The following is a 53,402-nucleotide window of genomic DNA, read 5'->3' as shown; positions in this document are numbered from 1 at the left end:
ATGCCCGCCAGCCGTTCGCGCATTGGTGACGCTGGCCCCGCCGACGATGACGACGATAACCCATTGGCGGTGGTGTAAATGGCAGGCACCTACCCGGATTGGGTTTTCGATAACAGTCCTATTGAAGACCCGTTCGGTTATGGGGAGCGTGCCGTGCGCTTCCTTCGTATGCTTCGCCATCCATCCAGCAGCGCACCCAAACGCGCCTTCACGCTGACCCGCTGGCAAGAGCGCATCGTGCGACGCATCTATGGTCCACGCACGCCAGACGGCCACATGATCGTGAAATCGGTTTTGCTTTTGATGCCGAGAGGCCAACGCAAAACCACACTGGCCGCAGCACTGGCGTTGCTCCACACCATCGGCCCGGAAGCCGTTCCCGGTGGACAGGCGATCTTCGCGGCCAAAGACAGCGATCAAGCCAAGATCGCCTTCAATGAAGCCGCTGGCATCATCCGGGAGGATAAGCGGCTCGTCGTCGCGACGAAGATTTATGGCAGCAAAACCGGCAAGCGTCTGATCAATTGCGACGTGAAGAAGTCGAGCCTTGAGGTTCTGTCATCGGATGGCGGCAAGGCGCACGGCCTTTCCCCGACCTTTATTCTTGCCGACGAATTGCACGTTTGGAAGAACCGGGAACTTTGGGAAGCGCTCAAGAGCAGCCGCGTGAAAAAGCGGCCCCTCACCATCATCGCCAGCACGGCAGGCGCGGGCAACGAGAACCTGCTTTATGATGAGTATGTCAACGCCTGTAAGATTGCGACAGGTGAGAAATTCAATCCGTCATATCTGCCCATCTTGTTCATGGCCGACCCGGACGATGCATGGGACGACCCGGCGACATGGCATAAGGCAAACCCCGGCCTTGCTGACGGCTTCGTGTCGATTGAAGAATTTGAGAACCTTGTCACCGATGCCAGAGACAGGCCGCAGGAGCGGTTCGCGTTCCTGCAATACAACCTGAATATCTGGCAGGGCGCATCCCGCGAACCGTTGTTCGATATGGACATCTATGACGAAGGCCACGACCCTAATTTCGATCTGGCCGAACTCGAAAGCCTGCCTTGTTACATCGGCGTGGACATGTCGGTTAATGGCGACCTGACGGCCATCGTTGCCGCTTGGAAGCACGGCGATGGCCGTATTTTCACTCACCCGTGGTTCTTCGTTCCCGGTGACGACCTCAAGGCCAGAGCCGTGAAGGACGCCGTGCCGTATGAGCAATGGAAGGCAGACGGCCATGTGATTGCCGTTGATGGCCCCATCATCGAACCGGAAGCGGTTGAGCAACATATCCGCGACCTTTGCGCCACGTTTGACGTGCGCGAGATCGCCTTCGACCCGTATCTTGCCCGCAAGACCATGCAGCGTCTTCACGATGACGGCTTGCCAGCTATCGAAATGCGACAGGCGCCGCTCACCATGGGACCGGCGATTGGCGACCTTGAGCGCACCGTTAACGGGCGCATGATCCGCCACAACGCCCATCCGGTGCTTCGCCATCATTTTGATTCCGTTGTCGCCAGCCGTGGGGATACCGGCCTTGTTCGCATGCACAAGGACAAACGCGCAGATCGCATTGACGGCGCTGTTGCTGCTGCCATGGCCGTGTCCCGCGCCGTCCAGAGCAATAACACCCGGTCAATCTATGACCTTCCCGAAGATGATTTTGATCGGCTCATGCAGGCCGCAGCATAGGAGTTTGAAAATGGCAGATGAAGGCCAGCAGCTTTTGATCACTTTGGCGGCTCGTTTCGATAAATACGAACGCGACCTGACACGACAGCAACAGCGTTCCCGAACCGGCTTTAAACAGATGCAGACCGACGCCGAAAAGGCTGGTTCCGGTATTGAACGCGCAATGGGTAACGCCATGAAGACGGTTGGTGCTTTCGGCAAGGGCTTGGCCGGTGGCCTCATCGGCGGGCTTGCCATCGGTGGGCTTGATACGATGATCGGGCGCGTTGCTGATATCACGAAAGGCATTGCGAGCATCGGCAGTGAGGCGAAGCGTGCCGGTTTGTCCAATCGCGCTTTCCAAGAACTTTCCTATGTCGCGGAACAGGCGCGCATTCCCGTTGACGCACTGACGGACGGCATGAAGGAGCTTTCGCTCCGGGCAGATGAATTTATCTATACCGGCAAGGGGTCTGCTGCCGAAGCGTTCCAGCGGCTGGGCTTCAGCGCCAGCGACCTCAAGGAAAAACTCAAAGACCCTTCCGCCCTGCTTGTCGAAATCATCGGGCGATTGCAGCAACTCGACAGGGCGGCGCAAATCCGCATCGCTGACGAACTGTTCGGCGGAACCGGGGGTGAGCGCTTCGTTGAACTTCTGTCCCGTGGCGCTGACGGCATCCGGGAAACCATTGCGGAAGCACACAAGCTGGGCGCGGTGATGAGCGACGAAATGATCGCCCGTGCCGATGAACTGGACCGGAAGTTTAACAAGATCGGCACCACCGTCAGCACCTTCACCAAACAGGCCGTTGTCGGCCTTGTCGGTGCGATGGACGATTTTCTCGACAGATGGAACAGGATCGAAGAACAGGAGAACCGCAACGTGCAGCGTGGCCTGACGGCGGTTTACGAAGACCTTCAGGAAGCTAAAGCTGTTCTGGCCGATCTTCAGTCACAGGCATTGCTTGATCCCGATGACCCGATCACTGGCCAGAATATTGACAGGCAGAAACAGAAGATCGAAGAACTCACCACGGAAGCCATGCGCTTGCGTGACGTTCTCGACCGCCGGAACGGTTACGCTGAAGGCTTCATTTTCAAAACCGGCGAGGAAGCGGCGGGTGCAAAGCCGCCGATCACTGATCTTAACGCTGCCATGTCCGGCACCGACAGCGCCGCCGCGAAGGCGACCGCCAATATCAAGAGCTTTGCCGATGCGATCCGCTCTCTCAAGGGTGAAGTGCCGGAACTGGCGAAAGAACTCCAGAACCTCGACAAGAAAGCCCAGATCGAAGCCGTTTATCAGGCGGCGCTTTCCAAGGCGCAAGGTGGCCGCGAAGTGGCCTTGGCTAACGAAATGCGCGGCAAGGCGCTTTCGTCGCTCAATATCAAATCCGCGACCGACGATCCGGCTAGCTATCTTTCTTCCGTTCTGGCATCTGGTAAGAACGCTTCGCATGTCAGCGGCATGCAGGCGAATTTTCAAAAAAACCTTGCCGCCATGATCGCCAGCATGCCGAAGGAATTGCAGGGCAGCGTCACGGTCAATTCCGGTTTCCGTTCGGTGGAGCGCCAGCAGCAGCTTTGGCTTGAAGCCCTGAAAAAATATGGCTCCCCTGAAGCCGCCCGGAAGTGGGTTGCACCGCCCGGTAACAGCCAGCACAACAAGGGCAACGCCGCCGACCTCGGTTATGGTTCCGACGCTGCCCGCAAATGGGTGCATGCGAACGCCAGTAACTTCGGCCTGTCTTTCCCTATGAGCCATGAGCCTTGGCATGTGGAGGATAGTTCCGCCCGTTCCAAGGATACCGCCGCCGAAATCGAGCGATTGACGCAGGCCGCAACCCGGCAGGCAGATGCTTATTCCCAGATCACGGCGGGCGCACGGGAATACACCAACGCACAGCGCACCGAACAGCAAGCGCTTGGTATGACCGAGCAGGCGGCGGCGGCGCTCCGGTATGAGCAGCAGATGCTTGCTGAAGCGCAGCGTGCAGGCATTGCCCTGTCACCACAGCAATGCAGCGAGATTGCCCAACTTGCGCAGGGAATGGCCGCAGCCGAAACCAGCACCGAAGCCTTGCGACTGAAGCAGGAACAGCTTTCCGAAGCCGGGAATTTCTTTGGCGGACAAATGGTGGACGCGCTCTCCGGCATCATCACCGGCACCACGACATGGCAGCAGGCACTTCAAGGCATCTTGCAGTCGCTCGTTAAAGTCGGCCTGCAAGCCGCGCTTCTCGGAACCGGCCCTCTTGCCGGTCTGTTCGGCGGCTCCGGTGGTAGTTCGTCCGGTGGCATGGGTGGCATTCTTGGCGGTCTTCTCGGTGGCCTGTTTGGCTTTGAGAGCGGCGGCTATACCGGCGACGGCGGCAAGAGTGAACCGGCTGGCGTGGTTCACAAGGGCGAGTATGTCTTGAGTAAACGCGCCGTTGAACGTCTCGGCGTCCAGAACCTCGACAGGATGCACCGTGGAGCGCTCAAGGGCTTTGAGAGTGGCGGATACGTTGCAGATACACCAACGCTTTCAGCTGGCTTCTCGGGTGGTGGGAACGCAGCCCCGGTTCAAGCGATCTCGATTTCCGCACCTGTGACGGTTAACGGTAGCTCTGGTTCACCCGAGCAGAACCAAGACCTTGCAAAGCGCATGGCTCGCGAAATGGAGTCAACGATGCGTGGCGTGGTTGCTGACGAAATGATGAAGCAAACGAGACCCGGCAATTTCGCTAACAGCCGGAGCCGCTGACAACGCGGCCAAAATAAAAGGGGAAGCGGCTCGTCGGCGGCTTCCCCTGTAGCGTTTAGCTGCCGTCGCTTGCAGCAGGAGAAATATACGCATTCCATGTATTTAAATCAACAATTTCATTGATTTATTTGATTTTCACCACGCGATTCCTTGAATGATTCTTTGGTCAGTGTTATATTAGTGCATCTAACGCATTCAATGCACTGAAACAGGAGTTATCGCATTGGCTACAGCAGCAATCCGCCTTCCCGAAGAACGTGCCGAACAGGCGCGACAACTCGCAGCCCATAAGGGTGTTAACCTTGCCGATCTCGTCGGCGGCCTCATCGTTGATGAGATCAAGCGCCTTGGACTCGGCCAGCAAATCGGCCTTGGGAATATCGACATCGCCAATCTTGAAGATGGCACTATCCACCTTGATTACGGCGCTGGTGTTCATATCTGGACCCCGGAGCAGACGCTCGACATCGCGCAGGCCATCGAAAACGCGCTTGCTCGGAAGGGTAGCACGCTGGATGTAGACGCCGAAATCGAGGTGGCGCGTGTCGGTGTCTCGGTCCGGCTGAAGAATCTCAGCACCGGGCATGAGCGCACGTTCGCGTCGTCTGTTGCCCGTGAATTGGTGGCGCTCTTGCGCCATCACGCCCAAAACTAAAACCCTCTGCCGTCGCTCGTTTTCACCATTTAAGGCTCGTCGCCCTTGTCCAACGCTCCCCGATATTCCGGCCAGTCGCCGCTGCTTCGTCGCCTCGTCAATGACGTTCCGGCTGACGGGCAGGCGTGCAAAATTGGTTCAAACCGGCCTGACGAAAATCGGTCTAAAGGCGTTGTAAAACATGATGTTAATGGGGGTGTCCCGGATACTTGTGCAGTAGGGCAACAACACACCCCTACCACTCCCCTTAAAAGCACCTCTACCAACACGCCCGTTACCTTTAAAACCACTCCTAAGGAGACATCCAAACCCCATCGCTCGAAAGCCCTGCAAGCCTCAGTCGCTCGTATGGGTGATATCGGAAGCAAGCCGTGGCGCACTCTTTGGCAGCACGAAAAGCTTGCCCGGTCCTTTGAAGCCGCTGGTCGCCAAAACGGCCAGACCTTTACGCTTAACCTCGATCCGGCCCGCGAAAAGCTTTTGCTTAGCCGTCGCGATCCGGCAGATGATCTTCGCCGCCGTATTTCCAGAGAATTGAAATCTGCCCTTGGCTATCTTCCGGCTTACGGCTTTACCTTTGAAATCTCACCGACCGGAAGACTCCACGTCCACGGCGTTCTTGTTCTTCGCTCCACCTCCGACGCCGCCATGAAACTTGTCCGGGAGGCACTGGCTAGGGCAGGTGGTAGGATGACGGGTAAAGCCGCGCCAAGGCAGGTTGCATTCGCCAAGATCGAAGACGGCTTTGGATGGGCAGCGTATTGCCAGAAGGCGTTTGATACCGCCTGCAATTGGCTTGGCACCAATAAGGTGTCTTACGTTTCGACCGATCTTCTCCGGTTTGCAAAGGCGGGACCCGGCTTCCCAGATCTCTAATCATAAATCGCGAGCCGCTGTTCAATAGTTTGAGAGACACGTCAAACGTGGGGCGAATAAGACTCAAGATTAGTTGAAAGTAGAATTAGAGCATGCTAATCGCCTTTTGATTGTATGATTCATTTGGCAATTTGCTGATGTAAGGTTGCTGCGAGCTAAGGCCTACCAACTCATTCAGCATCAATAGCGGTGTAAAAGTGACTGTATCTGATATTGAATGGCGTGAGAGCCTGCCAGACCGCTGCCCCCCTGATGACGCTTCAGAGCCAGCAGGTCAAACCTTAATCAGACTGGTTGTCGGAGAGACGCCCGGACAGTGTGAGTTTGCTTCTCACACGGCTCTTGGAATCCCTTGCCATGATGATAGCCTGCTTTGCGAATGGGCTTCTTGCTCGATGTTCTTACCAAGCTATGAGAAGCATAGGATTAAAGGTCTCCTGAAATACCGGCGACTTAAGAAAAAGACACATGTAGCATTTGTTCAGATCGATAAAGACAGCGGAAAAGTCCAGATTAAAGATTCAAAACATGTTGATTTATGGATGTTCAAGTCATTTAATCCGGTCGACAATATTGTGAAGGTTATAGGGGTCGACCAGTATGAGCCTTCATAAATCTGAAAAAGGTGAAATTGAAAAAGTCCTTGTTTTCTACGATGGACCTCAACTCCTTTTAATGAAAAATCAACACGGCGAGCATTTGTTGGGATATGCAGTCGAGAAAGACGGCTATGACTACCCGATTTTTGTAGTTCAGATGCTTGAGCGAAATTTGTCTCTTTATTTGTCTGGCAAAGTTGATCTTCGATACGTTTTCAAAAAGACTCCACCGACGAGATTATATTTTGCTGATCTTGCTCGAGGAACTAAGGACATTAAGCTAAGAAGAGCCCGTTCATCAGAACTCACTGATGATGTTTTTCCAGAGGCTGGTATCTTTTCCTCCACTCATACCCATCCAATCTCCAATTATTATTCGGAAAACAATGAGAAGCAGCGCTTCGCTATAGATGGAGTCTGGGAAGCGCGAGATTTTTCTCAGTTTCACGGTAAAATGGCGGATACCTACTCGCTTTTGTATATTGCGCAGAAGCTGAGCAAGGAAGAGGCGTCTTCCTCAGAATCCGAGTTCCTCAGAGAGTCTATCGCCGATCGGCCTTGGCGTGGAGGGGGGAGCTATCTTTCGTTCTATGGTGGGATCAAGGACGAAGCTCGGTCAATCCATCCGTTAAGGGTGGCAGGAATCGAATACCACTCTCCGGGCTATATGGACGTAGCAGGAAAAAGGGAAGTCTTAGACGAGATCGTTGAAGCTATTGAAATTGCATCTCATGACCAGCAGAAGATAAGGACGCTCTATAGTGCGATTCGTAAAGCCCTCAGTCATGAAGGTCTTCTACGAGTCGGAAGCGAGCACGGATTCTCAAATGCTGCAATTGAAGACTATGTTAAACGCCAATCGCTGGACTTAGCTGAAGCCGTTGCACTTCCTAATGGAAATGAAATATTGAAGCTATGTAGTGGAAACGTGGCTGTCTTTGCGAAGCTGGTTCTTTCTTACTATCGACGCATTCGTGGTCTGGCGGCATTCTTCGTTCAAGGTCGCGCAAGTATCGGTTGACAATTTAGGAGAATATCTCCGGGTCGATAGATATATTTTGACTGATAGTTCTGCCTTGTTTTAGTAGTTCAGCATAGCCGAGGGCGGTTACGTCACGTCCTCGGCATTATGTCTAAACTACCTAGGCTTAATTGGCGTTTTCAAATGGTTATACAGCGAGGTCTCATCTGCTTTCGGAGGCCTCTGATCTGTAGGCACATTGATTGACAATGAAGAGATCGGCCATGGCCGGGGATGAACGAGAAAACAAGCCGGTCGGTAATTGGCCGAAAATTGACGAAAGCCAGTGGTATGCTTTTGCAATTACGAGCGCGATTTTTACCGCTATTGCTATATGTGGGGCGTTCTTTTGGATTTTTGGCGATGGCTTTGACGGCGAAACTGACCTCAAGAAGGCGCAGGCAGTGGCACCCTTTGGTGTTGCTTTGTTCGCCTTAGTGACGTTTTGCACAGCCAGTTGGCGCGGATCAATCAATACCCGTCAAGCGGATCAAGCTGAGCGAGAAGGCAGGGCAAAGCTCCTGCAAGAGGGCGCAAAGCTTTTGGGTCAACTGGATAATCCCGCTCACATCTCGGCGGGCATCGCCACATTGGAGATACTCGCAGTGGGCGATGACGAGCGCTTGGCAATACAGGCAATGAACCTCATAGCGGACTTCGTGCAGGCTCAAATGGCTGATTCCCACGATAATCAGTTTCGTGAAGAGGCCTTCTCCGCTCTAGCGAACGCCGCTGCTTTAGGTAGGATCGCCAAGCGATCAATCCGGTTCAAAACAAACGACCCTTCAACAAACTGGGAGTCACTCGCAGGGATGCGGCGTGTCAGTTATATCGGCGGCAGCGCTGATGGTGGTTTTTTTGGTGAGTTCCACGATAGGGCTGAGTTTAGATATCAAGACACAAAATTGAGCGGAATGGATTTAAACATAGATTATAGATTCAGGAATTGTGAATTTAGTTACTGCACTATTAAGACATACGGATCAAAGTATGGGCCTTCACCCAGTGAGAACCTTAGGTTTGATAACTGCGATTTTTCCGGCTGTGACTTTATTGAAATCAGGAAAGGTTTTCCTGACTTCAGAAAGGGTGAAAACCATGTCTTTAAAAAGATGCCGACCATTGACGGCAGGGAGGATTTATCTGTCGATTGGGGAGAACATTTTCAATTGCGCGACCACCCGTTCTTTTAAGAAAGTTGCACGCCTCTGAGGGAATACAGATCAGGATCAACGTCGAGATCGTCACAAATTTACATCCGCCACAATGTCACAAATTAGAAATATCTAATACAAATATTATTCTTTTAAATCAAGTTGTTACGCATCGGAAAAGTGGAGAGATGGTGATTTCGAATCTCTCCACTCCGACCATTTAAAGCGAAACATTCGCTTGTCGGTGTAACCCCTTCAAATAATAGCTTCCGTTCAGTCCGCTGAAGGTCCGGCCAATGTGCTTTCGGCCGTGCCGATCGTCATGACATTGCCGCGCCATGCAACCGCGCTGCCGATCCAGCTGCGTACCCAGACGAATGGCATGATGACATCCCGCGCGACCATTGCCGGAAGGGTATAGAGTGATACCGGCCACCGGTTGAGAGCTGCGAGCGCCAGTTCCGGGCCATACATGATGGCGAGTACGGCAATCGCGGTGACGGCAAGGTTCGCATCCGCGGCAACGGCGGCAGCGAGCGCGAAGAGGAGCGGGGGAAGCGCGCCGGTGAGGATTTCCGGGGCGAAATATTGCGGGAAGGTGACGCGCCGCAGCCGCGCCCAGCGGGTCTGCCGCGACCAGATCTCACCGGCATGGCGCTGTCCGAGAGGCTGCTCGAACGGGGCCGACACCAGATGTACCTTGCGACCGGCATTTCTGACCAGCTTCGTGGAAGCGGCATCTTCGGCGATTTCGGCGGCGAGCGCGCGGATGCCGCCGCGCTCTTCCAGGAATGGCTTGTTCCACAACATCGATTTGCCCTGCGCGAAGCCCATGCCGATGGCTTCCGCCGCATATTGCCAGCGGCCTTGCGAGCCGTTGAGGAAGGCGCATTCCACATGCGCCCAAAAGCCATCCGGCCGGGAGCCGAGCGGTGGCGAGCAGACCAGTCCGCTATCCGGCCGCCAGGCCGACATCATGGTTTCGATATAGGATTGCGGCATCAAGACATTGGAATCGGCCAGAATGACCCATTCGTGTTGGGCAGCACGCCAGCCCTTGACGCAATTGTTCAGTTTGGGATTGGCGCTGATGCGATCATCGCCGATGAGCAATTGCGCTGAAACTGCGGGGAAGGCCGCGCTTGCCTTGCGCACTTCCTCGATCACGGGATCGAACTCGTCGGCGACACAGAACAGCAGCTCATAGTCCGGCCAGTTGAGCTGGAAGGCGCGCGACAGCGTCAGCGGCGTGAAAGTTTCGATGCCGCGCAGCGGCACCACCAGCGATACCGGCGGTTTCTGCCGGACAAGTGCGTTGTCCGTATCGCGTCTTTTCAGCCGCCAGCCTGCCAGAACGACGCCGAGAAGATTGAAGGCGAGGAGCAGAATTGCGCAAAGGGCAAAAACAGTTTCCATGCTGGCCAGTTCCACTCCCAAGCTTTCAGCGGTTTACCCGCCAACCGATTCCATGGAATTCGTCATTGCGGATTATAACGTTTGCATGACAGTTACATGTCATGTTCCGCAGGCAGGATCCGACTTCGGTCGTTCATGCGCCTCTGGCGCACGGGTCGATGCCGCGTTTGTTACCGAGAAAGCGTGAACGGTTTTTGCAGGCTACCTGTTCGCTAGGGGAGACGGTTGTTTGCCTGGTTGAATGCGATAACGACGAAGCGGGCGTGTCGCGCTATCAGGAATAGTCGCGTCGAAACACCGATTGTAAGACAGAAATCTATCCGAGTATTGACTGCCGGTGCATGGGGATAATTAAGACGGTGTATCTCACAGCAACCTCCCGATCCCTGTTCGCCCGGCCATTTGAATAGGACGACGCTCAGGCTTCAATCAAACGGGCGATCCACGAAGGTGGATTGCCCGTTGTTTTGACCTCTGGAGGCATGTTGATGAACGCAGATCAACTTCCCGCTCATCCGATTGTTATCACGTAAGTGATTGATATTTATTCGATAATATTCACAAAGCCTTCCGCGTGACGACCTAGTGGATGTTCAGAATATGCGCGTGGCTGCTTGCGACCAGAAACGATTCCCGCGCTTTTTCGATGTCGCATTTTCCGGCGATAGCATCGAGACAGTTCCTGCGTGCGTCCTCATATTCCGGTCCGTGTTCGTCCGGCCAGCGGTACATCAGCATGTCCAGCGCCACCAGAGGGCTGTAGATTTCCACCGCTGCGGATAGCGGCAGGTGGATAGCCACCGGCTTCATCCACGAGGCGTGGTGACACGGCTCCGTTTTGTTAATCAGCATGTCATTCTCCTCCCTGTTTCATGCGCCTTGACGGCAGATTTCACTCCCATGCGCGAAATGCTCACCTCACGAAATGGTTCCCGATCACCTAAAATGTGATCGGGCAGGGGGTTCCAATTTGCCAAGATGAATGGAAGATGAACGAATTGATGAACCGGAGATGAACAAAACCGTGATTCGGGCGTTGTAATAGCCAAGAAGGAGAACGCACATGTTCAATTTGTCAGGCATTCAGGAAAGCTTCTTTGGAGACCGCATGGCGGGTGTATGCGAGGCCATCACCTCTGCACTGGCTTTCGAAAACGGTCTCGAGAAGTCGCGGATTTCCGCAACCGTCGAAAATGACGTTATCTATCTTGAAGGGACGGCGGATTCGGTCGAGGCAATCGACATTGCCATCAATCTTGCCGCATCTATTTCCAATTGCCGGATTTTGAGCCATATCGAGCCGGTCTACTGAGATCTTGCCGGCCGGGCGAAACGTCGTCCGGCCTTTTCAGACGCAGTAACGCGGCAATGTCATTTCCGGTTGCCGATTTGTGCACTGCGAACCACATCGCCCGGTTTGATGCCGTAGCGTTTGGCAGTGCCGCCATTCAGTTCAAGCACGAATTTGACCGACCCACGGGAGCTGATGATCGCTTCCGAGTGTGGCACGGCGTTCTCGTGGATATGGGTTATGCGCCCGTCCCGGGCGATGAACAGCATGTCGAGCGGAATGAGAGTATTCCTCATCCACATGGCCACATCCCGCTCCTTGCCGAAATCGAACAGCATACCGCTTCCAAGCGGCATTGACTTGCGAAACATAAGGCCCTGTTCGCGCTGGTCGTTGTCCAGCGCCAGTTCCGCAACAAATTCGTGGGTTTCTCCGGAGGCGGTCTCTATCGTCAGCGGTTCGGATTGAAACGTCTGCTGCTGTTGAGCCTGTGCTGCGCTTGAGAGCGTGAAAAAAAGAAGCGCCAGAACGGCGCTCTTCATCAAGTTGCGAAACACAGCGGCCATCAGTGCGACATCCCGATCGGGGCCGGGTTGTCGGGGTGGATTTCCGCCGCCATCAAACCCTTGTCGCCATCGCCGAAGCGCACCAGCACCACCTGGCCCGGACGCAGTTCAGTGAGGCCGAAGCGGCGCAGCGTCTCCATATGCACGAAAATATCTTCAGTGCCTTCGCCGCGCGTCAAGAAGCCGAAACCCTTGGTGCGGTTGAACCACTTGACGATTGCACGCTCAAGCCCGCTTGATGGCGTGACCTGCACATGGGTGCGCACCGGCGGCAGCTGCGACGGGTGAACGGCGGTGGACTGATCCATCGACAGGATCCGGAAGGCCTGAAAGCCGCGGTCACGCCGCTGGATGAGGGCAACGATGCGTGTACCCTCGAGAATGGTCTGATACCCATCGCGGCGCAGGCAGGAGACATGCAGCAGCACGTCCTGCATGCCGTTGTCAGGCACGATAAAGCCGAAACCCTTGGCAACGTCGAACCATTTCACCGCGCCGGTGATTTCGGTCAGGTCCACGGCATCGGCCGAAAGGTCCTCGACATCGACTATCGTTTTCGATGACATCCTATCAGCCATATCCTGCCAACCCCTCGATTACGCGCCACACACCGGTCAACTGATTCCTGTGTACCAGATTAACATCTTGGTAACGGTTCCACGCAAGCCCTAGTTTTTGATTTGCGTAGCTGCTTTTATGTCGCCGTCCTTGTCCGGGGCTTGCGATCATGCGTTTATGGCCCGGAAAAGCGTATTGGAGAGGAAGAAAATGCGGTATCTGCACACGATGGTTCGCGTCAAAGACCTTGGCGAATCAATGAAATTCTATTGCGACCTGATGGGTCTCGAGGAAATACGCCGGATCGAAAACGAAAAAGGCCGTTTCACTCTGGTTTTTCTTGCAGCGCGCGACGATATCTCTGCGGCGCGGGAAAAACAGGCGCCTTCCCTTGAGCTCACCTACAATTGGGACACCGAAGATTACACCGGCGGCCGCAATTTCGGGCACCTGGCCTATGAGGTCGACAATATTTACGACTTCTGCGCCCACCTTCAGCAAAATGGCGTCGTGATCAACCGGCCGCCGCGTGACGGTCACATGGCCTTCGTTCGTTCGCCCGACGGTATTTCTTTCGAAATCTTGCAGAAGGGCGAAAGCCTCGCGCCAGCCGAACCGTGGATATCTATGCAGAATACGGGTTCCTGGTAGGGGTTTTCCCGACCAGAAGCGACGATTTCGGTCACTCTTGCCTTGTCCGGATGGGTTGAGGCATAGTCCGCGAATCGAAACGGCATGTCCTGTTTTGAAAAAGCAGACGATTCCGTTCCCGTGCTGCTGTTGTAAATGCAAGATACGGAGGCCACCCATGAAAGCTGTCGATAGCGCGAAAGGACGCGTTGCCTGTCAGCGTCTTGTTGTCGCGGTTTCGTTGCTCGGGCTTGCCGGATGCGTTTCAGCGGTGACGGATGACGACATGGCTGCCAATAGCAAAAAGCCGGCGATTTCCGCCGAGCAGAAGGCGCAGGCGGCATCGGCGGTTCATAATCCGGCCGCCAAACAGCAGCAGGGGCATTACGTGGATCCCGCCGTGGCCTCCGCAACCGGCGGGGCCGTTGCGGCCCAGCCGCAGGCGCCCGGTGGCCCAGCACAAGGCTACGGTGCCGCCGCCGATATTGGCGGCCTGACGACGCAGCCGACGGCGATTTCCGCGGGTACATCAAGCATATATTCAAGCAGACCTGCCGTTGCGGCGGGGGCTACAGCCACAGCGGGTGCACCTTCCCAGGGTATCGCGCCCGCCGTCAGCAGCGTCTACTCGGCACCAGTGCAGGCGACACAGCCGCAACCGGTATCCGCAACGGGACAAGTGCCGACTGCCGTGCCGGTACCGGCAGAACAGCACAGCGAAAACCGTCAGGCGGTTCCCGTACCAGCGCCGCAAAATGCGTCGGAACAGCTCGCAGTTGCTTCAGCGCAGTCTTCTGGAGCCGGGAAACGGGCAGGCGAGGGGCAGGAAAGTGAGGGCACAGTCGTGCCGCTGGCAGCTTTCTTCGCCGGTGCGGCCAAGAAGCGCCTTCCGAAAATGATCGAAAACGGTACGGCGGAGAATACGCAGGTTGCGGCGCTCTCCGGCGGGTCGGACAGGACGATGGGTATAGCGCTTTCCGGCCGTTCGATGATGTCTGACGAATTCGACGATGCGCATCTCGAAGACGAGGATGACCAGCCGGCCGGACTGATGAAGCTTGCCTCGCTCTCCGGCCTCACCCGAGTTTCTCCGAACGGGCTTTTCCTGCAGACCGATCATGTTGAAGTCGGTTGTTTCAAGCCGGAACTGGTGCGCATGATCAAGGATGTCGAGCGCCACTACAACAGCCCGGCCATCGTCACCTCGGGTTATCGCCCGCCAAAGGGCATAAGGCAGGGTTCCAAGCACTACACCTGCGATGCAGCCGACATCCAGATCAAGGGCGTTTCCAAATGGGAGCTTGCGTCCTATCTGCGCTCGATGCCTCAACGTGGTGGTGTAGGCACCTATTGCCACACCGAGTCGGTTCACATGGATACGGGCGAAGCCAGAGACTGGAACTGGCGCTGCCGCCGCACCGCCCCGCGTAAATAATCTCGCGCCGCATTCTCGAACCATCAAAGCTTGCGCGTTGCTCGCCTGAAATTCTGCCGGCGTAGAAATCACGGCATGCAGACAGGGTGCGCCACATGCTGTAGGAGACGGTTTCCCGACCCTATGCGCATGGTGCTTTCCGAATGCTGCCTATATCCGCTTTTCCCGTTTACATCATCTCCATCGCCAGAGCGCACGCCCGTCTTGAAAAGATGCTGAACGGAGCATCAGGTCTTGGGCTGGATTTGCGCCCGGTGGAAGGTGTTGACGGTAAGACCATTCCCGCTGCCGAATGGACGGATTTTAACAGGCGCGGCTTTGAGCTTCGCAACGGCCGTCATGCCTTGCCTGGGGAGTATGGCTGTTATGCCAGCCATATCAAGGCACTGGAGATATTCCTCGCCACGGATGCGCCGGTTGCCGTGATCGTTGAGGATGATGTTGCCTTCACGCCTGACTTCTCCGATCGGGTCAAGGCAATGGTCGCGATCATGCCTGAGAATTCCATCGTAAAGCTGACCAATCACCGCCACAGAGGTTTCAGAGCTAGGAAGACCAGCGCTCTCGGAGACAAGCTGGGGCGCTGCATATACGGGCCACAGGGATCGTCGGCCTGCTATATCATCTCACGCGGTGGAGCGGAGGAGTTTCTGAAGGCGGCAAGGGTGATGACGCTGCCTTTCGACCGGGCGCTGGAATGCGGCTGGGGTTACGGCACGCATGTCTACGTCACCGAAAAGGATTTTCTGCCTTTCGGCGATCCAGACACGCTGGTCGGCACGCGCGCGGAATATCGCGGCAGCAAATTTGCCCGGTTGAACCGGGTGCCAGCCTATCTCTCCAGTTTTTATGACAATATTGCGCGGTATGTGTACGCCTATCTGTAGAGGGAGGCCGCTTAACGCACGAAATCTTCCCTCTGGACCGCTTTGCGGCCCGTGAGGCTTTCTTTTTGGATGCTGAAGAAAATCGGCTTGGTGGAGTCTGTTCCAGTTTCGTGGGGATGGATCGTTGAGCCTCCCGGCTCCCACCAGTTCGGGTGTTTCTGGATCAGAGACCAGGCGTAGATCCGCTCGCTTTGCCATTGTTCGTTATCTTCAAGCTCCTGATAGAGGCCATGGAGAATTACGCTTGTCCATGTGCTGGTGTTTTTGACCTCATCGACCTGAAGGCAAACATGAGGGTTCAGGCGCATATTCTCTATCTTGGCTCCCAACATCGAGAAGCTGTAGACTCCACCCTCGTGAAACACGAAATGGATCGGCACCACATAGGGCCTGTCATGATCGATACAGGCAAGATGCCCGAAGCTCATCCGGGAAAGGAATGCGATGCATTCCGCCGATGTCATTTCTTCCAGATGGACACTTGACGCCATGATGATCACTCCGTTCTGGGCAGGCGACAACGATCATCTGATCGCGCCGCCTTCATTTTCCCATCTCTCGACAGCCGGGCTTCCGGATTTTTGGGTAGACTGCAATATGTCCCGGTTCTTATGGTGAGGAGCCGACGCAGCCGGGATTGGTTTACGCCTGCCGGAACCACCTCGAATGGCGGCGATCAGAACTCGCCTGCACGCGCCGAGTTTCGACGAACCGCATAACGTTGCAGCACCTTTTTCAAGCCTGTCGATCGCCTTGACGAGCAGGGGCCCACGATCTGGATCGACATTTCGTTTTCGATTGGTGGAAGACATTTCGTCCTCCTTTGGTTGGGGCCAAGGCAGATGCACCTTTACACAACAGCGCCCGCTTCAAATGCTGCCATTGATTTATTCTGCGCTCTATATGAGGGATGCGCAAGCACATAGCTTGTCTGGAAACCATCTCTGAAGTGCTGCAGCTGCTACTGTACGACCGGCACACAAAGCGTGTTCCGTTGCACATGGAATCGGCGCGCGGGCGCGATTTTCCGTATTTTGTCGTAAATTTTCTAGCCTGTTTGTTTCAGCACGAGTTTTGTCAAAAGGTCGATCTGCTGCTGCTGTTTATCGACGAGGGCTTTCAGCTCGATAGAGCGCATCCGATCGAACTTATCGTGCAGCGCCATGATTTCGATCTCTGCCTTCAGATTGACCTCGTAGTCATGTGCGGCGTCGATTCGATCCTTGGCCGCATGGCGGTTCTGGCTCATCATGATCACCGGCGCCTGAACCGCTGCGAGCATGGATAAGATGAGATTGAGGAAAATGAACGGGTAGGGATCGAAGGCGTTCGAAGCCGCGATGATGTTTGCGCTCAGCCATATCGCAAGCAAAGCCGCAAATATAAGGATAAAGGTCCAGGAACCACCGAATTTGGCAACCGCATCCGCAAGCCGCTGGCCGGGCGTCAGTCTCTCGTCGAAAACCGCATTCGCGTCCGCCGAGATGGTGCGCCTTGCTGCAAGACGACGAAATATTGCTTTTTCCCTGTCCGGTAGCAGCTCAAGCGGTTTCCCCAGATAACGGCTCGCTCCCTCCGCCAGGTCCTGAGGTATGAGCATGTCACTGTCGTCTTCGATATGGGTTGCCATTGCTCTTTCTCCCTTGGCTCGCGCCAATCCGACAACCGCCTCCGGACCGAAGGCCGCCCCTACACGGATCAGGTATTAGCATACGCCACCGTACCATGCTTTGCATTGAGCGGCCTTATCGGCCGGTTCGCGAGCCAGGGGACGGCGTGTCAGGGAGGGCGGCGATTTGCGTTCTTCTGGGAGGCAGTTTCAGGGACGAGGTCTGTCGTAACGCAACTTCATGTCACGCGGCGCAAGCGCATATCGTTACCGCCAGCGAACATATCGATGGGCATTATGCGTCTTAACTTACTGATATCTTTAATGAAGGTGGTGAGAGCGCAGGGATTCGAACCCTGGACCTACTGATTAAAAGTCAGGCTTTTATGTAATGTTTTTAAACCGCTTAATTTCAAACCGCATCTTATAACGTACATCGAGTTTCAAAGACTTACAGTAAGTCTGCAAACTGAAAAAGCGACTGAGTTTTTCAGTCACCTTACAGTACGGTTACATTCAGGGTTGCGTCAAGCTACTTCTTTTTGCCCTGATAATCCTCCAACTTGGCGATGGCTTGTTCGGCTAGTTCAGCTCGTCCGCCCAGATAGTGAGCGTCAAGGATAGCGTCGACGTCGCGCAAGCTGTGGCCGGTGATGGACGCGATTTGGCTGTTGTTGCAGCCTGCCATGGCCAGACGCGTGACCGCAGTTCCGCGTAGATCGTGGAACGTTAGGTCATCGATGCCAGCCTTTGCTTTTGTTTTCTGGAACGATGTGTCGAAGCCATCCGACGTCCAAGGGATCTTCTTTTTCGTGTTGGTGAGAATCACCGTCGACCGTCGCGGCATCGCGTCCAAAATCTGTTTCAGTTCGTTGCCGCAAGGTATTTTGACGCGCGCGCCGGTCTTGCTCTGCTTCACCTTGATGGTCTTGCCGTCGTAGTCGCTCCATGGGGCAACCAGCAGGTCGCCTTTGCGCTGGCCAGTCCACAGGGCGAAGATAACTGCAGCCTTTATCTCCGTCGTCGCAACGGCGAACAGCTTCTGCAAGTGCTCTTCTGTCCAGATGTTTTCGGTGCGGTCGGCGGAATAAAGGCGGCCGCCTTTCTCCGCAATGTTCACTGACAGCCTGCCGCGGTCCTTGCCGAAGGAAAGGATGCGGGCAAGGGTGGTCCACGCATAATCCGCTGTACGAGGCTTGTCGGCCATGCTGTCGCGCCACTTCTTGAGCTCGCCTCGGTAGCGCGGATCCTGGAGCATGAAGAATGGCGCTTTGCCGAACTTCTCTCGAATTAGATCGAGGTACCGGTCATATTCGCGGCGTGTCTTGTCGGCTTTCGATAAGAACTCGGTAGACGCCCTATATTCGGTGATGAGGGCTCCCAACGTTTCACTAGGGTCAACGTGGCGATCCTTCGTCGCATCCGAAAACGCCTTGATCAACATGGGATCGCCCGGCTGCATTGGCTCGCCGCTCTTTGTTTTGAGAAGCGGACCGCCGCGCCAGGCGTAGCAGTAATAGATGGTCTTGCCGCTCGCGAGGGTCTTTTTGACCTTCATCAGCCCTTTGAGCTTAACTCGCATTTTCCCTCATCCATTTCTCATAGGGGTCTTCGTTGTCATTGACTGACAAGCCGCTCAATTCGTCAAGGCGCGCATCGATCGCCTTCTTGTCCCATCTTCTGGTGCCGGCGATCGGCTGCGGCATCTTGAGAGTGGCCACCCACATCGAGAACGTGGACTCGGCTATGCCAAGATATTCCGCAGCCTCCTTGCGGCCGATGAGGCGAGGGGAGTTGTCATTGGCTGGTGACACGTCAGCCCTCCTGCTTTGCGGGTGCTGCGGGGAGAGGTTCAAACCGGCCGTCGTTGAATTCATATTCAGGGCGAATCCACGTCTGACCGTCTTCGCCACGATAGACCACGACCTTTTCATTATCGAGATCGCCATCGACTTGCAGCCGACCGCGTGCCGTCACGGTGTAGGTCGAACCGCGCTTTTTGTGGCGGTATCGTTCTTCCGCCACGTCCTGCACGTGTGCGCAGAGGGCGGAGCGAATGCGGGCCTCGTAGTCGGCTTGAGCGGCCTTCGCGGCATCATCAAACGTCATACGCATATCTGGCGCCGACCACTCAAATCCCTGTCCCCAAGGATGGTCATCCAGAGTTACGTACCATCCGTCTTCGTTAACGGCGGAGTATGTGCCAAAAATCGTTTTGGCGACGTGGCATCCATTGCTTTCCGGTGTGGGGCCGCTCCACTCCAAAGGCTTCATAGCCACGGATGGCGCGGGAGGGGCGGTGTAGAGCGGAATGCAAGGGAAGAATTTTGCCTGATCTTGCGAATACACGATATTAGTCAGCCAAGGTTCGGCGGCTGTCATCTGCTCCCATCTACGAGCAGGCAGCCATGCTACAGGCTCCGCAGGGGACAGGGCGGATTCGAGGGCGGCAAGTGCGGCATGAGCGCGGCGGACGTGGCCGAACGTCATTGGCAGCGGGCCTTCCGTTGTCCAGCCGACACTGTCCTCGTCAGCATCATTCATTTTCAGAGCGCCAGTTTCCTCAGCAACAATGCTGAGGAGTGATCGCAGATCGGAAATGCTTTCGGCGGCGCCCATCATCTTCTCCTCCTATTGTCATTCGCCGCGACCAGTTCACGCAGTTTGGAGGCGATGACGCGATTGCGGCTATCCTTCCTGCGCTCGTGCCATTTGGCGACTGCGACGAGAACGGCCGTCGGTGCGGTTCCGGATGAAAGGTTGGCTACGACTTCAAGACCGTCGCCGGCGTACGGGGCTGGGGTGTAGGTGGTGTCGCGTCTTCTCGACATTTGTGTCTCCTCGGGTGTGGTGGTGGTTGGTGTCAGTGAGCCCAAATCAGCACTGCGGTGATAAAGAGCGACAAAGCCAGAAAACTGGCTATGTCCTTCATCAAGTCGGCATGCTGGGTAAGGATGATCTGCTGGACGGTGGTCGGCTCGGTCGCTGCGGCCACACTCATTCGCCGGCATCCGGCGTCGTGCTGACCTGACCGCAAACGGAGAGGACATCGTAAGTGCCGCCGTGCTCTTTGTGCAGGCGGGCGGCTTCGACCAGAGCTGAATCGTAGGAGGGGTGCTCAAAGGGCCACATGCAGGGACGGATGCGTCCAGTGCTGTCGCCACGGCGGAATACGAAGTGGCCGCCGCCGACTTCCTCGCCGTTACGCGGCTTCTTGGGGAAGCGGCGCATGTACTCAAATTTCGTCTTGGGCTTGCCGTGCTTCTTGGCTTTGTGGTCCGGGCGCTTCATGGGCTCATCGGACTGGGCGGCAACGGCGACGTCGTCAAACTCTTCGGGACGTGGTCTGTACATTGGTAGTCTCCTCTTGTGGTGGCCAGCTTGGTTTGCTGGTTGCAAGAGGAGATATAGACCGATATTGGAATGGCGTCAACCGTTAAACCGGTAAACCGTTATTTTTGGGCGTAATCGATCTTGTGGATGGATACCACGTCATCGCGTGGATACTTTATTTCCATCGGCGGATTGAATTGACAAACCACCAGATAGCTCGGCTCCCACCTTACAAACTCCTTGATAAAGCCTCGAGGAATGCCATCCTCTTCATTTGGGGCTAACTGAACGATGATATCGTCGCCACGCGCTATTGGCTTGGGTGGATTTGTCCAGACGGTTTCGCCCGGCTTATACCTAGGGTACATGCTTTCGCCGTCGACGTACGTTGCGTAAGCCTCGACGACTCCCGCCAGGTGTGGCGGCCTCCACTCCCAGCCCATGACCTGCCCATTAAACTCAAACTCACCGTCTGACCCTCCTTTTGACCTACCCAGCACGGGTACGTCACGCTCCCCGGACGGCGGTTTAGGAGCGGCAATAATGCTGCCAGTACTGATTTGAGGCGCAGTTGCCTGACGCAGAGCAGGGATCATCCGCTCTGTCTTTTCCGATTCTGTCGTTGCCTCGGCCATGAGGTCGAGAAATTCCGATTCGCGCAGGCCAAGAGACACGGCGAGCTTCTGCCAGTTGCGCATCATCGATATCTTCCCCTTCTCCCAATCGGAGACGGTGGTCTGCTGCGCACCAAAAAGGTTGCCGAACGCCTTCTGCGTTAAGCCCATTTCCTTGCGCTTAGACCTTATGATGTCGCTCAGCTTTGCCATGCGTACCGGTATAACGGAAAAATATCGGAAAATAAAACCGGTTTAGAGTTGACACTAAACCGGTAAAACGGTAGAACCAAAATCAACAGCGGCCACACAAGAAGCCGACAGGGCAAAAGACCCCAAGACGAACCTGCAGCATGAAAGGGAATGCGCATGTTTAAGGATTGCGAAAGAAGACGATCGACGACCCAAGCGCTGATCGGCATGAGCGCCATGATGGCGAGAAGAAGATGGGAGCATGAAGCTCCCGACCGCAGAAGAAGATGGCGGCCAGTGACCGGGCCGCCTTAAACGCCAGCAACCAACTGGCGATAACAAAATCAATAATGCCAGAAGGGGAGACGACTATGAGAAAGACCGCAAACGATGACTTCGAAAACTTAGCGCCGGTGGAGCATGAAGCTCTGCCGGCGTTGTCGTGCATGCAGCATAAAACGAAAAGGGGCGTAATGAGCCGGCACCACCCGTAACTCCGCCCCTTCTCCGTACTAACACGCCGAGGAGACCTTCGCCGTAAGGCGGGATCAAAGCGCGTGTTCCATATCCGACACCACATCGGACAGACAATTCCTACACAAATTTGTAGGAATTGTCAAGCGCTATAAGGTTTTACCAAATGCCTTATAACCCTACCAACCTGCTATACCGTCACCACCCGCTCCGAAAGGACGATGACATGGACAGCTTCCACGTTCTTCACCTCAAGCTGCGAACCATCGTAGCGGCCCAACTGAACAGCGCCGTTGCTCATGCCTTCGAATCGCCCGATCCAAGCGAATCCGCCCGAATGCGCGAGCACGTCGTCACCAACGGCTGGCCAGCGGGAAGGGTCAAGCCAAGCTTTCACGCCGACGTGGAAGACGGGCTCCATCACTTTCGTGTCGATGACGATCGCGTACCGGCCTTCGGGAATACGTTTGCGACCGTCGTTGATGGGCTCGAATTTGAATTTGCCGGCCTTGCGGTCGGAGATCTTGCCGTAGGTGCGGGCAACCGTAATAGGCGTGATCGAAGGAGCGGTTTCTGCCGCCTCGCGAGCCATCTCTGCCACGTCATCTTCGGAGACACCCAGGAAGGCAGCAATCGCCGGGAATTGTCTCGGTCTTGGTATGACGCCAGCTTTCCAGGTGCTGAAGGTCTGCTGCGGCACGCCAAGCTCTTCGTAGACAGCGCGATCCTTTACGGCTCTCCGCTTCTGTTCTTTCAGTATCGACTGCAGGAGGCGCGACTTAACTTCAGGCATGCATCCACCTTGGTGAAATCTTGACAAATTTGTAAAAATAGTTTAGTTTCATAACCCTGTCGCTTTGTCAACCACAAGGCGGCCACCACTCAGAGGAGACGACATGACGATTATCACCAGCACGATGCTGGCGGATATGCACGCGCGCCGTGAAAACGGTCAGAGCGTCGCAGATATTGCCGCCAGATACAACGTCAAGCCAATGGCAGCATACCAGCGGCTTCGGCGCACGTACGGCCTGCACAAGCAGCGGGCCCTCATTCCAGCCAACGACAACAATCCCGAACGAGCCACGCACCTGGCGCCGCACAACGGCGGTTGCTCCACGCTTTCCGGCCTTATGCCGGTTTCGCTGCCGCGCGTTCTTGCCGCCGCAAACGACAATGCTGACGATCTGGCGGCAGGGCAGGCGGTCAACGACTACGCGCTGCGTGGGGTGGCGGCATGACCCGGGAGGAGGACTGCACCTACGTGTATTTCAAGGAGAGCGGGAAGTGGAAATACGAAGGACGCGGGTTCTTTCCGACGGCTGACGTTTTCACCGTCCAGCGCGAGCACGTCGTCGCCGAAAACGGCGGCACGCCGGGCATCAGCACTCTCGGTGATGATATGTTTGTAATCATCATCCCTGACGACAATTGCGCTCATCCTTTCGCATATCCACGGATGATCAAGCCGGAGGGTCTCGAATGACCTGCGACTGCGAATTCTTCAATTTCGGCGATCCCGTCCGCAACCGGCAAAACCCTCATCTCACTGGCGTTGTCATCGGCGATCGCAACTGGGGCAGCGAGTACCAGGTGCGCCTTGCCGACGGTGCCTCGACGATCTGGTGGCACGGCTTCGAGATCGAGCACGATCCGGACGGCGAGCCGCCGGCGAAAGAGGATGACGACACAAACGTCGTCAAGGTGGACTTCACACAACGGCGCACGATGACCGCCGAGACAACCACGGAAGGAGCAGCGTGATGGGTGAGCAGAGATTTAAGGTTGGTGACTGGGTTCGCCGCGTAGAGCAAAGCGACTGGCCAGAGCAATACGGCGTGGTTGGTAGCGTCTACAAAGTGCTGGAAGTAACAAGAAATGGCCAGATCGTCGTTATCGCCGGTTCATCGGCAGCTATGGTAACTGCGTTCGAACCCTGGCAGCCGCGCGTTGGCGAGCCGGTTAAGGTGACGGGAAATTATCAGTGGGCAGGTGACGGTGAGGTTACAGAACTGCGCAATTATGGCGCCTTCGTCGTCTTGATGAAGACTGGTCGATTCGCTGGCAAGCCGGGCGGCTTTTACATCCGCGACATCGAGCCCAACCTCTCCACAGAGACTCCCGCAAAGTCCGTCACACTCAAGCTCGAGGCCGGCAAGTTCTACAAGACGCGCGACGGCCGGAAGGTCGGGCCGATGGTCGAAGACAAATGGCACGATCGCCGCTACGGCTGGACAGTTGCGCACGAATTCAACGCCGAATACGGTAAGGCGTGGCGCGGAGATGGAACGTTCCATCCTGACGTTGGCACGCAACATGGTGCTGACCTCATCGCCGAATGGATCGACGAGCCAGCCGCTAAGGCCAGCAACGATAACACCACGCCGAAATTCAAGGTTGGCGATCGGGTGCGCGTCGTGAAGCATTGCAATTACAAGGGCGAAAGCATTCCTCTCGCTCTCCCTGTTGGCTCTGAGCACACCATTGTTAAGGTGGGTGATTGCCTTTCGTACCTTGGTTGCGACACATACGAACTGTCTGGGGGCGGCTTAAACTTCTACGTTGCGCAGAAACTAGAACTGATCGTCCACGTCACCACCACCATCGTCGCCCTCATCGAAAACGGCCAGCCCAAGCCATCCTCAACGCCGCATGTACACACGTCCACCAGCGCAGCCGAGAAGGAAGCCAAGCGCCTTGCTGCAAAATACAAAGGCAAGCAGTTTGGCGTGTTCACGCTGACCGCCACGCATGAAGAGGCCGCGCCGGTCTATGACCACAAGTGGCAAAACATGGCAGCGCTGGGCCTCAAGATCGATGCGATCAAGGAGCTGCGCGCTGTTGCCGGCCTTACTTTGAAGGGTGCCAAAGACGCCGTCGAGGCATGGATCGAATACGAGAACGCAGCCTAACCAGCGCCAGCGGCTGGCTACCAACCAGCCGCACTTCACCACATCATTGAGGAGACAATTATGAAGGATGCTTTCGCAATCCTCGGCGCGGCGCTCATCACGCTTGTGCCGCTCAGCGCTGTCGTTGCTGCAGTCGCAGCTTGGGTGACGCACGTCTATGTGTGTATTCAGGCCAGTGCATGGATCCTGCTGGCCTTCGGGTGCATCGTCGCGCCTGTCGGTATCATCCACGGCGCCGGCGTTTGGTTGGGAGCGTTCTAATGACGTCCCCTTGGTACACCGAATCCATCACCGCACCTCCGCTCGACCACGTGCCGGTCACGCCTACGCCGCGCAAATACGTCCTTCGCGGACTGAAGCGCGGCGGCATTGCTGCGGTGACAGCAGCGGCGGCCATAGGCCTGAAGGCACGTCCATCGATCGGATGGATGCCAACCTTGGTTACTCTCCCGACAACTGCAGATGGGCTTCGGCCGTCGTACAAAGTAACAATCGCCGATCACCGGTCAGAAACAGACATACCGCCATACTAATCAAAGCGGTCGACTTACATCTCAAGCACAACACACGAGAGACGTTCGACGCTCTGAAGTCAGCGAGAAATACATTCGGCACCTTTGTCCGAAAATATCGGCCAGCCAACGACAATACCCCAACGCCAGGCGCCACCAACGCCTGACCACACGACATGAGGAGACCACGATGCCACCTATTGCGGCGAATGATAACAACCCGCGCAATCCAGAGTTCGACCGCAAGCTGCTGGCCTACGAGCCAGCTTTGCGAAGACTGGCGCGCAAAATCACCAAGAATGAAGACGCCGCTGACGAACTGTTTCAGTCGGCGATGGTCGTCATGTTGCGCCGTCATCGCGAATGCCGCCTTGAGACCTTCTGGACGTGGGCCGTCCTCTGCGTTCGGGGGACGGCGCAGGAATTTGTTCGCACCAATTCGACCAAGTCGCGGTCCGCTGAAGTCTGCAGTCTATCGGCCTTTGAAGAACTGCCGGGTTCAACCGATCCGCACCAGGAGGAGGGAACGGACCTATCGCGTGTTGTCTCCCTGCTGGAAGGCCGCAACGGCACGATGCTCATGCGTAGGGCAATGGGTGAGACGCTGGAAGCCATCGGCAATGACCACGGCCTCACCAGAGAGCGAGTGCGGCAGATCGTCAACGAGGAGCGGGCGAGGGTGCTTGGGCTGTTGCGGGAGGCGGCTTGATGCTATCCTTACGCCACTACCAAGAAGAAGCAGAAAACGCCGTTTTCGACTATTGGTCAACGACGGCTGGCAATCCGCTCGTCGACCTTGCGACCGGCTGCGGCAAGTCGCTGCTCATGGCTTCGCTCATCAAGAGGCTGGTCGAAGGCTGGCCGGACATGCGCATCCTTGTTGCTACCCATGTCGCCGAATTGATCGAGCAGAATTACCTTGAGCTGCTTGGCATTTGGCCTTTTGCGCCGGCGGGGATTTTCTCGGCTGGCCTCGGCCGCCGTGACGCGCGTAGCCAGATCATCTTCGCCGGCATTCAGACCGTGCACAGTAAAGCTGCGCTCATCGGGCACATCGATGTGCTGATGGTGGACGAGTGCCATCTCATCCCCGCCAACGGCAATACGATGTACGGCCGCTTCATCGCCGCTTTGCGCGCTATCAATCCTGACATAAAGATTTTGGGGCTCACCGCCACGCCCTACCGGCTGGACTCCGGACGGCTGGATGAGGGAGACGATCGGCTGTTCGACCAGATCGTCTACACCTACGGCATTGCAGACGGTGTTGCTGACGGATATCTCGCGCCGCTTTCGTCCAAGGCTACGGCGACAAGCTTCGACATGAAGGGTGTCGGCAGGCAGGGAGGCGATTATAAGCAGTCTGCGTTGCAGGCTGCCGTGGATAAGATGGACGTCACGCGCTCCGCCGTCGATGAGATTGTTGCGAAGGGCGCCGACCGTAAGTCATGGCTTTGCTTCTGCTCTGGCGTCGAGCATGCTGAGCACGTGCGTGACGAGATCCGTTCGCGCGGCATCTCCTGCGAGATGATTAGCGGCGAAACCCCGAAGGATGAACGCCGGCGCATCATCGAGGACTTCAAGTCCTACAAGATCCGTGCTCTGACCAACAACTCGGTGCTGACCACAGGCTTCAATCACAAGGGCGTCGACCTGATTGCTGCCCTTCGCCCAACGTTGTCAGTTTCGCTGTACGTGCAGATGATGGGCCGCGGCACTCGCGTCATATACGCGCCAGGCATGCCTCTCGACACGCCTCAAGAGCGCATTGCTGCAATCAAGGCTGGCCCGAAGCCATCCTGCCTCGTGCTGGATTTCGCCGGTCTTGTCGACAAGTACGGACCGGTCGACATGGTGCAGCCAAAGACGCCCAACAAGGGCGACGGCGAAGCACCTGTAAAGGTGTGCCCGTTCGACGTCGAAGACAAGAATGGTCGCTTCGGCTGTGGTGAAAAGGTGCATGCCTCGGCGCGTACGTGCTCTTGCTGCGGATATGAGTTCGACATCGACGACAGCCCGAAGATTACGGCGACGGCCGCAGACACGCCGATCATGTCGACGGCTGAACCAGAACCCCGCACCGTCACGTCGCGCAGCTTCTACTACCATGAAGGCAAGGGGGATATTCCCGAGGAGGAAGTTGTATCACCCGCTGGTGATATCGAGCCCGTCAACGACAACGTGCCGCAATCGCCGATCACGGCGACGGCATTCAGATGGATCGACCCAAAGACATTGCCGCGCCGTGAGTTTGCCTACGGCTCGCATTTTATTCGCAAGTATGTGTCGGTCACGGTATCGCCGGGCGGCCTTGGTAAGACGTCGGCCAGCATCGCGGAAGGACTTGCCATGGTGTCGGGCAGGGCGCTGCTCGGCATCAAGCCACCCAAGCGCTTGCGCACGTGGATATTCAATGCCGAAGACCCGCGTGACGAGATGGAGCGGCGCATCATGGCGGCGTGCATCCACTACAAGCTGAAGCCTGCCGACCTTGAGGGACATCTCTTCCTGGATAGCGGCCGAGAACAGGAGCTTGTCGTTGCCATTGAAGACAAGAGGGCCGGCGTGCGCATCCAGCAGCCGATTGTCGAGGCGGTGGTTGAGCAGATCGAGCGCAACGGTATTGACGTGATGATTGTCGACCCGTTCGTTTCCACGCACGGCGTGAACGAAAATGACAACGGCGCGATCGATAAGGTGGCGAAGCTCTGGGCGCAGATCGCCGACTACACCAATTGTTCGATCGACATCGTGCACCATCTGCGCAAGGTCGCCGACCGGGAGGCTACAGTCGAAGATGCTCGCGGCGCGGTATCGCTGATCGGCGCGGCGCGATCGGTGCGCGTCCTCAACCGCATGTCAGAAGAGCAAGCAGGCGAGGCGGGTATTAACAAGGAGGATCGCTTCGGATATTTCTATACCACCTACGGCAAGTCGAACCTGACGCCGCTTTCGCACCGGGCGGAGTGGAGGCATTTGGTCTCGACACCGCTTGGCAACGGCACAGGCCTCGCCCAGCCGCAAGACTTCGCGCCGGTAGTTACAGAGTGGCATTGGCCGAGCGCCGAGGATGTGGCGGGAGACCTGACGGAAGACCAGCGTGCGTCGATCCTGGCGGCTGTGAGCGCGTCCGACTACAAGAAGTCACCGAAGGCCAAGAACTGGGTCGGAAGCGCTGTAGCGTACGCTGTTGGTCTGGATTTGGACGACAACGTGCAGCGCAAGCGGGCGTCCAGCCTTGTGAGTGCGCTGATGCGTGAAGGAGCGCTTGTCGAGCGGGAGGAGCGCGATCCGGTTAGGCGTGAGTTGGCGGTATTTGTCAGGGAGGCTTAGGGAACCATTTGCGCCACCTTGCGTTTTCTCCTCACACAACAAAGAGGAGACATATCAATGGATTGGAACCGCGTAGAAGGTAACTGGAAGCAGATGAAGGGCAAGGTTAAGGAGCAGTGGGGCAAACTCACCGACGACGACCTTGATGTCATCAATGGCAAGCGCGAGCAGCTGGAGGGCAAAATCCAGGAGCGCTATGGCTATGCAAAGGACCAGACCAAGAAAGACATCGACGACTGGTATGGTCGCCAGGGTTGGTGATGCTGGAACCTTACGCGCGCCGGGCAGTTAAATAGGTCATGGCAGCGCGTTAGCGCAGCGGCTTTATCGTCGACCACGGATGTACTGGCGACGCAGAAAAGCAAAAGAAGGCTGGTGCAGAGATGCGCCTGCCTTTTTTGTTATTCAGCTGTTTGAGCAGCCGCTATGCCTCGCTCAATCCTTGCAGTGAGGACAAACAAAAAGTTTCCCAGAGCTTCAGCAAACTCGACAGACTGTTTTGCCTCTTCATAGCTGACATGCGGACTGTTTTCGTCAGCGTGCCTTGGCCTATTCGATCCAAGTCTTACAGAATGCGCCCAGTCCGCCATCCCTTGCGTTAACACAGCGTCTTTGAGGGCCTCGTCGATGCGTGTGTAGAGGCTTCCTTCAGTATACTGTTTACTCTTCAACATGGCGTCGACAGCGCTGCCAGCCATGACTGCGGCAGCATCTGGGGCGTGAAGTACATTGAAGGCCTGCTGCAAGAAGTTTCTGGCAACATCCGGAATGTCCTCGTGTGCAGTCTTCGGCGCAGGGAATACTTGGTAGGCAGAGTTCCTCATGTAGGATCCGTACGCGACGGCTGTGACAACACCTCCGCAAGTTGAGCAAGAGTAAGCAGCCCAAGCTTGTCTGTTTTGGCCGTCAGATCTCGATGTTCCTTCCCCATCTTTCGTGCACCAAACCAATTTTAATAGCGGTGATGCCACCGAGCAGTGGGGACATCGTACTAGGTCGAGTTGCTCCGTCATCATAGCCATACGTCCGCCCTCACAGATGTCTTGCCCAATGACCTTCCGACACAATCCTGATTGGCATGCCTTCGGCTCTCATTTCAGCCGCCTTCAAAATCTTGTTGCCAAAAGAGGAGTGTTTCCAGGAGTCGGTTGCGTAGACGCCGATAACTAGAAAATTGGTTTTCTGCGTCAGCGATCCGGCATAGGCTCCCTTAGCTGTAACTGCACTTTCACATGCTTTTCGCTGGCCGTAGTTGAACGTGCCCGTGAAACAATAATTCATGCCCTCGAAAGATAACGTGGGAGCGGGCGAGCAGAGTGGCAATGTAGTTGACTTGAGCGTCTCGCCAAGCTCAAAATCTCGATTGGAAAATCTGTTGAGTGTGTCGAGAAGCTCAGCTTTTTCCTCTTCGTCGACTACGCCGTCGTGAAGTATTTCATTCACGCGTCGGTAAAGAACAGAGAGCAGCGGGTGGTCGCTGACACTTCCATTTGCCACTAACCACTTTTGAAGAAATTCGACCTCAGCCTGATTGATTTGCCCGTCAGCTACTAAGCCTCGCGCAAGCCCAATTAACTCGTCAATCTGTCTGCTGTCGATCCTGTCATTGGAATATTGGTAAAGCAGTTTCTCGTCCATAACTCCCCCAAGCGTTGGACACACCGCAAATCGCGTATAGCTAATACAACCTATTTTTCTGGCAATAACAACTTTAAATACAAATCCGGCGGCGGTTTTTTTGCGTAACAAATCCCGCGAGGACGCATTTCTATCGGCAACTATCTTGCGCGCTGACCACGGATGGACTGGACTGCAAGCGACAAGAAAGTTGGCGCGATTTCGCCCCGGCCTTTATTGTTACACAAGCGCAGTCGATACTGACTGCACCCAGTTACCATTGAGGGTGGAATAGGCTCCTCCGATGATGCAGAATGACGACAACACGCCGAGAACCAAGGCGGCCCAGTAACAAAAGTTCACACCCCATGTGTGCACATTGTCACCCGTCCATTTTTCCGGATCCCAGAGCATAGCCTTGTTGGCCCAAGCCTCGTAATTGTTGCTGTTCATTGACCAGTTTAGCCAAGTGAACAGGCCTGCGAAAAGCGTAAGCATGAGGCCAGATACAAACCACCACACCGTCAACTGATACCGCGCCAAGGCGTCCGGCTTGTCTGCAAGTTCGCTTAGGAAAGTGAACAGGCCAAAAAGTGCTCCCCCGTGGATTAGGAGGAGGCTTGCAAGCAACCATCGACCATATTGACCCGCGAGATCAAATGTCACTCGCTGCATTTCCTTGTAGTCTTTGTAGACGATTTCGGCGACTTCAGCCCGATTCTTCATGAACTGCTTTGCCTGTAAGGGAGGGGTGTTCGCGTCGCCTTCGGTCATAATCGCTCTAATGTTTTGAAATGTGTCGGAGTTAGATGTTGCGCGGTTGAAGTACGCTAGGTTCTCCTCATCGCCTAATAAGATCTCGATAATGCCGATAAGCATCTTTGAAGCTAGAGCACCAGAATGGCCACTGAACTGCCCATCTCGCTTCAGTGCGCAAGCCATTTCTAGCTGATTAAACACCTCAGATAATGCCGCTTCCCGATCTTTTTCTTCTTTGCCATCGAGATCGTTAATTGCCTTGATTATCGAATTGTATGCAGCTCCAACTGCGTTAGCGGAGCTAGCTAAACCGTCCTTTTTTAGTTGCCTCAACACAAACCACAGAGCGATCAGTGAGATTGGCAGGCCTGCAGACGACGCGTAGTCGGCTAGTTTATCAGGCCAAAAGGAAGTTGCGTCACCTACCAAGGCTTAGCTCTGTCCGGTTTTATTGTCGGGTCGTGGTTTTGATGCGACCTTATCTCTCAGGTGGTCAAGAGTCAGATTCTTCTGTTCATTGATTTGCCTACTGCCCTGTTCAGATGAGCCTTTTCGGCTATCTTTTCCGACATTATTTTTTGGATCTTTGTCATTAGACATATGGGCGCCCCGAGGAGAAGAATCTATCACGGTATACAACCAAATTGTCATCTGTAATTCAACTTCTAATACTGCACGGTTCTCGAATTTCTATCCGTGCACTAACTGTGCACATAGGGGCGGAGACACCCGCACAGCGCTGCCCGGTTGGTGCACGTTTAGTAGGGTATATATTTATATATACCCCTACACGTGCAACCGTGCAGGGCGGTGTGCCGCGCGCACGGTTCTCAAGTTGATTTTAACTGGGCAACGTGCGGACGGCAGATGGCTATATTCATTACAACCCGGAACCGACATCACCCCATCCGCATTTCGCAGATGAGGAGAATGCAGATGCCAGAGAACGAAATGCAGCCGTACACCGTCGAGCAGCTACAGCAGAAATATGCCGTAAGCCTGCATGTGGCAGTGGAGGTGCTTGAACACTTTCGAGGGGACCGGTCAAAAATCGACAAGTTCATGAAGCGGTGCCCGAACCGGGACGACGAAAAGCACTAGTGAAAAAGGCCGGCGTTCAGCCGGTCTTTTCTTTTGGCCCAAAAAAATTTTCACAAATCGACTACACGTTTTCGCTCCTCTCTCGGAAAGTATGTGTGTCGCCATCACCGCTGGCGCGCCACCATATGAGGAGGCCAGCATGCAGCAAACCACCCGCATCAACGGCAAGCGCGTTGTTATCCGCACAAGCGCGACCGGCAAGGTTAGTCTCAAGGATGCCCCCATTAAGGAAAGCGAAGGGCAGGCGGCCCAGGTGCGCGCCCTTAGGTCTCTGCCGGAGTACGGCCGCCAGTTCTTGCTTGCTGGCGACATGAACAGTGCCAAGCGCGGCCCACGCGCACAGGCTGATGCTATCGCAACCGGCATGACGCCGGGGGAGGCCGATCTGCGGATCTATCTCATGGGCGGCGTACTGCGGATGATCGAAAACAAGGTCGGCAAGGGTCGGCTGTCGCCGGCTCAGGTCGCGCGCCACGCTTCGTTGGCCAAGTTGGGGCATCCAGTTGAGGTGGTCCGGTTTACGTCCACAGGTGAGGCGGCAAGCAAGGCGGTGACGCTGGTGCGCCAATGGCTGGCCGACAACGACAACACCGAGCAGCAGTAACGGCGCCCACCAAGCGCTAGCACCACAGGGGAGACGATATGGCCAGACATGGATCACTTGCAGAACAGTTGGCAGAGTTGTCGAATGAGGCGACTGCACCGAAATCAAAAAAGCGCGTAGCTGCGAATGACAACAAGCCGAAAAAGGAACCACCCCCAAGGTACCGAGGAACGCTGCCCGCTTTACGGTGGCTTTGGGACAATCATCCAGATCTAGCGCCGGCTGTTGCTGGAGCCCTGCCAAGGCAGGCTGCGAACTGGTTTATGGATGTCGAACCTACACGACAAGAGATCCGCCCCACGGTCGGCGAACTGATTGCAGCCAGTCAAGACGATAATGGTAAATCAGCACCCCAGACCTACGAACGCCACGGTAGATCGTGCCACGTAACGCTTGGCAGGCTGAAATTTCGAGACGGTTTGCTGACGGAGTGGGGTGTCACGAAGAAGGGCAAAAAGCTCAAGCCGACTGATCGACCGAGGAGTACGGAGGACAAGTCGCATGAGACCCGCAAGATTTCGCTTTATCTAGAAACCAAGCCGACGACGAAATCACCATTCGAAGCAGATCACCTGCATAGGTCCATATCGAAAGAGCCGGCCATCGCATCAATGTATGATCCTCTTCCAGGGGTTGAGGCAGCACGTGCTCTTCTCGCCTCGCTTGGCGTCGATGGATCCAAGCAAGCCAGAGACATTCCTGTGCCGATTGCTTTTGGGCCTCTAGTGCCTGCGGACGGCGCAGGGTTTCTAGGCGGCGTATCAAGCCCATCAGGGAATTCTTCGGAAGGGGCGATCATGTGGGATGCGCCCGAGGATCGCAAAAGCAGTGCGGCTTCGGTCATTGAGGAAGTGGCGGCTTCAGGAACACTGAAGTCGATCGGATTGCGCCTTGGATACAGTGAAGGCTACGCAGATAGGGCGGGTAAGGCATCTCTTCTCGAACTGGCAGAGATTTTGTCGCTGACGGAAAAGCACAAAAAATCTGCATAGAATGTGCCTTTTTGTGGCGTGCTGTTGCGTACTCTTATGAAGGGGATAGGCAAACACCTATCCCCACTGAGACGCGACTGAGGTCGCCCCGCCGTCATGCTGCATTCGGTGCAGCCGCTGAACGCAGCGGGTAACTATCCAAATGGCCGACCCAACCCACTGCTTGCAAGCTTGGCCCTGAATTGACAGGCGTGCACCACGGACGCGTGGTGCTTGGTCGGGATCCTTTATCGTGGAGTATCCGCGGCAGTCAGCGCTGCCGCCGACAGAGTGGAGAAGTACTTGGCGAATTCAGCGAGTGCGGGAATCTCGCTCTCGGGCCTGCCTGCTGGCTACAATGTCATGGTCGGAGATTACATCCAGATCGGCGACAAAGACCTGCACATGGTCATGGAGCCGATGACGGCCAGCGCTGGCGGCGTGACGACGCAGTTTGAGGTCCGCCCGCATCTGTGGCCGGGTGTGGTGGCGCCGGTCGCTGCCACGCTCGTTAAGCCTTCCTGTATCATGACCTTGTTGCCGGGAACGGTTTCGACCACCGCCGACAAAGACACTGGACGGGCTGTAGTCAGCTTTCAGGCGATTGAAGCCCGGTAGTCATTGAATCTTCACCCCGAAATGCGCGGCGATCATCTTCGATTCACGCGTGGACTCGCGGACACCATCAACGGCGTTTCAGCCAATTATCCTTCTCCGCAAGATGGCTGGGTATCAAAGACTGCGCCGCCGCTCTATCGGACTGACCTTGAAGCAATCGACGGCAATCGCCGTCTGATGGCGGACGTCGATTTGAACTTTGTTCCGTATGCGGAGCAGGTGCAGCGGCTAATGAGGTCGGCGCTAGAAGAGGCTCGACGCTTCCGCCGGCATACGATTGTTCTGCCTCCGAAATTCTGGGCCTATGCGACACCAGGCACGGTGTTTTCGTGGACGTCAGAGCGTAACGGTTACATCGCGAAACTGATGCGCCTCGATGGCGTTGCCGATCGCGCCAATCTCGATGTCATGGTCGACATCACCGAAGTTGATCCAGCCGACTACGATTGGAGTACCGATACAGACTTCAAGCCTCCTGTTGATGGGCAGCTCGGGGTAATTCGCCCATCGCCACAGCCGATCATTGAATGGTTCGCAGAACCGGCTACGGTCAAGGACAGCACTGGTCAGGATCGCCGTCCGGCAATCCGATTGACTTGGGACAACAGCGATGGTCGCCTCGATGACGTCATCGGTATTGAGTACGAGGTTCGCCTTCAGGCGTCGCTTGAAAAGGTGACTGAAGGCCGCACAGACCAGCCGCAGGTGGGCTCAATGCTCATCTCGCAAGGATTGCTGCCGAACGAGAGTTATGTTGCTCGTGGCCGCTACATACCAGGTGGCGACAGGCCGGTTTTGTGGTCGGGATTTTTCCCCGTCATCACACCGAACGTGCTGCTGTCAGACCTCGATGTTTATGTTGATATCGATCTAAGCGGTATTGGTGATGCTCTCGGTTGGCTTCGCAACAGCGCCAGAACGGCACAGGACGCCATCGACGGGCTTGTTACTGCGCAGATGGAAATGGCGACGGTTGCCTACAAAGACACCCGAAATCTTGCCAGAGAACTGTCCGTGGAGCTTGGCGCGGCGCGCGCTGAGTATCGTGAAGATATTCAGCTTGCCGTGAATGAAACCATGGCGGTTGCCGGCAAGGTGGAGACGCTGACGGCAGCACTCGGCGGCAATAGTGCGTCCATCAACATTGCCTGGGCTGCTGTTGCTGCTCCATCGGGCTACGCAGCCCGGTACGGCGTGACGGCGGCTGTCAACGACGGTCAGTATCGTTCTGCGGCGCTTTTGTTGGATGTACCAGCAAACCCGCTGAGCCCGACGCGCCTGGTCGGCTTCGCTGACCAATTTGTCATAGCCAGCGGCGATATGTCGGTGATCAAGCAGCCGTTCGTAGTTCAGGGTGGTGTGCTTTACGCCAACGACATCAGGGTCAACAAGCTATCGGCATTTACCTCTGTGCTCGGGAACGTCAACATTGAGGAAGCCTACATTGGCAACCTTCAGGTTGGCACCTCTAACATCGAGCCAGGCGCAATCACGCGGGTCGACGCCAACGCGAGAACTGACACTGGTACGTTTGATGTCACTGTGAGCCACGGCCAAGGATCTCCGACTGTGCGCCTTGATATCGTAAGCAAGCTGATATCTGGCGGAACGGTCAACGGGAAGTCTCAGATTGTTACCCAAAATATCACCAACGGTGGCGAAGTGAGCAACTTCTGCATCTTCAACTCGACGGATGATGCCAGCGGATTCCGCTACGTTGGCAGCGACATTGTTCTCTACACTCCCTTGCCCAATCAGTCTCAGACAACGTTTCGAGTAACCGTGTCTGGCGGACCGTTCATCGGATCGGTCGATAGAACCATTATGATCGCATCCACCTTCAAGCGCTGAGGAAATCCCATGACTACCGGCAACACGATGCAGGTCGACGTTCTCGTCGCCTTGCATGAAGCAGAAGTGCGCGAAGGCTTTTTGAAGCAGCGCACTCTGCTGTTATCCCAGCATCTTTCGATGCAGAAACAAGAAAACCAGATCCTTCTCGACAAGATCAACGGTCTTGAGGCCGATCTGCGCGTTGCAAAAGGCGAAGTCGAGACCAACGACGGAGCATCCCAATAATGGCGAACACCACTTGGTATGGCGACGGATTGACGACGGTGGCTGTTGGTTCCCGGACTGTCATTGGTACAGATACAGGCTGGCTCACTCCTGTTGCGGGTATGACGCCAATCAAAGATGGCGACAAGTACGGCATTCACGTTGGCCGCCCGATCGTCATTGAGCAGATCATCAGCGACACGGAATTGTTGCTGGCCGACGATTGGCCCGGTCCTGCTCAGACGGACGCGCCTTACAAGATCGAGCTGACGAACCCCACGATCGTTGCTGTCGAGACGATGCGGCGGCTTATGCTGAGCTTGAGCGGCGGCAATCTGTCCAGTATCGCCGAAACGTCTGTTGGAACTGATGACCTGTTGATCGGCATTGGTCCTGGAGTCTTCAGCACTATAAACAAGGCGGCTCTGGTTCAGGGCGTCGAGTACGATGAGTTCGTACCGAACCTGGCGGGCAGGGCGACGTACAACGGCGCTGCTGCCGGGTTCTCCGTCCTTGTGATCGATATTGGCGACGGCCGGTCGGCGCTATACTTCAAGAACTCGGCAACGTCGGGTGACTGGAGTGCACCGTCATACGTAACCGGTCCTGTTGGCCCCGCTGGCGTCAACCAGCGCGGCAATTACAGCGCAGGGACCGCTTACGCGATCCGCGATATCGTTCAGTATGGCGGATCGACGTGGATTGCCAAGGTCGCGACGACTGGCAACGCGCCGCCGACACTACCGACGACCGAGAACACGCAATGGCTTCTCTTTGCGCGCTCTGGGACTCAGGGCGTGGTGGATCGTGGCGCTTACAGCGGCGCGACGGCCTATGAGGCGAATGACATCGTTCTCAATAACGGCTCAACGTGGCTTGCGCTCCAGCCGACGACAGGTAACGCGCCTCCAACCTTGCCGACCGAAAGTAATGCCTACTGGCGCCTGTTGGCCCGCAAGGGGACGGATGGCTCTGGTACGGGTGATGTTGTTGGGCCTGCCGGCGGTGTTGCGATCAATGACTTGGCGGTCTTTGCTGACACTACTGGCAAGCTCCTCAAGAAGGCGCCAAACAACGTCGTTGGCAATGCGCTTTTGTCTCAACTCGCCGCCCCTGCAATTAAGGGACGGCTGACCGCGGGAGCTGGCAATGTTGAAGACCTGACGCCGGCTCAGGCCAACCAACTTCTTGGCGGATGGGAGCCTATAGGAAGCCTTAATCTTGCCACCCAATCGGCTGGAATAGTCAACAATCTGTCGGTGTTCCGCGCAATCAGATGTCACTCAGATTTCTCGGTAGACAGTGGCGCCTATGCGGCAATCCAGGTCTCTACGGATAATGGCGCGTCATTTGTCACAACGAGCTCAACGTACCCTTTTATCATCGTAGATGGCAGCGGGACGGGAGCTGTTACCGGATCAAATGGCACGGTCCCGGGCCTGCTACTCGGTAACGGCTCGGCCGGGAGTGTTATCTCCATATTCAGTTTCAACAAAGCCAGAATTGCGCGTTCTGTTGGCCATCAGAATTACCAAACTACCAGCGAGGTGTTGCGCCAAATTGGACAGAAAATAGATAGCTCCGTAGCTCGTAACGCTATCAGGGTTCTAGCATCGTCCGGCGTTTTTTCTTACGGCGAGTTTTTCTTTGAAGGGATACGAGGATGAAAATTCAGATTCTTGATGCGGAAACAGGTGAAACAGTTGATCGACCTCTCACGGTTGAGGAAATTTCTGAACTACAGAAAATCCCAGTTCCTGCGCCCACAATCACCGACTACGAAAACGCCATCCAGGGCATTGTTGACAGCGCGGCGCGGGAAAGGCAGTTCCGCGATGGTGTTACACTGGCCTCCTATATCGGCTCGACAAAGCCGAAGTGGGCGGCGGAGGCTCAGGCCTTTGTTGCATGGCGAGATAACGTCTGGTTCTACGCTTACTGCGAATTGGCCAAGGCGCAGGCTGGTCAGCGTCAACAGCCGACCGTAGAACAGTTTCTTACTGAAATCGCTCCCATTGCTTGGCCGGCGACATAACCACGCACCCTACGTCCGCTAGTTCAGCCTCCTACGCCATTCGATACGCTCAGCAAGCGAGGGCTGATAAATATCGCATCAGCCCAGCATAGTTCGTTCGATCGCTTCAATCCGTATTGCCAATCATAGACACGGTAGAGGCGATATCCGAACGAGTTGAGATAGCTCGCGATGTCCCAGAAGAGTGGTTGCCCTTCATAAAGGTGCTCGAACTCGACCTCAAGGCAAAGCAAATCGATAGCTCCGGCAGCCAGCAAACCTGCCCCACCTTTCAGGGCGGCCAGTTCAGCCCCTTGAATGTCCATCTTGAGAATGTCGATACGGTCCCACCTCTCTTTAGCCGCCAGGCTGTCCAGTGTGGTGGTCTCGATATCAACCTGCTCTATTTCACTCGCGTGACCATGCCAATACGACATGTCGCCAATCGGCAGTAGAGAATGGGTGCCATCATGCGAGTTAATGTGAAGTGAGGCTTTGCCGACATGCTCGGCTAGACCCAAGCGTGACAAGCGGACCCGATCGCCATAAGGGCGCAATAGTTCTGCCGCTTGGCGATTGTTGGATTCGTCTGGCTCAAAAGCAAAAACGCGGGCAGATGGGAAATCATCGAGATATTCCATTGTCGAATGCCCATGGTGAGCACCAACATCGAGGATGGTGGATGGATTCGGCACAAGGCGGCGTTGGTCGTCAAGCATGCTTGGTGGGACTGGGGATAACGCCACTGAGGCCGCGCCTTGCCTGAAGGCATCGTCTGACGCGTTTTTAAGAACATCGATCTCCTCTCTCATCAAATCCAACTGATGATACGCGGATCGAACGAATGGGACGCGCCGCATGAAACTCTCAACGAGAGAGTGGTTCGCCTTGTTCTTATTGATTTCGCGCGTCAAACGTCTTCCCCCTCAAGCGCGTTGAAGCGCTCCAATTTAAGTAGAGCGATATTGTAGATTGCAACTTGGCCGGTCAAGGTGATTTCGCCAACCCGGCACCGATAACCACAATCAGGTGCAGAAACCAAAAGAGGCCCGACGCTCCGCCAAGCGCCGAGGCCTCCGTGCCACGGCCTGTTATGAGCGTGGCGCTTCTCCCATATCTGCAAGTATCGGCTGTATCAATAGCAGCAAAAGACCCGCGCAGCGGGGGGATGTGTGCGCGGGTCTTTAGGCCATGGAGTTGGGGACATGGCGACGGCTTTAACGCCATGGCCGCCTCAATGTTCCCAGCGCTCCTATAAAAAGGAAAATCAATGCCAATCACTAAAATCTCCACACAGGGGAGGGCTTTCGTGCGTCTGCACGAGGGCAATCCACTTACCTGCTACCTCGACCCTGTCGGTATTCCGACGATCGGTACGGGCTTCACTATGCGCAGCGATTCAGTTCGCCGCGAACTGGCCAAGATCGGCATCACGAAGCTGGTGCCTGGTAAGACCAAGATCACCGCATCGCAGAGCGATGTCATCCTCGACGCTGTTCTTGCCGCCGAGTACGTGCCTGCCGTCGTCGCTGGTTCGCCCGAGAATCGCAAGCAGCATGAGCTGGACGCCGCTGCATCCGTGACGTTCAATCTCGGCGTCGGCGCGATGAACTGGACGTGGGCTGATCTCTGGCGCAAAGGCCAGATCCAGAAGGCCGCCGCTCATCTCGCAAGCAACTACAACACTGCGAAAGGCAAGAAACTGCCTGGCCTCGTGCGCCGTCGCAAAGAAGAGGCTCTGCTTTTCGAGAAGGGCATCTATACCGGCGTTGGCGTGACGAAAGAAGTGACGCCGGAACCGCCGGTGGTAGCGGATCCAGTTGTGAAGGAAGCGCAGGAGCTGCTCACGGCTGCGGGCCTTAATCCAGGCGCTATCGACGGCTGGATGGGCGAGAAGACCAAGGCCGCTGTTATTGCCTATCAGAAGGCACACCCGCACCTTATCGCTGACGGCATCATCGGCCCTGCCACCATCGCACAGCTTCGTCGCGACGCAGGCGCGGCCAAGGACGTGGTTACAAAGGGCGCAAGCTCTGCGGCTGGTTCTGGATTGCTTGCCTTCACCGCAGGCCTCCCATGGGGCTGGATCGCCGCAGGCGTGCTTGTCGCCGTGGTCGTCTACGTCGCCTACCGCAACCGCGATGTGATCGCGCGCCGCTGGAATAGCTGGCGCGGGAAGGAGGTGGTGGTTCGATGATCATCGCCAAGCTTAAAGGCTACCTAGCCGCAATCGGCACGGCGCTCGCGATCCTCGCGGGCGTCTTTTTGTATGGCCAGCGGGCAGGGCGCACCGCGGCGAAGGACGAGCAGGCTGCGGCAAATGCCAAGGCTATCAAGAAGGCCGGGGACGTCGAACATGAAATCAAAAATCTTGGCGACGATGATGTTGATCGTCGTCTTGCTCAGTGGATGCGCGACAAGCGGTGATTACTGCGACATCGCGCGACCGGTGCGGCCCTCCTTTGAGGATAGCCTGACGAACGAAACAAAGCGGCAAATCCTCATCGAAAATGAGAAGCTGCAAAAGCTGTGCGGGGTGAAGCCATGACCGGCGCCGAAATAATGGCCGTCGCCGCCTTCTTCATCACGGTTTTCGGCTTTCTTTTCGGTCTCTGGAAATACGTCGACGCGAAGATCAGCGCCGCAAAGATGGAGGCGTCTGGCGCGGCATCTGCGGCGTCGGCAATGGCGTCCCTTGCAAGGGAAGAGCTCGCGGCTCACCGCCTGCATGTGGCGGAAACCTACGTCTCAAAGTCCGGCCTTCGCGAACAGACTGAGCAGATCATGGGCGCTATCGGTGCCGTGAAGGATGCCGTCGACAAGATGACGTTGCGCGTGGATCGCATCGTCGAAAATCAATCAAAGCCGCGCGCGACGCGGGGAGCCTGATTCAACCCGCTTGCCGAGAGGTAAGCGGGTTTTTTGTTGCGATAACAAGAGGAACTCCGGCCCGACGCGTCATCTTTTGATCGAGCTGGTCGTTACATAATCCGCGTCAACAGTCTTGTTGGCGTTGTGTGAAACGGCAACAGCAGCAAAAATAACCAGGGCGCATAGTGGTATCGCAAAAAGCACGGCGGCATTGATCAGAAACCGGTAAGGCATAAAAAGACCCTCTATGGCGAAGGTTGCCTCGTTCTGGTGAATAAGTCGTTTACCGCGATGAGCAAAACAAAACCCGCCGAGTGTGGCGGGCTAGTTGGGAAAAGCCGCGCGTACTGAATACATTTCGCGCTTGGTTTCAGCGTGCCATAGCAGCGTAAACGGCTGGTAAAGGGCTGGAAAAAAGAACCCCCCCGGCGGGGAGGGTTCTAATCGCGCCGACTAAAGGGCACTAGGAGCAATGGGCGGAGGGGGAAAGGTTCCGTCCGGCCTTAAAAACTCGCGACCTGAAAATCGGTTCCGAAAAAATTACCTATTCCACCACACGCAGCACCGGCGGCGCACCTTCAGCTCTGAACGTCTTTAGATTTACCTGCGTCATTGGGCCACGAGATGTATGCATCATCAGGGTGCTGATATCGACGTCGAGGCCTGTCTTGTGAACTTCTTTGATGGCATCGTTTAACTGGCGAAGGGCCATTGCCAACCGTTGTTCTGCGTTCTTCTGGCGGGAAATGCGGGTTATCATTGTAGTGGCTCCTTATGCGGATAATGCGCCCAGCAATGCCAGGTGGATTTCTCGGCCTTTGATCGAGAATACCCGAAGCCGCCCCATTTCTTGCAGCCAGGATGCTCGCACCAGTGATCCTCGTGAATGCCGTCGCTGTTTTTGGATTGGTCGCTCAATTATCTGTTTCCAGTTGCCGCAGTCGCCACCCTCCCGGTGGTGTAGATGACATTAATTTCATCGAGCGCTGAGTAAGTTTCGCTGAGGCGACAATTTTGGCCTCACGCACCGATGCTGCTTGAACGCTTACGACCCACCGGCCAGCTTGAAATCGATAGGTTTTTGTCTTTGCGCTTTCGGCAAGCTTGCATCCTGCGAGAAACGCCAAGCGCATCCGGTGCTTTTCCTGATCGGCTGCGCCCCTCACGGTAATCCACCACTTTTCGAAGTTTTTATCAATCTCACTTTTCAGCATGTTCTTATTATGTTCTGGCGCGCAACAGAGTCAATCAGTATTCTGCGTTACTGGAAAATCTTGACAAATTTGTAAAAAGAGTATAGCGTGAATATCGGCCTCACCAGCCTGCTTTCACCAAAAGCACCACCACATTGGCGCAAGACGCCAGAAAGAGGGGATATCATGCTCAGACGATTCCTGCGTGCCTTATTGCGGCGTTCGCCGACAGCATTCCTCGTTGCTTTATTCCTCGTCGTCGCCGCTACCTCTGCGGCCGCGTACGCGCTCCTTCCTCCGCCCAATTTGCCGGCGACCGAGAGTGCCACCGTCAAAATCCAAGTCAACGACGCCCACGGCTCCGGCGTCCACATAGGCGACGGCTTTATCGTCACTGCTGCGCACGTCGTCGGCGACGCTAAAGAGGTCCAGATGAAGGCGAAGGGCGCCGAGTTCCGCAAGGCGGACGTCCTTTGGGTCAATAAGGCCAACGACATCGCACTGCTGCGCACGTCGTCGGACGGCTTAGGGATTGCTCACCTTTCCTGCCGCTCGGTGAAGGCTGGCGATCCTATCGTTGCCTACGGCAATCCCCTGCAAATCGAATTCGTTGCCGCGTACGGCAAGATTGCCGGCGAGCCTCGCAAAACAGGTCCGTGGAACGCTGTCTATGTGACCGACATCACGACCGTGATGGGGCAATCAGGCGGGCCTGTCTTTACGGACAAGGGCGACCTGATCGGCATCACCGTCGGCGTCATGGCGGCGCCTATTGGCTTCTCAGGCTCGCTGGTTGGATATGGGTATGTCGTGCCTTCGACTGCTGTTTGTGAGTTGTTGGCGCGGAAGTGAATCCGCCCCGCATAGGGCTTCAGACAAGGGATAGGGAAATGAGCGAAATGACCGCGAGTGAAAAAGCTTGGTTTAACAAGCTGTACCGGCTTCTGGGTGCGATGCCAGCGACCGTCGAAGTAGAGGTGCATAACGCTCACATCCAGATGGGTCGCAAAGGATCTCGGCAGTCTGCTTTCGACCGGTACGGCGACGGGGATAATGCCGACGCCCTAGACCAATTCGTCACGGTGAACATGCGCGTTTATCCGGTCAGCGAGAGTTTGTAGCCCCACCAAGTAACCACAGCACAGCGGGAGAAGAAGATGAGCAGCGCGTTTGTTGACGCTTTCAAGTTTTTGGATGGCTTCGACCCGGACACGGCGAATGAGTACGAAGGTAACGATGTCTTTTGCCAGAATGTATCGGGTCAATACGCCGTTATGAAGCCGACCGGCGCAAAGGGTAATTACCTTTCTCGCTCTGATGTTCTCAAGGCTGCTGAAGGTCTTGATGAGCGCTTTCGTGAAATGGAAGCGACCCTTTCAGACGCCGTAGCCCTATCAACGCGCCTGCGAAACGAAATGAACCATGCGGAGAAGGTCTATCGCGCCAACTCCGAAAGCTATCGCGCTGAAATCTCTGAGTTGCGCGGCTCCTAACCAACCCACCGGCTTTGTCAGAGTAACATCAGGCCGCGCACCAAGCGGCCTCAACCACCACATCGAGGAGAGCGCATGCTACCCACCGAAGAACTACGACGAAGAGCCGACGCATACCGAGAGCACGGCACGCTCGTGAAGGCTGCCGCCGCGCTTGGTATCGGCAAGTCCGCTCTTGCCGAGAGCATCAAACGCGCAGCCGAGGCTGGCCTTCTTGGAACCGAACCTGTCCTGCCGGGATTTCGCATCAGCCGCATCAGCAACACGCCGAGCGGCACGTTCATCCAGCAAGCGCCGGAGCGCGGCGAGAAGTTCGCAGTTCCGACCGGTCACGTTGTCAAAGGCGTGTCTGCGCTCGTCGATGCTGAGGGACGCGTTATCCAGCAGTGGCAGAAGACGGCGGTGGAGACAGAAGGCCAGCTCGTTGCTTTCCGTGCTATGGTCGACGGTCTAAAAGAGGACCTGCCGCGCATCACCATCATGCCTGCGCCGCAGCACGTCGAAGAAGACCTGCTCAACCAGTTCGTTGTAACGGACAGTCATTTCGGAATGCTCGCTCACCGCGAGGAGACAGGTGCTGACTACGATCTCCGTCTGGCCGAGCAGTTGCTGCTGGATTGGTTTGCCGCCGCTGTGGCTGGCGCTCCGCAGGCGCACACAGCTGTTCTCGCGCAGCTCGGCGACCTCTTGCACCATGATGCTCTTGAGAGCGTGACGCCTGCGCATAAGCACGTTCTCGACGCCGATTCCCGCCTGCATAAGGTGGTCCGCGTCGTTATTCGCACTCTGCGTCGCGTCGTCGATATGCTGTTGCAAAAGCACAAGCACGTTCACGTCGTCATGGCTTCTGGCAACCATGACCCCGCCTCGTCCGTATGGGTGCGAGAGCTTCTGGCGACGATCTACGAGAACGAGCCGCGCGTGTCGGTCGATACCAGCCCTATGCTCTATCACGCCTACAAGTGGGGCGACACGGCACTCTTCTATCACCACGGCCATAAGCGTGGCGTGGCCCAGGTCGATGCGACGTTGGCAGGCATGTTCCGCGAAATGTTCGGCGCATCGAAGTACGCCTTTGCGCACGTCGGCCACCTGCACAGCGATGAAGGCCGCAAATCGGCGCTGATGTATGTCGAGCGCCACGAAACGCTTGCCGCACCTGATGCTTATGCCGCTGGCGGCGGTTGGCTGTCGGGCCGGTCTGCCAAGGTCATCACATATTCGCGCCGTTACGGCGAAGTGGCCCGCGCCACGTTGCGGCCGGAGATGGTCGCCGGGCGGTATGCGGCGGCGAATGACAATGAGCCGGTGAGGGCGGTGGCGTGACGCCCTAGCGAACATACCAGTACCCGCCAGCGCCGAGGGCAATTAACGGCGCAAGCCTGTACGTCACGGCGATGACAGTAAGCAGCAACATGCCAAGAGTGTTGTTGGCTTCACCCTCGGTCTTACCGTGCCTGAACTTAAGGAAGGTATTCATTTGGTGCTCCAGTGAAAGATTCGCTGGCACCACAATGGCAATATGGTCGCCGTAAGGACGGCGGTCAAGCCATAGATTGAAACCGTTTTTTAACCACAAGATACAGTGTGGCGCACATGGGAAAAAGCGGGGATAGATAAAATTGTAAGACGTTCCAGAGGCTTAGAGGAAGATTCTGTAAAAGTTAGATCGCAGGAGCCGTAACGGAATGCGAGAACCCCTGCATTTCCGTCACCACCACACCACTGAGGAGACTTAACGATGGCATTTTCACCAGTGACGACTGGGGAGGGTGATCGACCACCTGCACCCAGATCAGCCAACTATATCGCCACAACCACCTTCGGCACGCTCGATAAGTACGTGGCCGCCAATGATAACGTGCCACCCCGCGCCGGCGATTTCATGCAAACCTTCACCGGTCGCAAATATTGGCCGATGTCTCCGAGACCGCATGAAGTCCACATCGAGGATATTGCGCACTCCCTCGCCATGCAGGCGCGCTACGCAGGGCACTGCATCAAGTTCTACAGCGTCGCCGAACATTCAGTCCTGATTGCCCGTCACCTTGCAGCAACGCACGCGCCGGAGGTGGCTCTGGCCGGCCTTTTGCACGACGCGCCCGAAGCCTACTGCGTGGACATTCCTCGCCCGCTTAAACCGTATCTGACAAACTACCGAGCGATCGAGCAGGATAACTGGTTGGCGATTGCGGCTCGGTTCGGTTTGCCGAAAGAGTTGCCACGCGAGGTGCACGACGCAGACAACCGCATCATTGCCGATGAGCTAGTCAATCTGCGCCAGATGCCTTGGCACGCCCGCCACGATAAGCCGCTTGGCGTGAAGCTGCGGTACTGGTCGCCGGAGGAGGCGGAACTCGAATTCCTGGCTACGTTTGATGCGTTGATGGCGGGGAGGGCGTGATGAGCACAGACGCAAAAGCTACCCTGTTCTGGCTGACGTACAGCGCCGTCGCTTTGGTCGCGTATGGCTTCTTGGTTGCCAAAACTATCACTTATGGGCCGGGGACATTGATCATTTCAGGTATCGTCGCCGCCTTCTGGCCAGCCTCAGGGCTTATCTGGTTGGGGGTATGGCTGGCATGACCCAAACCTCAATCATCATCTGCGGCACCTGCGAGGGCACCGGCTACACCGAGCGCCACGAGATGACCGATTATCATCGGCGCGACTACGACATCATCAAAACGAAGTGCCGAACCTGCGGCGGGTCGGGGAGACTGAGGAAGGTCGTCAGGACTGAGGTGACGGCGTTTGTGCCGGAGGAGGTAGCGTGACCCAGTATGTTCTGTTGAAGCGAGACCTCTACGAATGTCCAGGCCACAAAGGCTACACCGGCATTCGCGACAAGGCGGGCCGGTGGAGTGAGGAAGAAATAACGGCGTCGCGCTACTCTATAGCAAACGTCTACAATCCTTCTTATCGAGAGCACTACGCCATCCCGGCCGACGTCGCTCCAGAGTTCACCAACGAGTGCTTCCACGATCTTTCTCTCGCGCACCTGCGTGGGAAGGTCGAGCGATTGCAGGAAGCGCTGACGCCGAGCGCCGAGACCAAGGCCGCATACATCGGCGAGTTCAGCTTTGGAGTCGATGATCGTGACGAGGATGGCGATGAGTGCACCCGCAACGTCGTCGTGCCGTGGACCACCGTGAAGGAGATCATGGGCGCGATTCGCGATCGGGCGGAAATGAAGGAGGCAGCGTGACCAGCCTCATTGAGCGACTAAAAAAGCGTCTGGATGAAGACGAGGCTTGTGCTGTGAACAGCGAGGCAGTAGCCGAGGCCCTTTCTGAACAGATGCGTCGGTTTGACGAACGAACCGGTGATCACAATACTTACGCCGTCCGCATGCATCTCGATCATCGAAATGGTGCCAAGCGGGACCGGCAATATGCCACCGACCTTCGCGAGGCAATTGCGCTGTTGGAGGGAAATGCATCATGACCATTAAGCCCGGCGACGAAGTCGTCTGCATCGACGACACCACCCTCCCAGAGCAATACCTCGGCATTCGTGCCGGGGAGACCTACACAGCAACGTGGCTAGGCATGTGCCGCACGTACCTTGGCGGTGATTACGCAGGTATCAGGCTGGCTGGCGTCAACCGCGGCGTCTGCCCGCAATTCGGCGAAGAGGATCCACCATTTGCGCTGCGCCGATTCAGGCCGGTGGTGACGCCCTCGGTCGAAGGCAAGAAGAAGATTGAGGAGACGGTATGAGCGACATGATCAACCGAATGAACGCGGTAATCGCGAAATCGTCAATTGTTTACGAGGCTGCCATGGAGGACTTTCGTAGAAACTTCACGCTGGGCGACACCATCACATCCAAAGACACCGGCTGCCTCACAGCCGTACCGGCGAATGATAACTTTCCTGCCGAGCTGCGCGCACTCGGCGCGGCGATCGGGAAGGCCAGCACAGCTATTCTACCGTCTGTCATCGCACTCACCGGCCTGGCTGGCAGCGGCAAGAGCACGGCCAGCAAGTACTTGGTCGAGAAGCACGGCTACAAGCTCGTTAAGTTCGCAGGGCCGCTGAAGGATATGCTGCGGGCGATAGGTCTGAGCGAAGCGCAGATTGAAGGAGAGCTGAAGGAGGAGCCGTGCGAATGGCTTCAGGGCGCCACGCCGCGTCACGCTATGCAGACACTCGGCACACAGTGGGGACGCGCTTGCATCGGGCCATCCTTCTGGATTGAGTTATGGGTGCGTCGCGTCAACCTGATTATCGCCGAAGGCGGCCGCGTCGTTGTCGACGACTGCCGATTCCCGAATGAAGCAGACGAGGTGCGCAAGCTCGGTGGCGTGGTTTGGCGTCTTGCTGGTCGGGGCGGCATCGGTGGGTCGCACGAGAGCGAGGCGGGGTGTGGGGATCCGGATGCGGAGGTTCACAACATTGGCGACATTGCCGACCTGCAGTATCAGCTTGATGCAGTCCTGCACTGGCATCTGGGCGACGCTGCTTGATGTGGGGGATGGACACATGTTAGCCCTCGGTCAGCTATAGACATAGGGGGGTAGCGTGAGCGAAGCGGAGCCGTCATTAGATGATGAAGTTCAGAAGGCAACAAAGTCAGTCGCCGCTGGATCAATCAAGGGTCGAAGATCGTTAAGTTCTATCAGACGAGAAATCGAGGAGAGCGAGCTTTCAAACCCGGGAACTCAAAAGATGCTTCTTGCTGAGCTCGACCGTTTGGAAGAGGAGTTGGCGGCTGCGTCATCATACAGAAACCATTTCCATGAGATGGATAAAAAGCACGCCGTTCTTGAAGCACGATTCACCGTGCACAAAGCTTTTGAAGTTGTGACAAATGCGTCGTTGGCTGCCGGCTCTGCGATATTAGGTTTCGTACCCGGCGTCTGGGGAACCCAGCCGTTGGCTGCCGTGCTTTTGCTAACTGGGGGAATATTTGTTGCCGGAGCTATAATTGCGCGAGTAAAAAAATCATGAAGATAGCTCTACGATCTATCATAGAAGCCGGCGACCCACAGAAAGAACGGATCACTTTAAAGGTGACTGAGCCGGCGGACATTGGGGATTTCATGCTTACCAGAAATCTCCAAGTTGGAGATGAGATAGCCATTGAGGCCCTTAATACATTCTGGTTCCCTTACTCGTTGGTAGATAAGGGGGACTTGATTGTTCTTTACACTAGGAAAGGCGAAGCAAAGACTAAACCTCTGGACAATGGATCGACCGCGCATTTCTTTTTCTGGGGTATCGATCAACCCATTTGGCGCGGCGATGATGCGTCGCCGGTACTAATGTACATACCCGAGTGGTCGACTACTACCGCAGCGCAACTGCGCAGGAAAATTAGGTAGAAAGAGTTATTTGCATCGCTCACCATCAACCCCCGCCACTAACCACGGCGGGGATTTTCTTTATGTCGCATAGGTTGCACCACCAGAACGTCCACAGAACGACTTTTGCAAACTGTCAGCAAACTACGCAAACTGCGATGTAAGCAAGCGATCGCTAATACGCCGGTTTTATCAATGATTTCAGGTGGTTAGGTGGTGAGAGCGCAGGGATTCGAACCCTGGACCTACTGATTAAAAGTCAGTTGCTCTACCGGCTGAGCTACGCTCTCCCGTGTCGGGGCTGGGATGCCCTTCGGAAGTGCGCGGAACATAGGTAGAGCGATCCGTTCGGTCAACCCAAAAAAAGCGCTTTCTACAATCAATCCGGTTTTTTTTGTCGCACCCCCGAAAAGGTGATTGGAGAGAGGGGGCGGCTGGGGATAAAAGCGGCTTCAGACATGTCTGGCAAACGGGTGAAATCGTTTTGCGGCAATGGCATGCGCCAAAATGAGAGCGTGAAACGCGGCGAATCTCGGGAATCGCGACGTGCCTTGCTGATCTTTTTGCGCGTGACGTTATCCCAAAACCGATTCCCGCTTTTGGGAGACATGCGTCAATGCGGAGTTCTTTCTTGTCGATTGCCGATATTTCCCTGTTCAGCGCGCTTCTGGCCGGTGCCCTGTCATTTCTGTCGCCCTGCGTCCTGCCGTTGGTGCCGCCTTACCTCTGCTATATGGCCGGTGTTTCGGTGGAGCAGTTCAGGACGGAGAATACCGCGCCGCGGCCTGAAATCCGCCGGGCCGTGCTGTTTTCGGCTTTCTTCTTCACGCTCGGTTTTGCCACGGTCTTCGTGGCGCTGGGTGCCGGTGCTTCGACGATCGGCACGCTGTTGCGCCAGAACCTCGATATTCTCGCCAAGATTGGCGGTTTCATCATCATCCTGATGGGCCTTAACTTTCTCGGTGTTTTCCGCATTGGCCTGTTTTCGCGCGAGGCGCGGTTTCAGGGGGCGGGCAAACCGGCCACGCTTTCCGGCGCCTATGTCATGGGCCTTGCCTTTGCCTTCGGCTGGACGCCCTGCATCGGTCCTGTCCTCGGCGCGATCCTCGGCGTTGCCGCCTCGCGTGACACGGTTGGCGATGGCGCAATGCTGCTTGCGGTCTATTCGCTTGGCCTTGCGGTGCCATTCTGGATTGCTGCCGCCTTTTCCGGTTCCTTCATGCGTTTCCTCGTCCGTTTCCGCCGCCATCTCGGTCTTGTGGAAAAGCTGATGGGTGTGTTGCTGGTGCTCACCGGCCTCGCTTTTATGACCGGTTTCATCACCAATGTGGCGATCTGGTTCCAGGAGACCTTTCCGATCCTGATGAAAATCGGCTAAGCCTCCCCGCGTATTTCATATGCGGGGGAAAGACTGTGGCCGATATCGTCGGATTGCTTTTGCCGTTTTTCGGCCTGATCTTCATCGGCTACGGCGCGGCGCGCATAACGAAACAGCCGGTCGAGGCGATGGGCTGGCTGAACACCTTCATCATCTATGCGGCGCTTCCGGCGCTGTTTTTCAAGCTGGTGTCGAAAACGCCGGTGGAAGAACTGACGCGCATGGATTTCGTTGCCGCCAGTCTTGCCTGCACCTACGGCATTTTCTTGGCTGTGTTCCTGATCGGCCGGTTCGTGAGAAAGAACAATCTCGCCGAAACGACGATCCAGAGTTTCGCGGCAAGCTACGGCAATATTGGCTATATGGGTCCGGGGCTCGCGCTTCTGGCGCTCGGTGAAAAAGCGGCAGTGCCCGTCGCGCTGATCGTCTGTCTCGAAAACGCCGCCCATTTCATCGTCGCACCGGCGATGATGGCGGTTGCGGGCGGTGACAAGCGCTCTGCAGCAAGGCTTGCGCTGGATGTGGCGCGCAAGGTCATTACTCACCCGTTCATCGTGTCGGTAATCGCCGGTTTTCTGGCCGCTTCGCTGTCATGGCAGCCGCCGGAGGCGGTGCAGCGGCTGGTGGACTATCTGGCGCAATCGGCAGCACCATGCGCTCTGTTTGCCATGGGTGTCACGCTGGCGCTGCGGCCAATGAAGCGGGTGCCGGTCGAAATCAGCTATATCGTCCCGGCAAAGCTTATCCTGCATCCGCTTGCCGCTTATCTTGTGCTCTCGTCGCTCGGGCGGTTCGAACCGGTATGGATCTATTCCGCCGTGCTGCTTGCGGGCTTGCCGACCGCGACGAATGTCTTCGTCATCGGCCAGCAATATCACGTCTGGCAGGAGAGGGCGTCGGCGACGATCCTGATCTCGACGGTGCTTTCGGTCTTCACGCTGACGGGCGTGGTTTATTTCATCCAGCCTTTTTGAAGCTGCCGAACAGCAGCGAGGGCAGGGCCTTCAGCCCGCGCCCCGGCTCGATGCCTTCGCGCATGACCATGCTTCTGAGCGTGCCGATGCCGGATAGCACATGCAGACCAGCCGCACGCGCCATCTGCACCGGCAGTAGATCGGAAAGCAGCGACCGGTTGAGGAGATCGACGCTGAGGGTGCGGGTGTAGACATCCGCCCGCCGCTTGCGGTCGAAGCTACTGCCGGCATCCGCCGCAATCGGGCGGTCGGAGACGGCGCCGAGCAGGTCGGTAAGGGCGATGATGTCGCGCAGGCTGAGGTTCAGACCCTGTGCGCCGATGGGCGGGAAACCATGTGCAGCCTCGCCGATCAGGGCGACGCGGCCCTTGCCGAAGCGATGCGCGGTCATGGAAGACAGTGGCCATGCCTGCACGCTGTCTTCCACCGTAACGGCGCCGAGCATGGATTGCATGCGCTCCTCCACCCTGAGGCTGAGCGCTTCAAGCGGCAGTGTCGTCAGCTCTTCCGCTTGCGCTGGAGTGACAACCCAGACGAGGCTGGAGCGGTCGCCGGGCAGGGGAACCTGCGTGAAAGGTCCCGTGGGCGTATGGAATTCTGTCGAGACATTGCCGTGCGGCCGGCTATGGCTGAAGTTCAAAACGATGGCCGTCTGCGGATAGGACCAGGATTTGACGCCAATTGCGGCTGCATCCCGCACCATCGACTTCCTGCCATCCGCGCCGATCAGAAAATCTGCGGAGAGCGCTTCACCATCGCCAAGTGTTACCGATACACGGTCGTTGCCGATATCAATCGTCTCGGCGGTGGTTTCGAAGCGGGTAATATTGTGTTCCTGTTCGACCGCTTCGCTAAGCACGCCAAGCAGCGCCTCATTGGGAATATTCCAGCCGAATGCATCCAGCCCGATTTCAGAGGAGCGGAACTGCACGGTGGGCGCGCGCAGCAGGCGGTCGGTGCCGTCAATGATCTGCATGGTGGAAAGACGGGCTGCGGCAGGGGCTATGCGCGACCAGAGGCCAAGGCGGTCCATGAAGCGGATCGACTGGTCCATCAGCGCGGTCGTGCGCCGATCCTTCTTTTCGTTGGGGGGCGCAACAAGCGCCACGTGGCGGCCCGCCCGCGCAAGCGCTATGGCCGCAATCTGGCCCGCAAGTCCCGCACCAGTGATGGCGATATCGAAGTGTCTCATGGTCCTGATCCGTTGTTATTTCCAAGGCATCATAAAGGCTTTGCGCGGGTAAATCCACTTTGACCCCGGAACATCCCGGCGTAAACATTCGTTGGTTGTACCGCTATATTAGTCCTAGGATAAGCCAGATCAGCCGGTTGCAAAGCGTGGTGAATGGCCGCATACCGGAATGAACAGGGCGGATGAAAAGCGGGGCGCAGACGCTGACCATGAAAATTTTCAACTACAAGCGTGTTCCCTACGCGGAAATCCGCGCCTTTTCCGTTCATATTTTGACGGCATCCGGGTCATTTCTGGCTTTTCTTGGCGTCGTCGCCGCTTCCGAACACCGCTTTGTCGACATGTTCTGGTGGCTGGGGCTTGCGCTGCTGGTGGATGGCATTGACGGACCCATCGCCCGCAAGGTTCGGGTGAAGGAAGTTCTGCCCAACTGGTCCGGCGATACGCTCGACAATATCATCGACTATGTCACCTATGTGCTCTTGCCCGCCTTTGCGCTTTACCAGAGCGGCATGATCGGTGAGCCGCTGTCCTTCGTTGCGGCTGGCATGATCGTGGTGTCGAGCGCCATCTATTATGCCGACATGGGCATGAAGACGGACGAATATTTCTTCTCCGGCTTTCCGGTGGTGTGGAACATGGTGGTGTTCACGCTGTTCGTCATGGATGCCAGCGCCACAACAGCCATGACGGTCGTTACCGTTTCGGTGTTCCTGACATTCCTGCCGATCAATTTCCTGCATCCGGTGCGCGTGAAGCGA

General features: G+C 56.2%; 67 protein-coding genes and 1 tRNA gene (2 of these 68 cut by a window edge). 46 read left to right on the top strand and 22 right to left on the bottom strand.

Translation table 11 applies throughout. The features are described 5' to 3' along the window. From ACZ5A6_RS07565 to ACZ5A6_RS07530, 8 genes are all read left to right on the top strand, one after another. Nucleotides 1-78 carry the end of a P27 family phage terminase small subunit gene (locus tag ACZ5A6_RS07565; protein WP_013636357.1) on the top strand. Its footprint begins 315 nt before the window's first position, so only the last 78 of its 393 coding nucleotides appear in the window; the start codon falls outside the window, past its left edge; it ends in the stop codon at nt 76-78. Beyond that, nucleotides 79-1,698 carry a terminase large subunit gene (locus ACZ5A6_RS07560; RefSeq protein WP_464110891.1) on the top strand — a complete coding sequence of 540 codons (1,620 nt, stop codon included), beginning with the start codon at nt 79-81 and terminating at the stop codon, nt 1,696-1,698. It abuts the gene before it with no gap. A 10-nt stretch (nt 1,699-1,708) separates the two neighbouring features. After that, nucleotides 1,709-4,423 carry a D-alanyl-D-alanine carboxypeptidase family protein gene (locus ACZ5A6_RS07555; RefSeq protein WP_464110890.1) on the top strand — a complete coding sequence of 905 codons (2,715 nt, stop codon included), beginning with the start codon at nt 1,709-1,711 and terminating at the stop codon, nt 4,421-4,423. Between the two features lie 223 nt (nt 4,424-4,646). Then, on the top strand, nt 4,647-5,078 hold the full coding sequence (locus ACZ5A6_RS07550; protein ID WP_464110889.1) for a hypothetical protein: 432 nt from the start codon (nt 4,647-4,649) through the stop codon (nt 5,076-5,078). Nucleotides 5,079-5,123: 45 nt separating this feature from the next. Beyond that, nucleotides 5,124-5,954: a hypothetical protein gene (locus ACZ5A6_RS07545; protein ID WP_464110888.1), complete on the top strand. Its 831-nt coding sequence runs from the start codon at nt 5,124-5,126 to the stop codon at nt 5,952-5,954. Nucleotides 5,955-6,151: 197 nt separating this feature from the next. After that, nucleotides 6,152-6,568 carry a hypothetical protein gene (locus ACZ5A6_RS07540; RefSeq protein WP_464110887.1) on the top strand — a complete coding sequence of 139 codons (417 nt, stop codon included), beginning with the start codon at nt 6,152-6,154 and terminating at the stop codon, nt 6,566-6,568. After that, complete coding sequence (locus tag ACZ5A6_RS07535) at nt 6,555-7,574, top strand: hypothetical protein (RefSeq protein ID WP_464110886.1); 1,020 nt, start codon at nt 6,555-6,557, stop codon at nt 7,572-7,574. Before ACZ5A6_RS07540 ends, ACZ5A6_RS07535 begins: the two co-directional genes overlap by 14 nt. A 224-nt stretch (nt 7,575-7,798) precedes the next feature. Continuing rightward, nucleotides 7,799-8,767, top strand: a complete 969-nt coding sequence (locus tag ACZ5A6_RS07530; RefSeq protein WP_464110885.1) for a hypothetical protein — start codon at nt 7,799-7,801, stop codon at nt 8,765-8,767. 234 nt (nt 8,768-9,001) lie between these two features. Here the strand turns inward: ACZ5A6_RS07530 and ACZ5A6_RS07525 are convergent, their stop codons facing one another. Together ACZ5A6_RS07525 and ACZ5A6_RS07520 are read right to left on the bottom strand one after the other, a co-directional pair. Next, nucleotides 9,002-10,144, bottom strand: coding sequence for a ceramide glucosyltransferase (locus tag ACZ5A6_RS07525; protein WP_174061125.1), 1,143 nt, complete (start codon nt 10,142-10,144; stop codon nt 9,002-9,004). Nucleotides 10,145-10,726: 582 nt separating this feature from the next. Then, nucleotides 10,727-10,996, bottom strand: a complete 270-nt coding sequence (locus ACZ5A6_RS07520) for a DUF982 domain-containing protein (RefSeq protein ID WP_003515956.1) — start codon at nt 10,994-10,996, stop codon at nt 10,727-10,729. Between the two features lie 211 nt (nt 10,997-11,207). Between ACZ5A6_RS07520 and ACZ5A6_RS07515 the strand changes: the two genes are divergently transcribed. After that, the gene (locus tag ACZ5A6_RS07515) at nt 11,208-11,456 is read left to right on the top strand and encodes a BON domain-containing protein (RefSeq protein WP_003515953.1); all 249 of its coding nucleotides are present in this window, start codon (nt 11,208-11,210) and stop codon (nt 11,454-11,456) included. Nucleotides 11,457-11,515: 59 nt separating this feature from the next. Here the strand turns inward: ACZ5A6_RS07515 and ACZ5A6_RS07510 are convergent, their stop codons facing one another. After that, nucleotides 11,516-12,001: a DUF192 domain-containing protein gene (locus ACZ5A6_RS07510; protein ID WP_464110884.1), complete on the bottom strand. Its 486-nt coding sequence runs from the start codon at nt 11,999-12,001 to the stop codon at nt 11,516-11,518. Next, nucleotides 12,001-12,579 carry a cold-shock protein gene (locus tag ACZ5A6_RS07505; protein WP_013636345.1) on the bottom strand — a complete coding sequence of 193 codons (579 nt, stop codon included), beginning with the start codon at nt 12,577-12,579 and terminating at the stop codon, nt 12,001-12,003. The genes ACZ5A6_RS07510 and ACZ5A6_RS07505 overlap by 1 nt, the downstream gene beginning before the upstream one ends. A gap of 190 nt (nt 12,580-12,769) precedes the next feature. Here ACZ5A6_RS07505 and ACZ5A6_RS07500 point away from each other — a divergent pair, with 190 nt between their 5' ends. From ACZ5A6_RS07500 to ACZ5A6_RS07490, 3 genes are all read left to right on the top strand, one after another. After that, complete coding sequence (locus tag ACZ5A6_RS07500; protein ID WP_464110883.1) at nt 12,770-13,210, top strand: VOC family protein; 441 nt, start codon at nt 12,770-12,772, stop codon at nt 13,208-13,210. Nucleotides 13,211-13,367: 157 nt separating this feature from the next. Continuing rightward, nucleotides 13,368-14,624, top strand: coding sequence for a YcbK family protein (locus tag ACZ5A6_RS07495; RefSeq protein ID WP_333703720.1), 1,257 nt, complete (start codon nt 13,368-13,370; stop codon nt 14,622-14,624). Between the two features lie 143 nt (nt 14,625-14,767). After that, nucleotides 14,768-15,511 (top strand): glycosyltransferase family 25 protein, encoded by a 744-nt coding sequence (locus tag ACZ5A6_RS07490; protein ID WP_174061127.1) that lies wholly within the window; start codon nt 14,768-14,770, stop codon nt 15,509-15,511. An 11-nt stretch (nt 15,512-15,522) separates the two neighbouring features. Here the strand turns inward: ACZ5A6_RS07490 and ACZ5A6_RS07485 are convergent, their stop codons facing one another. The 10 genes from ACZ5A6_RS07485 to ACZ5A6_RS07440 all read right to left on the bottom strand — a co-directional run bounded on the left by ACZ5A6_RS07485 (nt 15,523) and on the right by ACZ5A6_RS07440 (nt 22,526). After that, nucleotides 15,523-16,002, bottom strand: coding sequence for a pyridoxamine 5'-phosphate oxidase family protein (locus tag ACZ5A6_RS07485; protein ID WP_333703719.1), 480 nt, complete (start codon nt 16,000-16,002; stop codon nt 15,523-15,525). 557 nt (nt 16,003-16,559) lie between these two features. Then, nucleotides 16,560-17,141 carry a DUF1003 domain-containing protein gene (locus ACZ5A6_RS07480; protein WP_003515941.1) on the bottom strand — a complete coding sequence of 194 codons (582 nt, stop codon included), beginning with the start codon at nt 17,139-17,141 and terminating at the stop codon, nt 16,560-16,562. A 511-nt stretch (nt 17,142-17,652) separates the two neighbouring features. Continuing rightward, nucleotides 17,653-18,702: a tyrosine-type recombinase/integrase gene (locus ACZ5A6_RS07475; RefSeq protein WP_464110882.1), complete on the bottom strand. Its 1,050-nt coding sequence runs from the start codon at nt 18,700-18,702 to the stop codon at nt 17,653-17,655. After that, nucleotides 18,692-18,934, bottom strand: coding sequence for a helix-turn-helix transcriptional regulator (locus tag ACZ5A6_RS07470; protein WP_464110881.1), 243 nt, complete (start codon nt 18,932-18,934; stop codon nt 18,692-18,694). Before ACZ5A6_RS07470 ends, ACZ5A6_RS07475 begins: the two co-directional genes overlap by 11 nt. 1 nt (nt 18,935) lies before the next feature. After that, a complete protein-coding gene (locus ACZ5A6_RS07465; RefSeq protein WP_464110880.1) occupies nt 18,936-19,742 on the bottom strand; it encodes a hypothetical protein in 807 nt (268 codons plus the stop codon). Beyond that, a complete protein-coding gene (locus tag ACZ5A6_RS07460) occupies nt 19,739-19,951 on the bottom strand; it encodes a hypothetical protein (protein WP_464110879.1) in 213 nt (70 codons plus the stop codon). Before ACZ5A6_RS07460 ends, ACZ5A6_RS07465 begins: the two co-directional genes overlap by 4 nt. Nucleotides 19,952-19,983: 32 nt before the next feature. Further along, a complete protein-coding gene (locus tag ACZ5A6_RS07455; RefSeq protein WP_464110878.1) occupies nt 19,984-20,121 on the bottom strand; it encodes a hypothetical protein in 138 nt (45 codons plus the stop codon). Next, nucleotides 20,118-20,474: a hypothetical protein gene (locus tag ACZ5A6_RS07450; protein ID WP_464110877.1), complete on the bottom strand. Its 357-nt coding sequence runs from the start codon at nt 20,472-20,474 to the stop codon at nt 20,118-20,120. Before ACZ5A6_RS07450 ends, ACZ5A6_RS07455 begins: the two co-directional genes overlap by 4 nt. Before the next feature lie 98 nt (nt 20,475-20,572). Beyond that, complete coding sequence (locus ACZ5A6_RS07445) at nt 20,573-21,280, bottom strand: LexA family transcriptional regulator (RefSeq protein WP_019567222.1); 708 nt, start codon at nt 21,278-21,280, stop codon at nt 20,573-20,575. A 643-nt stretch (nt 21,281-21,923) separates the two neighbouring features. Continuing rightward, a complete protein-coding gene (locus ACZ5A6_RS07440; RefSeq protein ID WP_464110876.1) occupies nt 21,924-22,526 on the bottom strand; it encodes a hypothetical protein in 603 nt (200 codons plus the stop codon). 103 nt (nt 22,527-22,629) lie between these two features. On the opposite strand from ACZ5A6_RS07440, the gene ACZ5A6_RS07435 reads away from it, so the two are divergent. From ACZ5A6_RS07435 to ACZ5A6_RS07400, 8 genes are all read left to right on the top strand, one after another. Continuing rightward, the gene (locus ACZ5A6_RS07435; protein ID WP_464110875.1) at nt 22,630-22,974 is read left to right on the top strand and encodes a hypothetical protein; all 345 of its coding nucleotides are present in this window, start codon (nt 22,630-22,632) and stop codon (nt 22,972-22,974) included. Continuing rightward, complete coding sequence (locus tag ACZ5A6_RS07430; RefSeq protein WP_464110874.1) at nt 22,971-23,219, top strand: hypothetical protein; 249 nt, start codon at nt 22,971-22,973, stop codon at nt 23,217-23,219. Before ACZ5A6_RS07435 ends, ACZ5A6_RS07430 begins: the two co-directional genes overlap by 4 nt. Then, nucleotides 23,216-23,497, top strand: a complete 282-nt coding sequence (locus ACZ5A6_RS07425; protein WP_464110873.1) for a hypothetical protein — start codon at nt 23,216-23,218, stop codon at nt 23,495-23,497. Before ACZ5A6_RS07430 ends, ACZ5A6_RS07425 begins: the two co-directional genes overlap by 4 nt. Then, complete coding sequence (locus tag ACZ5A6_RS07420) at nt 23,497-24,645, top strand: hypothetical protein (RefSeq protein WP_464110872.1); 1,149 nt, start codon at nt 23,497-23,499, stop codon at nt 24,643-24,645. Before ACZ5A6_RS07425 ends, ACZ5A6_RS07420 begins: the two co-directional genes overlap by 1 nt. A 60-nt stretch (nt 24,646-24,705) precedes the next feature. After that, nucleotides 24,706-24,906 carry a hypothetical protein gene (locus tag ACZ5A6_RS07415; protein ID WP_464110871.1) on the top strand — a complete coding sequence of 67 codons (201 nt, stop codon included), beginning with the start codon at nt 24,706-24,708 and terminating at the stop codon, nt 24,904-24,906. A gap of 441 nt (nt 24,907-25,347) precedes the next feature. Next, nucleotides 25,348-25,866 (top strand): sigma-70 family RNA polymerase sigma factor, encoded by a 519-nt coding sequence (locus tag ACZ5A6_RS07410; RefSeq protein WP_464110870.1) that lies wholly within the window; start codon nt 25,348-25,350, stop codon nt 25,864-25,866. After that, nucleotides 25,866-28,490 carry an AAA family ATPase gene (locus tag ACZ5A6_RS07405; protein WP_464110869.1) on the top strand — a complete coding sequence of 875 codons (2,625 nt, stop codon included), beginning with the start codon at nt 25,866-25,868 and terminating at the stop codon, nt 28,488-28,490. Before ACZ5A6_RS07410 ends, ACZ5A6_RS07405 begins: the two co-directional genes overlap by 1 nt. A gap of 57 nt (nt 28,491-28,547) precedes the next feature. Next, complete coding sequence (locus ACZ5A6_RS07400; RefSeq protein ID WP_019567253.1) at nt 28,548-28,751, top strand: CsbD family protein; 204 nt, start codon at nt 28,548-28,550, stop codon at nt 28,749-28,751. Nucleotides 28,752-28,891: 140 nt separating this feature from the next. On the opposite strand, the gene ACZ5A6_RS07395 is transcribed toward ACZ5A6_RS07400, so the two are convergent. The 3 genes from ACZ5A6_RS07395 to ACZ5A6_RS07385 all read right to left on the bottom strand — a co-directional run bounded on the left by ACZ5A6_RS07395 (nt 28,892) and on the right by ACZ5A6_RS07385 (nt 31,295). Further along, a complete protein-coding gene (locus ACZ5A6_RS07395; RefSeq protein ID WP_464110868.1) occupies nt 28,892-29,314 on the bottom strand; it encodes a DUF4145 domain-containing protein in 423 nt (140 codons plus the stop codon). Nucleotides 29,315-29,522: 208 nt separating this feature from the next. Further along, nucleotides 29,523-30,128, bottom strand: a complete 606-nt coding sequence (locus ACZ5A6_RS07390) for a BRCT domain-containing protein (protein ID WP_464110867.1) — start codon at nt 30,126-30,128, stop codon at nt 29,523-29,525. A 219-nt stretch (nt 30,129-30,347) separates the two neighbouring features. Next, entirely contained in the window at nt 30,348-31,295 is a 948-nt protein-coding gene (locus tag ACZ5A6_RS07385; RefSeq protein ID WP_464110866.1) for a hypothetical protein, read from the bottom strand. A gap of 507 nt (nt 31,296-31,802) precedes the next feature. Between ACZ5A6_RS07385 and ACZ5A6_RS07380 the strand changes: the two genes are divergently transcribed. From ACZ5A6_RS07380 to ACZ5A6_RS07345, 8 genes are all read left to right on the top strand, one after another. After that, nucleotides 31,803-31,967, top strand: coding sequence for a hypothetical protein (locus tag ACZ5A6_RS07380; RefSeq protein ID WP_168165004.1), 165 nt, complete (start codon nt 31,803-31,805; stop codon nt 31,965-31,967). A 139-nt stretch (nt 31,968-32,106) separates the two neighbouring features. Beyond that, entirely contained in the window at nt 32,107-32,571 is a 465-nt protein-coding gene (locus ACZ5A6_RS07375) for a VRR-NUC domain-containing protein (protein ID WP_464110865.1), read from the top strand. Nucleotides 32,572-32,609: 38 nt separating this feature from the next. Further along, nucleotides 32,610-33,563, top strand: coding sequence for a hypothetical protein (locus ACZ5A6_RS07370; protein WP_464110864.1), 954 nt, complete (start codon nt 32,610-32,612; stop codon nt 33,561-33,563). 282 nt (nt 33,564-33,845) lie between these two features. Beyond that, nucleotides 33,846-34,160 (top strand): hypothetical protein, encoded by a 315-nt coding sequence (locus ACZ5A6_RS07365; RefSeq protein ID WP_464110863.1) that lies wholly within the window; start codon nt 33,846-33,848, stop codon nt 34,158-34,160. 3 nt (nt 34,161-34,163) lie between these two features. Beyond that, on the top strand, nt 34,164-36,011 hold the full coding sequence (locus tag ACZ5A6_RS07360; RefSeq protein ID WP_464110862.1) for a phage tail tip fiber protein: 1,848 nt from the start codon (nt 34,164-34,166) through the stop codon (nt 36,009-36,011). Between the two features lie 9 nt (nt 36,012-36,020). Further along, complete coding sequence (locus tag ACZ5A6_RS07355; RefSeq protein WP_464110861.1) at nt 36,021-36,239, top strand: hypothetical protein; 219 nt, start codon at nt 36,021-36,023, stop codon at nt 36,237-36,239. After that, nucleotides 36,239-37,885 (top strand): fusion protein, encoded by a 1,647-nt coding sequence (locus ACZ5A6_RS07350; protein WP_464110860.1) that lies wholly within the window; start codon nt 36,239-36,241, stop codon nt 37,883-37,885. The genes ACZ5A6_RS07355 and ACZ5A6_RS07350 overlap by 1 nt, the downstream gene beginning before the upstream one ends. Continuing rightward, nucleotides 37,882-38,253, top strand: a complete 372-nt coding sequence (locus ACZ5A6_RS07345; protein ID WP_464110859.1) for a hypothetical protein — start codon at nt 37,882-37,884, stop codon at nt 38,251-38,253. Before ACZ5A6_RS07350 ends, ACZ5A6_RS07345 begins: the two co-directional genes overlap by 4 nt. 23 nt (nt 38,254-38,276) lie before the next feature. Here the strand turns inward: ACZ5A6_RS07345 and ACZ5A6_RS07340 are convergent, their stop codons facing one another. Beyond that, complete coding sequence (locus ACZ5A6_RS07340; protein WP_464110858.1) at nt 38,277-39,146, bottom strand: FkbM family methyltransferase; 870 nt, start codon at nt 39,144-39,146, stop codon at nt 38,277-38,279. A gap of 356 nt (nt 39,147-39,502) precedes the next feature. On the opposite strand from ACZ5A6_RS07340, the gene ACZ5A6_RS07335 reads away from it, so the two are divergent. From ACZ5A6_RS07335 to ACZ5A6_RS07325, 3 genes are all read left to right on the top strand, one after another. Then, nucleotides 39,503-40,429 carry a glycoside hydrolase family protein gene (locus ACZ5A6_RS07335; protein WP_464110857.1) on the top strand — a complete coding sequence of 309 codons (927 nt, stop codon included), beginning with the start codon at nt 39,503-39,505 and terminating at the stop codon, nt 40,427-40,429. Continuing rightward, nucleotides 40,426-40,659 carry a hypothetical protein gene (locus ACZ5A6_RS07330; protein WP_112524700.1) on the top strand — a complete coding sequence of 78 codons (234 nt, stop codon included), beginning with the start codon at nt 40,426-40,428 and terminating at the stop codon, nt 40,657-40,659. Before ACZ5A6_RS07335 ends, ACZ5A6_RS07330 begins: the two co-directional genes overlap by 4 nt. Nucleotides 40,660-40,776: 117 nt before the next feature. After that, nucleotides 40,777-41,121 (top strand): hypothetical protein, encoded by a 345-nt coding sequence (locus tag ACZ5A6_RS07325; protein WP_464110856.1) that lies wholly within the window; start codon nt 40,777-40,779, stop codon nt 41,119-41,121. A gap of 526 nt (nt 41,122-41,647) precedes the next feature. On the opposite strand, the gene ACZ5A6_RS07320 is transcribed toward ACZ5A6_RS07325, so the two are convergent. Together ACZ5A6_RS07320 and ACZ5A6_RS07315 are read right to left on the bottom strand one after the other, a co-directional pair. Beyond that, nucleotides 41,648-41,863 (bottom strand): hypothetical protein, encoded by a 216-nt coding sequence (locus ACZ5A6_RS07320; protein ID WP_464110855.1) that lies wholly within the window; start codon nt 41,861-41,863, stop codon nt 41,648-41,650. A 154-nt stretch (nt 41,864-42,017) separates the two neighbouring features. After that, nucleotides 42,018-42,317 carry a hypothetical protein gene (locus ACZ5A6_RS07315; protein ID WP_464110854.1) on the bottom strand — a complete coding sequence of 100 codons (300 nt, stop codon included), beginning with the start codon at nt 42,315-42,317 and terminating at the stop codon, nt 42,018-42,020. 87 nt (nt 42,318-42,404) lie between these two features. Here ACZ5A6_RS07315 and ACZ5A6_RS07310 point away from each other — a divergent pair, with 87 nt between their 5' ends. The 12 genes from ACZ5A6_RS07310 (at nt 42,405) to ACZ5A6_RS07255 (ending at nt 48,744) form a co-directional block, all read left to right on the top strand. Beyond that, nucleotides 42,405-43,148, top strand: a complete 744-nt coding sequence (locus ACZ5A6_RS07310) for a S1C family serine protease (RefSeq protein WP_464110853.1) — start codon at nt 42,405-42,407, stop codon at nt 43,146-43,148. Nucleotides 43,149-43,186: 38 nt separating this feature from the next. Beyond that, nucleotides 43,187-43,417, top strand: a complete 231-nt coding sequence (locus ACZ5A6_RS07305) for a hypothetical protein (RefSeq protein ID WP_464110852.1) — start codon at nt 43,187-43,189, stop codon at nt 43,415-43,417. 36 nt (nt 43,418-43,453) lie between these two features. After that, a complete protein-coding gene (locus ACZ5A6_RS07300; protein WP_464110851.1) occupies nt 43,454-43,789 on the top strand; it encodes a hypothetical protein in 336 nt (111 codons plus the stop codon). A gap of 75 nt (nt 43,790-43,864) precedes the next feature. Continuing rightward, nucleotides 43,865-45,115 carry an oxidoreductase gene (locus ACZ5A6_RS07295; protein WP_464110850.1) on the top strand — a complete coding sequence of 417 codons (1,251 nt, stop codon included), beginning with the start codon at nt 43,865-43,867 and terminating at the stop codon, nt 45,113-45,115. Between the two features lie 415 nt (nt 45,116-45,530). Next, on the top strand, nt 45,531-46,193 hold the full coding sequence (locus ACZ5A6_RS07290; protein ID WP_464110849.1) for a hypothetical protein: 663 nt from the start codon (nt 45,531-45,533) through the stop codon (nt 46,191-46,193). Further along, nucleotides 46,193-46,375 (top strand): hypothetical protein, encoded by a 183-nt coding sequence (locus ACZ5A6_RS07285; protein ID WP_464110848.1) that lies wholly within the window; start codon nt 46,193-46,195, stop codon nt 46,373-46,375. Before ACZ5A6_RS07290 ends, ACZ5A6_RS07285 begins: the two co-directional genes overlap by 1 nt. After that, nucleotides 46,372-46,566, top strand: a complete 195-nt coding sequence (locus tag ACZ5A6_RS07280; RefSeq protein WP_464110847.1) for a hypothetical protein — start codon at nt 46,372-46,374, stop codon at nt 46,564-46,566. Before ACZ5A6_RS07285 ends, ACZ5A6_RS07280 begins: the two co-directional genes overlap by 4 nt. After that, nucleotides 46,563-46,997 carry a hypothetical protein gene (locus ACZ5A6_RS07275; protein WP_464110846.1) on the top strand — a complete coding sequence of 145 codons (435 nt, stop codon included), beginning with the start codon at nt 46,563-46,565 and terminating at the stop codon, nt 46,995-46,997. Before ACZ5A6_RS07280 ends, ACZ5A6_RS07275 begins: the two co-directional genes overlap by 4 nt. Then, on the top strand, nt 46,994-47,236 hold the full coding sequence (locus tag ACZ5A6_RS07270) for a hypothetical protein (RefSeq protein WP_464110845.1): 243 nt from the start codon (nt 46,994-46,996) through the stop codon (nt 47,234-47,236). Before ACZ5A6_RS07275 ends, ACZ5A6_RS07270 begins: the two co-directional genes overlap by 4 nt. Continuing rightward, on the top strand, nt 47,233-47,511 hold the full coding sequence (locus tag ACZ5A6_RS07265) for a hypothetical protein (RefSeq protein ID WP_464110844.1): 279 nt from the start codon (nt 47,233-47,235) through the stop codon (nt 47,509-47,511). Before ACZ5A6_RS07270 ends, ACZ5A6_RS07265 begins: the two co-directional genes overlap by 4 nt. After that, nucleotides 47,508-48,260, top strand: coding sequence for an AAA family ATPase (locus tag ACZ5A6_RS07260; protein WP_464110843.1), 753 nt, complete (start codon nt 47,508-47,510; stop codon nt 48,258-48,260). Before ACZ5A6_RS07265 ends, ACZ5A6_RS07260 begins: the two co-directional genes overlap by 4 nt. Before the next feature lie 55 nt (nt 48,261-48,315). Then, the gene (locus ACZ5A6_RS07255) at nt 48,316-48,744 is read left to right on the top strand and encodes a hypothetical protein (RefSeq protein WP_464110842.1); all 429 of its coding nucleotides are present in this window, start codon (nt 48,316-48,318) and stop codon (nt 48,742-48,744) included. Nucleotides 48,745-49,311: 567 nt separating this feature from the next. Here the strand turns inward: ACZ5A6_RS07255 and ACZ5A6_RS07250 are convergent. Further along, a tRNA-Lys gene (locus ACZ5A6_RS07250) sits at nt 49,312-49,387 on the bottom strand. Between the two features lie 341 nt (nt 49,388-49,728). Between ACZ5A6_RS07250 and ACZ5A6_RS07245 the strand changes: the two genes are divergently transcribed. Continuing rightward, nucleotides 49,729-50,475 (top strand): cytochrome c biogenesis CcdA family protein, encoded by a 747-nt coding sequence (locus tag ACZ5A6_RS07245; protein WP_025593718.1) that lies wholly within the window; start codon nt 49,729-49,731, stop codon nt 50,473-50,475. 35 nt (nt 50,476-50,510) lie between these two features. After that, the gene (locus tag ACZ5A6_RS07240; protein WP_003515770.1) at nt 50,511-51,449 is read left to right on the top strand and encodes an AEC family transporter; all 939 of its coding nucleotides are present in this window, start codon (nt 50,511-50,513) and stop codon (nt 51,447-51,449) included. Here ACZ5A6_RS07240 and ACZ5A6_RS07235 read toward each other — a convergent pair. After that, nucleotides 51,433-52,641, bottom strand: a complete 1,209-nt coding sequence (locus tag ACZ5A6_RS07235; RefSeq protein ID WP_111799526.1) for a UbiH/UbiF family hydroxylase — start codon at nt 52,639-52,641, stop codon at nt 51,433-51,435. The genes ACZ5A6_RS07240 and ACZ5A6_RS07235 overlap by 17 nt on opposite strands. A 209-nt stretch (nt 52,642-52,850) precedes the next feature. On the opposite strand from ACZ5A6_RS07235, the gene pcsA reads away from it, so the two are divergent. Then, nucleotides 52,851-53,402, top strand: partial view of a phosphatidylcholine synthase gene (gene pcsA, locus ACZ5A6_RS07230; RefSeq protein WP_111790347.1) — the 5' portion only. The gene runs 174 nt beyond the window's last position; the window shows 552 of its 726 coding nt (coding positions 1-552); its start codon is at nt 52,851-52,853; the stop codon falls past the right edge of the window.

Source organism: Agrobacterium sp. 6Ca8 (assembly GCF_055382765.1).
Note: the sequence above shows the minus strand (reverse complement) of the source record. Positions and strands in the feature narration are given on the sequence as shown.

Bases quoted from the DNA above. Each gene is read 5' to 3' on its own strand.
- ACZ5A6_RS07560 (WP_464110891.1), top strand. From the start codon at position 79: ATGGCAGGCACCTACCCGGATTGGGTTTTCGATAACAGTCCTATTGAA.
- ACZ5A6_RS07555 (WP_464110890.1), top strand. From the start codon at position 1,709: ATGGCAGATGAAGGCCAGCAGCTTTTGATCACTTTGGCGGCTCGTTTC.
- ACZ5A6_RS07535 (WP_464110886.1), top strand. From the start codon at position 6,555: ATGAGCCTTCATAAATCTGAAAAAGGTGAAATTGAAAAAGTCCTTGTT.
- ACZ5A6_RS07530 (WP_464110885.1), top strand. From the start codon at position 7,799: ATGGCCGGGGATGAACGAGAAAACAAGCCGGTCGGTAATTGGCCGAAA.
- ACZ5A6_RS07525 (WP_174061125.1), bottom strand. From the start codon at position 10,144: ATGGAAACTGTTTTTGCCCTTTGCGCAATTCTGCTCCTCGCCTTCAAT.
- ACZ5A6_RS07520 (WP_003515956.1), bottom strand. From the start codon at position 10,996: ATGCTGATTAACAAAACGGAGCCGTGTCACCACGCCTCGTGGATGAAG.
- ACZ5A6_RS07515 (WP_003515953.1), top strand. From the start codon at position 11,208: ATGTTCAATTTGTCAGGCATTCAGGAAAGCTTCTTTGGAGACCGCATG.
- ACZ5A6_RS07510 (WP_464110884.1), bottom strand. From the start codon at position 12,001: ATGGCCGCTGTGTTTCGCAACTTGATGAAGAGCGCCGTTCTGGCGCTT.
- ACZ5A6_RS07505 (WP_013636345.1), bottom strand. From the start codon at position 12,579: ATGGCTGATAGGATGTCATCGAAAACGATAGTCGATGTCGAGGACCTT.
- ACZ5A6_RS07500 (WP_464110883.1), top strand. From the start codon at position 12,770: ATGCGGTATCTGCACACGATGGTTCGCGTCAAAGACCTTGGCGAATCA.
- ACZ5A6_RS07495 (WP_333703720.1), top strand. From the start codon at position 13,368: ATGAAAGCTGTCGATAGCGCGAAAGGACGCGTTGCCTGTCAGCGTCTT.
- ACZ5A6_RS07490 (WP_174061127.1), top strand. From the start codon at position 14,768: ATGCTGCCTATATCCGCTTTTCCCGTTTACATCATCTCCATCGCCAGA.
- ACZ5A6_RS07485 (WP_333703719.1), bottom strand. From the start codon at position 16,002: ATGGCGTCAAGTGTCCATCTGGAAGAAATGACATCGGCGGAATGCATC.
- ACZ5A6_RS07480 (WP_003515941.1), bottom strand. From the start codon at position 17,141: ATGGCAACCCATATCGAAGACGACAGTGACATGCTCATACCTCAGGAC.
- ACZ5A6_RS07475 (WP_464110882.1), bottom strand. From the start codon at position 18,702: ATGCGAGTTAAGCTCAAAGGGCTGATGAAGGTCAAAAAGACCCTCGCG.
- ACZ5A6_RS07465 (WP_464110880.1), bottom strand. From the start codon at position 19,742: ATGATGGGCGCCGCCGAAAGCATTTCCGATCTGCGATCACTCCTCAGC.
- ACZ5A6_RS07460 (WP_464110879.1), bottom strand. From the start codon at position 19,951: ATGTCGAGAAGACGCGACACCACCTACACCCCAGCCCCGTACGCCGGC.
- ACZ5A6_RS07455 (WP_464110878.1), bottom strand. From the start codon at position 20,121: ATGAGTGTGGCCGCAGCGACCGAGCCGACCACCGTCCAGCAGATCATC.
- ACZ5A6_RS07450 (WP_464110877.1), bottom strand. From the start codon at position 20,474: ATGTACAGACCACGTCCCGAAGAGTTTGACGACGTCGCCGTTGCCGCC.
- ACZ5A6_RS07445 (WP_019567222.1), bottom strand. From the start codon at position 21,280: ATGGCAAAGCTGAGCGACATCATAAGGTCTAAGCGCAAGGAAATGGGC.
- ACZ5A6_RS07440 (WP_464110876.1), bottom strand. From the start codon at position 22,526: ATGCCTGAAGTTAAGTCGCGCCTCCTGCAGTCGATACTGAAAGAACAG.
- ACZ5A6_RS07435 (WP_464110875.1), top strand. From the start codon at position 22,630: ATGACGATTATCACCAGCACGATGCTGGCGGATATGCACGCGCGCCGT.
- ACZ5A6_RS07430 (WP_464110874.1), top strand. From the start codon at position 22,971: ATGACCCGGGAGGAGGACTGCACCTACGTGTATTTCAAGGAGAGCGGG.
- ACZ5A6_RS07425 (WP_464110873.1), top strand. From the start codon at position 23,216: ATGACCTGCGACTGCGAATTCTTCAATTTCGGCGATCCCGTCCGCAAC.
- ACZ5A6_RS07420 (WP_464110872.1), top strand. From the start codon at position 23,497: ATGGGTGAGCAGAGATTTAAGGTTGGTGACTGGGTTCGCCGCGTAGAG.
- ACZ5A6_RS07415 (WP_464110871.1), top strand. From the start codon at position 24,706: ATGAAGGATGCTTTCGCAATCCTCGGCGCGGCGCTCATCACGCTTGTG.
- ACZ5A6_RS07410 (WP_464110870.1), top strand. From the start codon at position 25,348: ATGCCACCTATTGCGGCGAATGATAACAACCCGCGCAATCCAGAGTTC.
- ACZ5A6_RS07405 (WP_464110869.1), top strand. From the start codon at position 25,866: ATGCTATCCTTACGCCACTACCAAGAAGAAGCAGAAAACGCCGTTTTC.
- ACZ5A6_RS07400 (WP_019567253.1), top strand. From the start codon at position 28,548: ATGGATTGGAACCGCGTAGAAGGTAACTGGAAGCAGATGAAGGGCAAG.
- ACZ5A6_RS07395 (WP_464110868.1), bottom strand. From the start codon at position 29,314: ATGAGGAACTCTGCCTACCAAGTATTCCCTGCGCCGAAGACTGCACAC.
- ACZ5A6_RS07390 (WP_464110867.1), bottom strand. From the start codon at position 30,128: ATGGACGAGAAACTGCTTTACCAATATTCCAATGACAGGATCGACAGC.
- ACZ5A6_RS07380 (WP_168165004.1), top strand. From the start codon at position 31,803: ATGCCAGAGAACGAAATGCAGCCGTACACCGTCGAGCAGCTACAGCAG.
- ACZ5A6_RS07375 (WP_464110865.1), top strand. From the start codon at position 32,107: ATGCAGCAAACCACCCGCATCAACGGCAAGCGCGTTGTTATCCGCACA.
- ACZ5A6_RS07370 (WP_464110864.1), top strand. From the start codon at position 32,610: ATGGCCAGACATGGATCACTTGCAGAACAGTTGGCAGAGTTGTCGAAT.
- ACZ5A6_RS07355 (WP_464110861.1), top strand. From the start codon at position 36,021: ATGACTACCGGCAACACGATGCAGGTCGACGTTCTCGTCGCCTTGCAT.
- ACZ5A6_RS07350 (WP_464110860.1), top strand. From the start codon at position 36,239: ATGGCGAACACCACTTGGTATGGCGACGGATTGACGACGGTGGCTGTT.
- ACZ5A6_RS07345 (WP_464110859.1), top strand. From the start codon at position 37,882: ATGAAAATTCAGATTCTTGATGCGGAAACAGGTGAAACAGTTGATCGA.
- ACZ5A6_RS07335 (WP_464110857.1), top strand. From the start codon at position 39,503: ATGCCAATCACTAAAATCTCCACACAGGGGAGGGCTTTCGTGCGTCTG.
- ACZ5A6_RS07330 (WP_112524700.1), top strand. From the start codon at position 40,426: ATGATCATCGCCAAGCTTAAAGGCTACCTAGCCGCAATCGGCACGGCG.
- ACZ5A6_RS07325 (WP_464110856.1), top strand. From the start codon at position 40,777: ATGACCGGCGCCGAAATAATGGCCGTCGCCGCCTTCTTCATCACGGTT.
- ACZ5A6_RS07320 (WP_464110855.1), bottom strand. From the start codon at position 41,863: ATGATAACCCGCATTTCCCGCCAGAAGAACGCAGAACAACGGTTGGCA.
- ACZ5A6_RS07315 (WP_464110854.1), bottom strand. From the start codon at position 42,317: ATGCTGAAAAGTGAGATTGATAAAAACTTCGAAAAGTGGTGGATTACC.
- ACZ5A6_RS07305 (WP_464110852.1), top strand. From the start codon at position 43,187: ATGAGCGAAATGACCGCGAGTGAAAAAGCTTGGTTTAACAAGCTGTAC.
- ACZ5A6_RS07300 (WP_464110851.1), top strand. From the start codon at position 43,454: ATGAGCAGCGCGTTTGTTGACGCTTTCAAGTTTTTGGATGGCTTCGAC.
- ACZ5A6_RS07295 (WP_464110850.1), top strand. From the start codon at position 43,865: ATGCTACCCACCGAAGAACTACGACGAAGAGCCGACGCATACCGAGAG.
- ACZ5A6_RS07290 (WP_464110849.1), top strand. From the start codon at position 45,531: ATGGCATTTTCACCAGTGACGACTGGGGAGGGTGATCGACCACCTGCA.
- ACZ5A6_RS07285 (WP_464110848.1), top strand. From the start codon at position 46,193: ATGAGCACAGACGCAAAAGCTACCCTGTTCTGGCTGACGTACAGCGCC.
- ACZ5A6_RS07280 (WP_464110847.1), top strand. From the start codon at position 46,372: ATGACCCAAACCTCAATCATCATCTGCGGCACCTGCGAGGGCACCGGC.
- ACZ5A6_RS07265 (WP_464110844.1), top strand. From the start codon at position 47,233: ATGACCATTAAGCCCGGCGACGAAGTCGTCTGCATCGACGACACCACC.
- ACZ5A6_RS07260 (WP_464110843.1), top strand. From the start codon at position 47,508: ATGAGCGACATGATCAACCGAATGAACGCGGTAATCGCGAAATCGTCA.
- ACZ5A6_RS07235 (WP_111799526.1), bottom strand. From the start codon at position 52,641: ATGAGACACTTCGATATCGCCATCACTGGTGCGGGACTTGCGGGCCAG.